Below are 57671 nucleotides of genomic sequence, written 5' to 3'. Positions count from 1 at the left end.
GCGGGGGCTGGTGCGGTGGTACCCGCAAAATTCCTCGAGAAAATCCATCTATCAGAATTTTGCAAAATCAGCAATTGCGAAAAATCGAATCCGTTCCGGTAGGAACTCCTTCCTCGATGGGGAGCTTGGGCCCGACGGGCATTTTAGAAAGGATTTCGTTTCAGAGCCTATTCTTCTCCCTTTAGGGACATCCGGTTTGCCGTCCTTCCATATGGAATATACATTCTCCAAGTAGTAAAAAAGATATTGCCTAGTATTTACTTTCGAACATAGAATGCACATTCTCGCAAAAACAAACTAAGGAGCAAGAATTCATGGCTTTCGAAAGTTCCGACGGAATGTCTTCGTCCGAAAGTGTCGGCATATTCGGTCAATTGGGTGATTCGATCACAGGGGTTTTGATCGGGGTGGTGCTATTCCCCGCGTCTCTTTACATTATTTTCAAGGTGGAAACATGCACTCAGGCAAGCGCGGCTTTTAAAAACGCAGTCCCCGCCGCACAGGCGCAAGCAGGAGTTCCTTCCTACGTTACGGGTTCCTTATCCGCCGATCCTCTCGGGGGAGAATTCGTGAAAGCAGGGAAGTACATCAGTTATTCCCAATCTTCCGAGGTTCTGGCTTGGGAAGAGGAAGTCAAGGAAGAGGGGAGCGGAACCGACAAGAAGAAGGTTCGAGAATGTAAATTGGACTGGACCTCGTCCCCTAAGAACCCGAGCGGTTTCCAACTCTCAGGTTGTAAGAGCAAGCCTTATCATAGAAGAACCGTCTCCGACGAGAGCCTAGTCGCTTCCGACGGAAAACTGAAATCCGGCGACGGAAAAGTATATTCGGTAAATCTAAAGCAGGTGGAATTTGCCTCTGCCGTTCCATCCGGAAGTCCGGAAGAATCCGCGCTTTCCAGGGGAATTCTCTCCGACGATTACGTTTATCTCTCCGAGAAATGCGCTAAGGACCAGACCGAAGGGTGCGAAAGGATCCAAGTAACCGTGACTCCGATTCCCGCAGAAGAAATGACCTTTATAGGTTCCGTGAAAGGGAATTCGATCGCACAGTATATTCTGGACGACGATGCTTTCTTGAACGCCTCCCTGGGAGATTTCCAAAGCACGATGAAGGATATTCAGAGCGACGATAATATCAAGAAATGGATAGGACGAGGAATCGGATTCGTTGCGATGTGGGTAAGCTTTAATATGTTGGTCGGGCCGATTCTCGCACTACTCAGCTTCATTCCTTTCATAGGAGGATTTGGAAAAACCGCTCTTTCTTTCGTGTTGGGAGTCGTGGCCTTTATTATCACCGCAACCACCATTCTTCTCGTGAAGTTCTGGTATATCTGGTTGATTATAGGTCTCGCCGCTATCGGATACGCGATCTATAAGAAAAAGGCGGCAACGGCCTAGGAAAGTTTTCATTCAGAAAATTATTTCCAAATTTATACCATAAATTCCAAGGGCGGATTCTCGTCCTTGGAATTTTCTTTCTTTCTCCTCCATTCTTATTCCTTAGGGAACTACCGATCCCCGATTCTTTAGAATCCGATTCGCTCTGGAATTTGTTCTAGGTTACTTGGCATAATCGCTCCGGATTCTCCCTTAGATGGGGAGAGAGTTTGATAATAATTAATTTCCAAAACCCTTCTTCGGATATTGATAAAACGCAAATCGGAGCGGGTTCTAAGGGTTTCTCAGAGTAAAATAAGCGATGTATAAGCACTTTAAAAATAACGTACGTTATCTTAAAAATCCCCAAATATACTGAAAAAAATTCTTGTATAGACCGTTATAGTATGTACCAGTATAGCGATTGATACACGATTAGAACGATTGATATAAAAAAGAGATTGAATGGTTTACTACTCGGGTGTATAAATAGTGTCCGGCCGGAACCATAGAGATAACGATCGTTATACAAAGCGAAAAGGGAACCAGCGAGGGTTAGGGATGAAGATGCGATTCGATATGGGGTTCGACGGGCCAGATACGCCTTCGAAGGAATTTAAGAAGTATATAATTACTTTTTCCCTTATATTATCATTATCTGTTTCTTGCTCCCATGCCGGGACGGACGCAAGCGGGATTTCCCAATTTTCCGACAATACCGATGACTACCAGGGTATCTCCCTATTCACTTTTCTGAATCCTTTTCCGGTAGTTAAGAGCTTTTTTACCGGTCTGGACCCCGTCGGTTTCAATGAAACCCTGGGCGATTCTCTTTCCCAGGCGCCTCGTCAGGACAATTTAGGCACGATTCGTGCCATGGAATCCGCTCTTCTACAGAGTAGGACGAGCGTCCAGACCTTGTCTCTGGGACTCGCGGATCTCATCGAAAAATTCCAAACTTCGAACCCTTCCGCCTATACTGCGGTGCAGCCTGTTTTCGAAAAAATCAGACATTATAAGAATCCTGTGGTCCGCAATCTCATGCCTTTGGGTGCGAATCAACTTCTGATCGAATACAATACCAAATCCTCCAACGAAATCGCGACTTCCATCCACGACACGGCGGATATCCTACTCGATCCGGATACTACGGTTACCCTCCACGATATAGAGGATTTTCTATATAAAGGACTGCGTAAGAATACGACCTTTCGAACCGGTGTGGAGAATCTTCTGGCGGGATTCTTCGCTCCTTCTCTTTTGACGGACCGTTCCTTGAAGAACGGTTTTATCTCTCTGGTCTACGATTTCGGAGAAATGATGTATAAGGCGGCCGGTTTTCAGGACCAAATGACCCCCCAGACCTCCTTCAAACAGTTCATTATAAACGCAGAATATTTCTTTACTCCGAATTCCGTTACCCCTGCTGCGGAGGACTCGGGCTCTCTGAACGAATATGCCACGAACGCCGCTTATAATACTCCGGGAGGCACTCTGCATTCCGCAGATCTTAGAACGATGCTTCGGGATTTGTTCGTGGTGATCAAAGGACTGATCTTCCCGTCGGGAGACGTTACCGTCAACGTTCTGAAAGAGACTGCGGAGAACGCTTATTTATTGGATTTTCTACGCAATTCTTCCGGTTCGAGCCAGACTTTTAAAGACCTTCTTCAATTGGACGGAGACGGTAGGAATCGCCAAACGGATATCGATAGCCGTCCTCTTTCTTCCTTGGAATCCCTTTTCATTATTCTTACTCTTGCGGATAATTTCGGTTTTAGATGGGATCCCACCACTACTACGCATAACGGACTGACTACCGGAGCTCCGGTCACTACCGGCGGAGAATTGACTATCGGCGATGCAATGTTCAGCCTGGGATCCATAATCGGTAGCGACACAGGTACTTTCAATTTTAAGAATATTACGGAATTGAGCCGCACGAGTAGTAAGGTCTTCCGCGACGATACTCCTGATACTGGACCGGCCAGCGCCGACGTCTATCGTATCGGTTTCAATACCCGTGTGCTTTCCATTCTGGAGACACCTTCTCGCGGAGAGGCTTTGCCTATCACGGATACTTCCACAGGGTCCAATACTCTGGACGAGTCTCAATTCGATAAGGTCTATAATAAGACGATTCCCTGGATGCTGGATTGGATCGTTAAAGTCACTCTGGAAGGGTACGGTCCTTATTATTATAATCCGAGCGGAGTTACCCCGATCGCCGCCGACGGGTCCGCTCTTAAATACCAAGCGTCTTGGAATACCTCCCAATACTACGTTCAAATCACTCCTTCCGGGTCCGAAAGAAGGATCTATCTGGGAGGAACCGACGAGGCTGCCTCGGGAAATCCGGTGGCGAACAAAGGGTTTTATAGCATTAAGGAAACGGTTCCCGCTCCGATCCAAGTTTCGAGCGCAGAAGAGGCGTTTTATAAAAACCTGCAATGGTTGATGTACGAGAAACGCTTTGTCGCAGTACTTCCCGTTAGGGCGAAATTGGCTCCAACTGTCGTTTTCGAAGAGGGGTTATTCATCACAGCAATCGGCAACGGAATCATGGGTATGATGAGCCTCACGCCGAATTGCGGTCCTCTTAAGGACGATTGCATCAATAAGAACGGCTATTGGGCGAAGAAAGGGACTCCTGTGAAGAGTTTTACCACCCAAGCCGGCCCTTGGGAAGTCATGAACACGGATCTACAGGATCTTTCCAATGTTCCGGGAGATTCTCTTTTCTTTGTGGAAGGATGGGGATACGGTTTGGATGGAACCGGATCTTTCCAAGTCACTGCAGTGTATTCCGCTTTGCATCCTCTATTGATTCCGGATCCTAGCGTCGTTTACGGAATGATTCCGCCCGTAATTTCCCAAAATGCAGGAGTGATTAAACAGTTAGGATTCCTGGGGACCACCGATGTCACTTCCGCGGACGTTACGAACTATTGGGATAAGCGAAACCGTTTAACTCCGTTTATCGTTGCATTAGCTAAGACGTTAGGGGACGACGCGAAACTCCAAGGGTCCAATCATTCCACTTGGACCAGAAACCCTTATAAACTATTTACGAGTCTTGCGGAAATTTTCTCACGACCTTACGTTTACTACGGAGCGGACGGTACGTATCCATCTCCTAGTAATTCCACTCCGGCTACCAAAGGGATCGGAGTACCCGCCGCGCCTTCCTTCGTTCAAATTCGTACGGTCGGTATCGCTTCCGGTTTGAGAAACCCTTCCGCGACTCCGGTGGAATACAAGCCTTCTAAGAACTTCCGAACCTTGCTTAGCGTTCTGATCGAAGGCGTGGACTCCACGGGAAAAGACCGCAATCGTATGAACGACGGCCCCTTGGATCTATTGAGCAAGACGGACATTCTATCCGGACTCATCAAGTTCACTGCGAATTTGGGAGACCCCGCTAAGTCGGACGCTAGGAACAAGGTAATGGACGGCCTATCCGGTATTCTCGGTCAGACAAAGCTTTGGTCCGATTGCGGAGGACAGGCAAGTTTTCAGACGAATTGCCCCGACCAATTCGCGATCGATGTGGGTATCGATTGGCTCGTGATCAGAATTGCCGACAAGTACGACGATAAACCTCGCGGGAATCTTTACGATCCTTCCTGGAGTAAAGTGGACGATTTGGTAAGAAGAATCCGCGATTACGTTTCCCGTTCTTCCGGATGGTCTTTAGTCAAATCCCTGGATTTTCTTTTGGATCTCTTGTTGGATATCCAACTCAGCGCTGCGGAAATCACGAATACTCTGGATTTACTCTCCTCCTTATTCTACGAGGGGGATGTTTCGGATCCGTCCAATAGCGCCTTGGATACCAGAACTTATACCATCTCGGATATTCTTTCCACAAGTCTTCCTCCCGTCTTGAATGCGATGGCGCCTTACGGAAGGAGTCTGTATGCGACCGGTTACCAATTGGGTAAACCGGGAAGTTTCTTCACCTTCTTGGAGAAGAACGCGAATATGAGTCCGCAATATTCCGTAGCGGATCTCTTCCAGAATACGAAGGAACTTCTTCGTTCCGATATGATCCAGACTCCTATCATGGACAATCGGGCCTTCCTATATTCTGCGGGAACCTTACTCGGATTATTCGGGGATATTTATGAAAGAGGACGTCGTTTCTCCGGATCCGACGCTTTCTTTTACGACAACTGGAACGCAGGTCAGCCCACATCCACGTATTGGGACGATCTGAATGCGATATTCTCTCTAAGATGAAAAAGATACAAAATTCAAACAGGAATAGATCACTAATGTTGAATAAAGGAAATTCTTTGGGATCCTTTCTAACTATCCTTGCAGTCATGTTTTTCGCATTCGGATGCGCGGAGAAGAGCGGTAGCCTATCCGATTCTATTTTTAGTGCCTTGGGGATTCCTACGGATAACGGTGGAAGCATGCCTGCGAACGCTTCCTTGACTCCTTATAAGGATACGGACCAACCGGCGACTCTTCCCGTGGATTTCGGAAACGGCGGTCCTCAGGCCATATTGAATTTGGCGACTTACGATTCCGTGGATCGTTATAAGAGTTTGGAGATCGTTTTTTCCGAACCTATGAATCAATCGACTGTGCGTCCTAATTTTTCTTTGAAGAAAAAAAGCGGAAGTTCCTGGGTCGCGTTGCCCGGACCCACTAGCATCGGAGTAGAAGATAATACTTCGAATAATAGAGGGGGTTCGTTCTACTGGAAGTCCGGAGGACGTTTGGTATTCGACCCTTATCGGGAATTGGAACCTTCCACCACCTACCAGCTTTCGTTAACCGCGTCCGCCCAAGGACTCGAGGGCGGAAACCTGACTCCTTATACTATAGAATTCACCACCGAACCCGACTATTTGGTGAACGTTACTTTAAATGGTACCGCCCTCGGAACGGGGATGACTACCGTTACCAACGGGAAACTTCCCGATATTACTTTCATAGATTCCAATGTGGGAACCGCTTCCAATATCGCACTCAATCTGACAGCGTCGTTATCCTCGGATATAAGCACTTCCAATATCTCTTCGATTAAATTGAAGCATATGGGAAATAACATGGGCGCTACGGGAGAATATACGGTTTGTAGTTCGACAGGAGCTCCTACTTGCAGTTCGGTCTCGGGAACTTCTCTTCTTACGAATTTTAACTTAAACACCCAAGTGGGAACCCCGGCGATGGGAGGGGGACCTTCCGAGGACCAGAGAGGTCTAAAAGCGTTTAACGGTGGGAACTCCTACTTATTCGAGATCACCACGACGAGCGGGAAAGTATTCCGTCGACCTTTCGGTTTCAATTACGGGAAAGTGAATAATAAGCCGTATGACGCTCTCGTAAATGCTGCCGCCACCGTCGCGGATCAGGCTCAGACTTTGAAATTATTCGCACAAGTATTGGAAAGATTGACCAAGAACGATTATAAGGTCTCGAGCAAATCTTTCTGGGACTTTTCGAATCTTCCTCCGCAGAGCACCAAAAGAACGGCTTATTGCGTCGATTATGCGAATATAACTTATATCCGTAACTACGGGGACGCTCAGGATAATGTTCCGGGCTATAATCCGGCTACGGATAAACCGGACGGATATTGCGGCGGAGCAGGGGACCAACCCGGAGGTTTCGTAACGGATACGATTAGCGCCAAGGTTCTAGGGCTTATCACGGTAAGTTCTATCTTCGACGTGGACGCTTATATCACGAGCGTGCAAATCGATCCTACGGTTACCGTTTCTTCCACTGCCTATCAAAACATCTCCGCAACTCTAGGAGTGAATGCGAATAACGATCTCGGGGTGACCTTGGGCGGAAGAAAGGTCGTGATCGGAATGTCCATGATTGCGAGAAACCGTAGTGCCTTAAAGGCTCTCGGTCTAGGCCCGGATGCGGGTTCCAAGTTCTATTACACTACTACTGCGGAATTGAACTATAGCGACAGTTCCAAAACGATCCGCAACGCGACGGCTCATGCCGACGCTTCCGTGGATGCCAACGGAAACGTGGTCGTTAAAATCAACGAGGCAAAAGGCGCTTTCGATACGAGTGCCTGGGCGAATAATCTCAAGGTCAATACACCCGTTCGCCAGAGTTACGATGCAACCGGGGGTACTCCAGATTGGTTGATCGATATCATTCTCCCTCTCGTCGAAGGAGAATTGGTGAGTAAACTCACCGCTCAGTTGACTCCTAAAATCACAAAGGCGATGCTTTCGGACTTTATAGAAGGAATCGCTCCTACCGCTTTGAATGCGGTAGTGAATTCCTTGTATAATCCCGGCTTGGATGTGACCTTACCTTCTTATCTTCCGGCTCCTTTAGCGAATTTTCCGTTGTCTTTGAAACTGAAGTTCCAGACCGATGTGGTTCCTAAATTGAACGGATCCAATAAGGGACTCGTAGGTTCTGCGACAGTGGGACTCATCGCAAAGAATCCTATCGCCACCACGAATAATTGCGCTTTGGGGAATACTAGTTATCATTGTCATAAGACGGGGACGGGCCTCCTCGGTAGCGATGCAGCCGCGGGTTCCACCAAGGGCGGGTATGTAAGCGGACGTCCTGTTGCAGTTCCCGATAATCAGGGCCTAACAAGCACGTATGCGTTCAATAATAGTGCCGCGAACCCCGGACTCCTTTTGACTCTGACCGCGGATACGGTTTCTCAGGCGGCTTATAGTCTTTGGCAGAATGGGACCTTGAATCTTACTCTAAACAAACCGTTTATTGACACGATCAAGGCGTATGCGGGAGACGATCCCCTCTTCCAGTTGACCCAAGAGTTGGTCAAAGTGGGAACATTGCTCAACGTGGTTGCGCCCGGAAGAAACACTTTGGTCGGATTGGATCCTGCTAACTCCAGCCAACTGATCCAAAACGTGAATTCTACAGACGATGTGGATATCGATATTTGGGCGATCCACGCTCCGAACGGTAAATTAAAGTTCGTAGGGAGCGCGGCTCAAATTCCCACCCTGGAAGTGAACTTTACGGAATTGCAATTGAGTATTTACGGAAGAAGACCGAATAATAGTCGCTATTTGCTATCCACGGTTCGCATCAGTCTGAAAGGGGACGGAAATTTCCGTTTTATTCCTTTCGATAATAGTAAGTCCGGAAATCCGGCTTATAATAATCTGAACGCGCTCAGTCTCGTGATCAAGAAGGAAGAGACGAATATGCAATACACGATGGATATTTTGGAAGGTGCACAATACAATCCGTTCGGTTTGGATCCTAAGGGAATCTTCCAGGTAGTTGATCCTTTGGTTAGATCCCTGATCATTCCTTTGGTGAATAACGTGTTGAGACAGATTCCTCTGCCTAGCCAGTTGAGCGTCGCGGCAATTACGAATAACGCGGGTGCCGCTAATAGCTGTTATCTCAAGGCGACTACGGACGCGTTGAAGATATTCAGTACCACTATCCCTGCGAACGAGCCTTATCCGTACATTTTCGGAGGCTTGCAATTCCAGGGAGCTTACGCGACGAACCCAGGAAACGCAATCGTGTGTAATTGATAGATATGATCTTGTATAAGGAATAGGAGACACTTAGAAGAATAGATTGAAAGAGTTCCGCTAAAATAAAAGATCCAATGCCTGTTAGAGTCCGCTCGGAAATTTGAAAATGACTCTTTAAGGGGAGTCTTCCTTCTTCCAATGTTTGGAGAAGGAGGATACCTGAGGTCGAAAGGGAACGTTATCTTCCCGCGACCGACTTGCGAATGTACTCTGCGAATAGTGAAGCTGAGGGAACGAACATGGTGATCGGATCGTATAGAACTAGAAAAAAAATACAAAGAGGGACCGCTTATATAGGTATAGGTCTCGCGGCCCTTCTATTGCTTGTCGATTGTAGCGGGACGGAGAAAGGGGGAGGATTTATGGGCTCCCTGATATCTTCCTTGGGGATTCCTCTGGATAGCGGGGGGAGCATTCCTTCCACAAATTCAAGCATCACTTATAAAGAGACGGATCAACCGGCTACTCTTCCGGTGGATTTCGGAACCTCCGGGCCCCAAGCCCTTTTGAACCTCGCTTCCTTGGAACAAGTGGATCGATACAAGAGTTTGGAAATCGTATTTTCCGAGCCCATGGATCGGAATTCGGTTTTCACAAGCTTCTCCTTAAAGGAAAAAACAGGACCTTCTTCTTTTGCCTCCTTACCGGGACCTAGTTCTCCCGCTGCGGAAAGCAAAGGAGGAGTCTTTTATTGGAAGTCGGGAGGGCGCTTGCTCTTCGATCCTTATAGAGAGTTGAAATCCAACACCACCTACCAATTGTCCATTACGAGCGACGCTCAAGGATTGGAAGGGGGGACTCTCACCGCATACACCGTGGAATTCACTACCGAACCGGACTACTACGTTACGATGAGTTTAAACGGAAAGTCGGTCGGGCCGGGAAATTCGGTGAACGATTTGACTTTTGCGGATGCGAGTCCCGGAACCGTGGCGATGAATTTGACCGCCAATTTTACGAATCCGGTCGCAGGGACGACTTTCATCAAATCCATCAAATTAAAGCATATGGGATCTTCCGAGCAATACGAGGTTTGTAACGCTCCTACGACTCCTTGCAACATGACGAATGCGTTAGCTACTTCTTTAAATTTGAACGGACTTTCAGCCGGATTGAAACCTTTTCAGGGAGGAAACTCCTATATTTTCGAGATCACCACATCGACCGGCAAGGTCTTTCAAAGAAGTTTGGGATTCAATTACGGTAAGGTGAACGGAAATCCTTATAATATTCTTACCAAGGGTGCCGCCACGGTACTGGACGAAGCGCAGACCCTGAAATTATTCGGCGGAGTCTTGGAGCGTTTCGCTAAGGGAGATTTCAGGATCAAGGATCCTGCGGACAGCACGGTTAAAACCTTCGCCAATTTCTCCAATGCTCCTACGACAGGGACCAAGAGATCCGGTTATTGCATGAATTACGATTCGTTCAACTTCATTAGAAGTTATGGAGATGCGGGGGATTACGTTTCCGGCGCCTCTTTTCAGGACGGATATTGCGGACCGAACGGAACGGGAAGCAATCAAGGTGCGTTTACTGGATATGGATGTCCTCCTCTCAGCGATTGCATGAACTTCGACGTGGACGTTTATATCACTAGCGTAAATATTCCTACAACCGTGAGCGCAAGTACTACTAAGGACTGTAATAATAACGACGTTACCAATGCGACGGAAAATATCAAAGCCTGTTTGAAAGTAAACGGGAACGGAGATCTGGGCGTCACTTTGAGAGGGAAATCGGCGACGATCGGGCTGATAGTTGTCGCAAGAAACCAAGGGGATATAGGCGGTTTCCTTTGCGGTTTGGCGGGCTCCTGTGCGGGGACGTTATTCTCCTTTAGTATGACTTCGGATTTGAATTATAATCTTTCCGTTAAGCCCGTAAGAACTGCGAAGGCCAGAACTAGTTCCAGCGTGGATGGTAGCGGTAATTTCGTGATCCAAATTAAGAATCCGTTCACTCCGACGGATCCGGATACGGGGAATTTTTACGTTTCGGAATGGGCCACGAATTTGACCACTCACGATATCGTCCAAAGAAGCTCGGGCTCCTGGTTGGCGAATCTGATTACTTCCATCGGAACCGATTTGGCAAACAGCATGGTGACCGCGTTGGCTCCTAAGATTACCCAGGCAATGCTCGGAGACGTGATCCAAGGAGTCGCACCTAAGGCTTTGAATTCGGTGGTGCAATCCTTGAAGACTCCCGGTTTGGATATTACTCTTCCGAATTATTTACCCGCACCATTGGCGAGTTTCCCATTGAGTCTGCAATTGCAGGTAGAATCGGACGCACAGGTAAAAATGAACGGGGCTAATAAAGCGGTTGTAGGTTCGGCGGATATCGCTCTGGTTACTCCTGCCGCAAGTCGTCTAACGAACGCGAGTCCGAATTATCACGGGCAAGGCGGAGCCGTAGGATTCGTAAGTACTCGTCCCATACCTGCGAGTACCGCTTTGACGAGCGATTACGCCTTCAATAACAGTTCCGTTAACCCTGGATTATTACTCACACTCACCGCGGATACAGTGACCCAGGCAGCTTTCAGCCTTTGGCAGAATGGGGCCTTAAATCTAAGAATTAATAGACAGTTTATAGATACGATCGTCGCTTATGCGGGAACCGACCCGTTATTCCAATTGACCCAGGAATTGGTGAAGGTAGGAACTTTAATGAACGTGCTTTCTCCAGGTAGGCCGCTACTCGGTCTGAATCCTAGTGATTCCACTAAAATTATCCGAGGAGTAAGTTCCACGGACGATGTGGATATAGATGTGTATGCGATCCATGCCCCTAACGGCGAATTCAAGTGGGTGGGAAATACCGCACAGAAGCCGACTCTTGTAGTGAATTTTACGGATCTAGAATTGAGGATCTACGGTAGAAGGCCGAACGGAACGAACGTCGGTACGGACGTATCACCGTTGGCTTGTAGTAGCGCCGCAGCGGACACCGCTTCCAATAGTTGCCGTTATCTACTGAACAAGGCTCGAGTTAGCATCAAGGCGGACGGAATTTTCGATTTCGTGTCCTTCGTTAACCCAACTGGCAATACGACCTACGATAAGTTGAACGCGTTGAAATTGATACTGAATAAGGACGTGGATAAAATGTCCTATACCTTGGACATTTTAGAGGGAACGGATTTCAATCCGTTCGGATTGGATCCTAAGGGAATCTTCCAAGTTGTGGATCCTCTGATTCGATCCTTGATCGTCCCTCTGGTGAATAACGTGTTAAGACAGGTGCCGCTTCCCAGAACCTTGACGATCAGCTCCCTGTATCATCCGAGCAACAATACGACCTGCAATATCAAGGCGGATACCGATAACCTGACGCTTAAGACGTTTAACGTTACTCCCGGTTCGGAGCCTTATCCTTATCTATTCGGGGCGTTACAATTTCAAGGAACTGCGGCTTCGAATCCCGCGTCCACGGTCGTCTGCCCGTAGATGTTGTAAGTTAGAAGAATAGAATGAATGCATACGGTCCGAGAAGAATGGGCCGTATGGAAAACGAACGCTCTTCCTAAAGAAGAGCGTTCGTTTGCACGGAAAGGAACGGATAGTTAGGGGACTTTTACTCCGCCGTAAGTCTCGTCGCTCGGAATGGAAGACTCCTCGGGAGTCCAACCTTCCGGAATATGACAGGAAAGGCAGTTCTTCAGTGAAATATTCTTTTTCATCAAATCCTTGAAAGGGGGAAGGGATTTGAATTTTACGATGAGTCCTTCGTAGGAAGTCCTTTTAGGATCGGAACCGTCTCCCGGATAGTATCCCCCGTTTCCTTTTTCCTGCAATCTTCCGTCTTTAGGATCCCCCGTGCCGGTCATCGCAACCTTTCCTTCGCAGGTACAAAAAGAGGAGTCTTTGGACTTAGAATCGTGAAAAGCGGAGAAAGAGGTGCCTCTCACTCCCGCCGTAGTCGTGGGAGTATTGACCTCGAATTTTTTTCCCTTCAAATTCACGAGTTTGAACCAGGCAAATCCGCTTATGACTTCCAGTTTTCCGTTCTTAGATTCGTCATGCAGACTCGAAACTTTCAGTTTGGTATTCGGTAGGACCTTAAACTCCGAACCTCTATAGAGCAGAGTGACTTTAGAGGCGTTTCCCGTGGAGACGATATCCCCTTCGCTCACTGAGTCTCCTTGTTTTACCAGGGTCCAGTTTCCTTTTCCGCCTCTTTGGACCTGCACTTTTCCGCTAAGGAAGGAAATCGTAGAATCCTTTTCCTTGCTCTCTTGACTGATTAAGATCGCCGATCCGATAGATAGGGTCAGGCAAGCGACCGCCATTATTCTAAGTTTCATGTTCATCTCCGTTAAAATTCCACCGTCGTCCAAACCGTTAGCTCTTTTTGCAGATGCCCGTAGGAGGAGATTCCCGAATTGGTTCTCGTTCCTAAGAATTGTTGAGAGTATTCCGCCTTGGTGCGTTCGACTCCGGACTGATCCACATAAGATTTTTCCCTTCCTCCGTCAGCATCCCTGTTTCTTGTCTCGGTATAACCCAGGGAAATACGTAAGGCTTCCGTAATATTCCATTCTAAGAAAACGGATCCTCTCCTAAATGAGGAGCGAGAGGAATATCCGGAAGAATTCGTAGAGGGACCGTATTGGGATTGTGTTCCGGATAGACTCCAATAGTCGGATTCGGGAACTCCCGGAAGAATCTGATCTATTCTGGATCGATTCGCAGCCAATACTCCGTCTTTTCCCGTGCCGGTTTCCATTCTCCCTACGATTCGAAAATTCTCCCAACCTAAGGATAACCAGCCGTAAGCCGCGTTTCCTATGGAATCCAAACCGGGAGACAAAGGGTAGGTCACCGGTTTCGAGTAATCCCTGATCTCACCGCCTTTCTGTCTTCTCATTACGTACCCTAATCCGAAGTTCAGAATCCTTTTGCGATCGAAATTGGCTTCGACGGCATAGGAATCACTTTGTAGGGAACGAACTTCTTTTCTAAGGGTGGTATTCGGATTATTATCCGAAGCGAGACATGTAGTGCCTTCTTTACATTCTCCCGCATTCGATCCGGAAAAATTGGCGCTACGATAAAAGAAATGGAGGCCGAAGCGGCTTTCTTCGCCGATTTTGGGCTCGTAGGAGAGACGGGAAGAAATATCGAACCCGGAAGAGTCTGTGTTCTGGCTTTGCCTGTAGCCTTCTCCGTTGGATAGGATGACTTGGGCCGACACAGCATCCCATTTAGCGTTTCCACCTAACCCTACGTCGGCGGGAGCCGGGGCGAAACCTAGACTTTCTAAGGGACCCTTATCCACGTATCTCCATCTCCAATAATTTTTCCATTGGGTATAAGTATGTGGGAGTTCCTGCATTCCTACGGTTAGGGAATATTCCCCTAAATTCGTTTCCCATGTCTTTCGGACCAAGGCTCTACGGATTCCTAATGTATACGGATTGGATTTGGTTCCTCCGTCCGCTTTCGTGTCGGCACTAAACTGACTCGCGCGGATGAGTTCCCCCCAAAGTTCGGCGGTTACGCCGGTATCCTTCCATTCCTTGGTAATCGTTAACAGAGTCCAAGGGGTGGAAAATCCGGTTTCGTCGTTCGGATAGGAATTGGTCAAGCCCGAGGCACCGTCCCGAATTCTTTGGCCGTAAGAAGGTGAAAGAATCCCTCCTACTCTCAGACCGTAAAAGCCGTCGGGCTCGTCTTTCTTGGTAGTAACGATTTCTTCCGCAAATACGCTTCCGGATAACATATAAATGCAAAGGGCGAAGAGCGGACTCCGACTGATCAGTTTCAAGGATAAGCCTCCCCGAGGTTCTATTCCTATTGGAAAGAAAAAATTTCGCTTAGATAATCCGATCCATTCTCTTCTGTCTACCAGACTTTCATGAAAACAGTCGGGTCTATTCGATTTCCCGCATTGTTTGGAAAATGGGAACGGACGATACAACCGGAGGAGCGAGGGTTAAAAAACGGGATCGACGAAGAAATAGATTATGGGTTTAAGTGGAAGGGGAGTTTATAATAGGTTCAGGACCGGATCCGATCGTTTTAGAAATGCGTACCTTTAAAATACTATTTTGGTTCACGATCAATACGGTGATCGGAACGATGAACTCTCTGTTAGTCGCTCATAATTCCGATACTCCTTTTTGGAAGGTGTTTTTGGCGACCCAGGTCACTACCCATGCGGTATGTTCCATTGTGGAATTTTCGGTGGAGGTCCTACATCGAAAAAGTTGGGGACCTTTCTTTACGGGTGCGTTTCTGGTATTGGCTTCCGTCTTTGCGGCGGTTTTGGGAGTCGCGGCAGGAGGCATTTTACACGTGCTTTTATTGGCGGGAGAGGGGGTGTCTAGGCCTCACGGGGGTTCGTATAACATTCTATTAAGTAGCCTGATTCTCGCTCTTTTCATTTCTTTCTTGGAGAAATCCATGCAGATTCTCATCGAAAAAAGAAAGAAGACCGAAAGCGAGTTGAAGGATATCCAATACCGGACTTTCCAGAATCGTATGGATCCTCATTATCTATTCAATACCCTGAATACGGTGCATTCTTTACTACTGATAGATCCCGCAAAGGCGGATCATGCGTTGATGCTTCTTTCGGAGACGTACCGCTTTTTATCGGATAGAATCAACGAGAGAACGATTCCGTTTCTGGAAGAATGGAACTTTACGGTGAATTATCTCGAGTTGCAGAGGATCCGCTTTTCGGATTCCTTGAACGTGCAGATCTATAAGGACGGAGATTTTTCCAACCTCCGAATTCCTCCTCTGACTCTACAGCCCTTGGTAGAAAATAGTTTTAAACACGGATTGGAAAATCGTTCCGAACCGGGGATTTTGGAGATCAAGGCTATAGAGAATTCAGGAAGAGTCTTGATCGAAATTCGGGACAACGGGGGAGGATTCAGTCGTAACGGGAGCGTCCCGGAGAAGAAGAAGCCGGAATTCTCCCGTACTTTGGAGAACATCAAGTCCAGGCTGGAATATAATTTCGGAGAAGCGGAATTAGTATTAGAAAAGGATAAATTCGGTTTTACTACTTTAAGGTTGGAATTCGGGATCTGATGGGCGATTCTATTTATAAGGTTTTGGTCGTGGAGGACGAGGTGCCTGCCAGGGATCTCCTGCGCAAATTCTTGGAAGGATGGAAAGAATTCGAGGTCCGGGGAATCGCAAGAACCGGAATGCAGGCGATAGAATTACTGAGAAAGGAAACCTTCGATCTGGTTTTTTTGGACATTCATCTTCCGGAAAAGAACGGTCTGCAAGTTCTGGAGGAAATGGGAGATGCGTCTCCCGTTTTGGTATTCACGACTGCGTATCGAGAGCATACGTTAAAAGCATTCGAGGTAGGAGCATGCGATTATCTTTTGAAACCTTATACCAAGGACAGATTCGATTCGTGTATGGAAAGAGCGAAGAATCATCTGCATTTGAAATCGGTTTCCAAGAATCGAAAATCGGGCGATCCGGATCCCGTATTCGTTTTTAGAGACGGAGGACTGGTTCATCGCATTCTTTTCTCGGATCTCTATTATCTCACGGCGAACGGCAAAAGGTCCGTGTTACACACTAAGGACGGGGATTTTGAAACGGCAAGGCTACTCGGAGATCTGGAGAAGGAATTGCCAAAGTCCGATTTTCTTAGGATCCACAGAAAGCATATGGTGAATCGTAGTCTAGTTGCGGCAACCAGGTCGCAACCGGGAGGTACATATACGATCTATCTGAAAGACGAGGACGAAACGAATTTGCCCGTGGGTAGGGAATTCGTGGAGGGAGTGAAAGGCCTTTTTGGGAAGAACTGAACGAAGTCGGATTCCAAAGAAGATAGATCATATTATTCCAAATTACTTTATCGACGGCGATCTGCGGAATTTTGAATATCTACAACGAATCTTACGATAAGAGGAACCGGTTCCCAATGGCCCCGACATTCGTATAGAATAACGAAAAGGAGTTCCTTCCTAGTTCACCATTCGATCTTTTTCTTATCCCTGAGGAAGCTTCCGGAAGGCCCGCTATCGTCCAGGGTCGCCGCCCAAACCACGGTTTCCGCCCCGTGCTCCACGGAACGGGTCGCACTTTCTCCTCCCATATCCGTTCTCACCCACCCTGGGCAAACGGAATTCGCTTTTATATTCTTTCCTTCCGACTCCGCTTGTAGGATTCTTGTGAGCGCGTTGATCGCAGTCTTGGAAATTCTATAGGCCGCGTATCCCGATCCCATATCGGAAAGTTGTCCCATTCCGGAACTAAGGTTTACGATTCTTCCGTATCCGTTCTTTTTCATGACCGGTAGGATTCCTTGGGAAAGTAAGAATGGGCCGATCAGGTTCGTGTCCAATGTACCTTGCAATTTTTCTAATGTAGTATTCGAAATGGATCCCTGGTCCAGATAGATTCCCGCGTTATTCACGAGAATGTCTATCCTGGGATGCTTTTGGAGGACCTCGTTTAGAAATTTGGAAACGGATTCCGGTTTAGAAACATCCAAGGCTCTCGCCTCTGCCTGTCCTCCGGATCCCCGGATTTCCTGAACGGTTTTTTGGGAATCCTCCTCTTTTCGGGAAGCGCAGATCACGAAGATCCCTTTCTTTCCCAGTTCCAAAGCGACTTGTTTTCCGATTCCTCTGCTGGCTCCGGTTACGATTGCGATTTTTTGATCCATGGAGATTTGACTAACTATTGAACCATTTTTTCGAACGAAAATACAACATCATCCCCACCGGAATCGCTAAAATCATCCCGATGGACGCGGCCAGGGCGTATTTATTCGAATAGGGTAGGGCTATGAAATTCATACCGAAGAAGCCGGTCAAGAAGGTGAGAGGCATAAAGACCATGGAAACCAAGGTTAGATTCTTTATGATCTCGTTGGTTCTCTGGGAAATAAGGGAGTAATACGCATCCATGGAGTTGCCTATAAGGTCCCGGTCCATATCGATGGTTTCCACGAGTCGGCTGAGATGGTCGTAAACGTCCCGGAAATAGAATCGTATCTTTTCGGAGAGGAATTTATCCTCGTGCCTCATTATCAGATTCAAAACTTCTCTCTGAGGAGAGAGCACCCTTCTCATTCGGACCAGATTTCTCTTTAGAAACAGGATGTTGGTTACGAAATCGGGCTTCACCTGGTTGACCAGGATTTGGTTTTCGAGCCTAGTGATTTCGTCCGAGAAACGATCCAGAATCGGAAAATTGGAATCCACCAAAAGATCGAAGAGAAGATAAAGAACGTGATCCGTGCCCTTGGCGGTGAGATTGGGTTCCGCCAGGCATCTATTCCAAAGATTATCGATTAGAATTTCCTTATGCTTATGGACCGAAACTATGAATTCCAGATTAAAGAACACATGTGTTTCTCGGGGGATTACCGTCTTATTCTGCTCGGCGTTGAAACTGTGTAGAACGATGAATGCGTGATCCTCATAGTCCTCGAATTTCGGTCTCTGGTTTCGGTTGACGCAATCCTCGATTGCAAGCGGATGGAAGCCGCAGTTTTCCGAAAGGAATGCAAGATCTTCCTTGCCGGTATTTTCTATATCGATCCAGATCTTTTCCTTTTGGGCGGAGGCCCTAAGGCGGAATTCCTTTTTGAATTCTTCGTTGATTTCGCCCTGTAGGACGGTGGGATTTTTATGCGGTTCTTGGGTTGGGGGGAAGAATAGGATACGAAGCATGCGATTCGATTTTTCTCCGTACTTCGGGAGGCTTATTGGATCAATCGGATTCCGGAATCCCCGTTAAGGAAAGGATTTTTTAGGTGTTTTCCAGCGCGTAAACGATATAGGCTCGGAAATCCTCCAGGGTGAATTCCCTTTTATTCGTAAGGTGGTTGATCATATATCCGATGATGGCGGAGGTAAGATTCTTTACTTCGAATTCGGTGTAATTGGGCTTTAGGAGTAATATTATTTTTTTTGAATTTTCGTAGAAGATCAGATTCACCAGGTGGATGTTTCTCTTTTTCAGCCGGTGGATCTTCGGTTGGAGCATGAGACTCCAATACAATCTAAGATATTCCTCGTTTTCCTTGACGAGTTTTACGATCTGTCCTCCCAGAAATTGGATGAGCTCGCTTCTGTTCTTGGAAGGGTTCATCTTCTCCGGAAGGTATTTTTTTAGGATCTTATCGTGGGATTCGATGATCCCTTCCAAAATGGATTCCTTGGACTCGAAATATCTATAAGCTAGACCCAAGGACAGATTCGCTCTTTGGGCGATCTGTCTCATGGTGGTTCCGTGGTAACCTTGCTCGGAAAAAAGACGTAGGGAGGTCTTGAGTATTAGATCTCTGGTATCTTTGGCCATATTTTAACGGATGGAATAAAGAACCTTTCTAGAGCCTATTCTTTCCCGGTTGGTTTCTATCCGATTTTTATAACCGTATGCCTTCTCGGGTTTCAACACGGAGAATAGATCGTACAATTCCATCTCGAAGAGTAACATCGCCTCGGCCACTTCTTCCGCGACTTTTTCGGCCGATTTGGCTACGTCTACGCAGACATGTCTGGAGTTAATTTTATCCGGGCGGATTTCTTCGGCGATCTTTCTGAAATTCTGCTTTGTGATGGTTCCACCCACGGAGGTTTTCTTTCCTCTGTCCCTGGAAATGGCTATTATTGTTCTAGTCACCTTCATGACTTCTTCGTCGTCCGGTATCAGTCCCATGGAGGAAGAAAGGTCCGATCTTGCCGCAGTGACCTGGTCCAATTCTTCGAAAGCCTTGGAGTCGGCGATTTCCAACAGGTTTTTGTAACCGGTGATGGTTTCCAGGTTGATTGCCTTGGTTACCTTGGAGTAGGTCACCGGAGTCAGCATGCTTTTGAGGGTGGATATAAAATTCTTAAGTGCGTAGGAGGATTCTATCATCGGCGCCGAAATGCCTTCGATTTCCTCTTTGACCAGCATCCGGATATCGGTTCTGGCCTCAGGCCCTCCGATTTTTACGGTCACCGGGACCAGATCCTTGGCCACCATATGCAGTACCCGAATCTCGTCCGAGTCCATATCCTCGGTTTCCGTGCCTCCCTTCAGTCCCACGATCGGATAGCTACGAATTAGGGAGATTAGGTAGCGTCGGAGTTCGATAATTTTTCGGTCAATCTGCTCTTTCACGTTTTTAGTATCGTCTTTTCCCATAAAATCGTAAGGATTTTTGGAAATTTCCGGGCTTAGGAGAGAGGGGAGGAGAAGAATTCCCCAAGGGGTCCTCGGAAACGGCGTGTTATTGACGGAAAATCCGCTTCCCGTATCAATAGACCTTATGAGTAAGCCCGAGGGCAATCCGCTATCTAATAAGCTTCCTTCCTGGATCCGGGACTTTTTGGGAGAAGAATCCGTAGATTCTACCCTGTCCTTCTTCATCATCGTTCTATTTGTTTTGGCTTTCAAGTCCTCCGTCTTGGATGCGAATAATATTCCCTCAGGTTCCATGATCCCCACCTTGAAAATCGGGGATTTTTTATTCGTGAACAAGATGAGGTATTCTCTCCGAGTCCCTTTTACGGAAAAAGAGATCTTCAGCTACGACGATCCTAAAAGAGGGGATATCGTAACTTTCGCTCCTCCAGTCACCGCGTTGCAGCCGGGAGAGAGTCGTGACGATTGGTTTCCTAAGCGTTTCGTAAAACGGGTGATCGGGCTCCCGGGAGATCGTATCCGTATCACTCCTACTCCTTTGGAAAAGGACGGTAGAAGGGTTTATTACGGAAGAATAGAATATATGGAGAAAGGAAGTAACCAGTTCCAGCCCTACGATTTCCGAGAAGTGGATCCGGGAGATCTTCTCTACGATCTGGACGATGTAGGAGCGGTGGAGAATTACGTATTCAAAGAGAAAAAGCCCGGCTTCGAACATTACGTGATCGACGGACCTTTGATCGAAAAGAGGACCGATTGTTACGGAAGCACCGGTTGTCTTATTCCCGAAGGCTACTATATGATGCAAGGGGACAATCGTCCGAATTCCTACGATTCCAGGGATTGGGGCTTCGTTCCTAGAAAGGATATTCTCGGCAAGGCACTTATGATCTACTTCTCCATCAACTGGAAGGATCACGTATGTCACTACAAAAGCGGGAAGGAACTCGCCGAGTTGAAATCGGACCATGCTCCCGTTTACGAAGGAGAAGAATTGGAATCCCGTTGCAAAGACACGAATTACTACACTTCTCGTCCTAAAATCCACTCCGCTTTTCCGGAAAGAGAAGAGGAAATGAATTGGTTCAAGAAGACCATCTTGTATAGAATTCCTCGCATGCAGGTTCGTTGGTCCAGAATCGGAACCATCTTGGAATAATATGAATTCTTCGGATCCTCAACCTCCTAAAAAGGACGCTTCTCTTTGGCAATTTGCGAGTATAGGAACCGAGTTCGGTTTTATCATAGTCGCAAGCGTTCTTGTGGGTAAATATCTGGACGATCGATTCGGATGGTCTCCCGTAGCGGTCCTGTCCGGTGTGGCCCTGGGTTTCGGATACGGGATCTATTACATTCTATATCGCCTCTCTCAATTCGATAAGAAGGATTGAATTCCGGTAAAGAATCCCTATGTCCGATTCGGAAGGAGTATTGAAGCCTAAAAAATACTACTTAGGCTTCTTCTTATTACTAATCGGTTTCGAAATCCTACGCAATTACCTGGGTCCGATGGATCCCGGTCTTTGGAAAGGAGCCATTTTGGCTCTGGGGCTTTCTTTCGCAGCGTATTCCATTCGATTCTTCCTGCTTTGGAAACATTCTAAAGACGGGCTGGTGTCCCAACTTGGAACGAGTGTTCTATTTTTTTGGGCACAGGCGGCCTGTTTGCTAGTGTTTATATGGAGGGGCGAACGGGAAGGTTTTGTAATCGGTTTTTTTATTGCCCATTTCGCAAACCTTTTAATAGTGGTATTCGCAAGGTGATCCAGAAAACGACGGTTTAGAAGCGTTTTGGATGATTTTGTGGGAAAAAAGATCCCTGGTTAGTGCTTCCAAAATTCTTCCTTCTTGTCGTGCTTTACAGGGCTCTTTTACAAGTATGTTGAAACAAATCTTCGCTGCGATATTATTAATATCTTCTATACCCGCCTTCGCTTCCGATGCGGAAGGCAAAAAACCTTTCGACCTAAACGAAGTCTTAGTCCACCACTTGATGGACCATGCCGAGTTTCCTTTCAATATCGGAGGTCAGAAAGTATTCGAAGGCCATGAAGGATTCGATCCTCATAACGATAACATTTTCGTAGATCATTCCACCGGTCATAGATTCCATTTCGTGGGAGGACTCGATCTTCATATCACCCGTCGTGTGACCATGATGTGGATCGTAAGTTTCCTTCTTCTTGTTATCTTTATTCCCGCCGCAAGAGCGATCGCAAGAAATCCTCTTAAGATCCAAAGCAGATTCGCAAACGGTGTCGAGGCTTTCATCAGTTTTCTGAAAAAGGATGTGGTGGACGCCAATACCGACGGACACGGGCATTCTTATTATCATTATATCTTCACTCTATTCTTCTTTATTCTTTTCTGTAACTTGATGGGACTCATTCCTCCCGTGGGAGAAGTCATCCAACTCGGAACGGAATATATCAATAGCGGAGAAGAAGTGGCCGCCGCTCATGCGAATTCTTCCCACCATGAGCCAATCTGGATCGCGAAAGTTTGGAACGGAATTACAGTCACGGGCGACGTTTCCGTTACGGTAAGTTTGGCTCTGATCACTCTTCTCTTGATCTATGCAACCGGTTTCGTATACCAAGGGCCGAAATTCATCCTTCATTCCGTTCCTAACGGAGTACCTTGGCCTCTTTACGTTCTGATGTGGCCTCTCGAATTCATCATTTCCCCGATCGCAAAAGCATTCGCACTCACAGTGCGTCTTTTGGCCAATATGACCGCGGGCCACGTAATCATTCTGGCTCTTCTGGGGTTCATTTTCCAATTCCAATCCATCACGGTCGGTCTTTTGGCTTCCGTACCCGGAGCGGTAGCGATTTACTTCTTAGAGTTATTCGTTGCTTTCCTTCAGGCATACGTATTCGCACTCTTAACCTCGCTCTTCATCGGATCGAGTATGCACAGGCACTAATTTTTATTATAAGCGTTTTGATTTCAAATAGGAGAAAGTAGTAAAATGGAATTCGGACTAGGATATATCGGAGTAGGAATCGCGGCTGGACTCGCTATTTTAGGCGCAGGTCTCGGAATCGGAAGAATCGGTGGCTCTGCCGCTGAAGGAATCAGCCGTCAACCGGATGCAGCTGGAAAAATCCAAACTGCGATGATCATTTCTGCGGCCCTTATCGAAGGTGCGGCTCTGTTCGCAATCGTGATTGCGTTCCTCGCAGGTGGAACTTTGAACGAAGCAGTCAACAAAGCAGCTGCTAAAACTGAAGTTTCCGCACCAGCAGAAGGTAAATAATCTTGTTTCTCTTAGCAGCTGGTAAGGGATTAGGCGGCCTCTTAGACGTAAATCCGGGTCTACTCATTTGGACCCTTTTTACGTTCGCAATCGTCGTCGTTATCCTCAAGATATTCGCGTGGGATGTGATCCTCAAAGCTCTGGATGAAAGAGCCGAGACCGTCCATAACGATATTCGTAAGGCTGCTGATGTACGTTCCGAAGCGGAAGCTTTGCTGAAGGATTACGAAGCAAAAATCTCTGCAGCAAAAGACCAGGCTAACGGAATCGTAGCTGAAGCAAAATCGGACGCTACTAACTTAAGAAACAAGATGCTGGACGAGGCGACTAAGGAAGTCAAGGCCCTGAAAGACGGAGCTATTAAAGACATCGAGTTGGCTAAATCCAAAGCCTTGGCGGAACTACAGACCCAGATCGTGGACATGACTGTTCAGGTCGCAGGTTTGGTTCTCGAGAAGCAGTTGAAAGCGGACGATTATAAGTCCTTTATCGAAAGCGAATTAGGCAAGATTAAGAAGCTGAGCGCGTAAAATGAGCTATTCTGCGATCCCGAAAACCTACGCAAGCGCCTTTGTGGACGCGAGTTCTTCTCCGGAAGAAGCGGAACAAGAATTAGGTTCCATTGTAAGTATATTAAATACGGAATCTCAGTTTCGCGATTTTTTCGATACTCCTTCCGTAAAGAGAGATGTAAAAGAGACCGTTCTGGTCAAGATCCTGCAAGGAAAAGTTTCGGAGATTACTCTGAATTTCCTGCAGGTTCTTCTTCGCAGAGGTAGATTCTCCTACCTTTCCGAGATCCACGAGGCCTTGAAAGAGGAATTGGATCGCAAAGCGGGAAGAATTCGCGCTAAAGTCAGAAGTTATCCGGCGCTGGACGAATCCTCGCTTAATAAACTGCGCGAAGCATTAAAAGAAAGATTCAAATCAGAGTTCATCCTGGAGAACCAAGAAGATCCGAGCCTTATCGGCGGTTTCGTGGTTCGATTCCAAGATTTGGCAATTGATGGTTCTATGAAGAGTCAGCTGGGGAAAGTAAGACAGTCCTTGCTGGATAGTAAACTACCCATCGGAGTGGTGTATGAAAATTAAAACTGATGAAATTGCGTCGGTTCTCAAACAGGAAATCTTAAATTTTAAAAAGGACCTGGCTGTAGAAGAAGTCGGGACCGTCCTGGAAGTAGGGGACGGTATCGCGAGAGTCTTCGGCCTTAGAAACGTAATGGCCGGGGAACTCGTCGAGTTCCAAAACGGAGTTCGCGGACAAGCCTTCAACTTAGAGGACAATTCCGTGGGTGTGATCATTTACGGAGAATATAAAAACATCCGCGAAGGATTCACCGTAAAAAGAATCGGTAAAATTCTAGAAGTTCCGGTCGGACCGGAAATGCTCGGACGCGTGGTAAACCCTCTGGGAGAGCCCCTGGACGGAAAAGGTCCGATCCACACCAAGCATACTCGCGCCGTAGAAAGCCCTGCCCCCGGTATCTCCAAAAGACAACCGGTTGAAGAGCCTCTCCAAACTGGTATCAAAAGTATCGATGCAATGATCCCGATAGGCCGTGGCCAAAGGGAGCTCATCATCGGAGACCGTGGAACCGGTAAAACTTCCATCGCTCTGGATACCATCATTAACCAAAAAGGTTCCGGAGTTATCTGCGTATACGTAGCGATCGGGCAAAAAGCTTCCACCGTTGCGACTATCGTGGAAAAACTGAAAGCAGTCGGCGCGATGGATTATACCATCGTAGTTTCCGCAACCGCTGCGGATCCTGCTCCTCTGCAATACATCGCTCCTTATTCCGGTTGTTCGTTCGCGGAATACTTCATGTATAACGAGAAAAAAGCTACCTTAGTCGTTTATGATGACTTATCAAAGCAAGCGGTCGCTTACCGTCAGATGTGTCTCCTTCTTCGTAGACCTCCGGGCCGCGAAGCTTATCCCGGAGACGTATTCTATCTTCACTCTCGCTTATTAGAGAGAGCCGCCAAATTGGACGAAAAATACGGAGCAGGTTCCCTAACCGCGCTTCCTATTATCGAAACCCAAGAAGGTGAGGTTTCCGCTTATATTCCGACTAACGTGATTTCGATCACTGACGGTCAGATTTATCTGCAATCCAACTTATTCGCGTCCGGGGTTCGTCCTGCAGTGGATGTGGGTATCTCCGTATCTCGTGTTGGTTCCGCAGCTCAGATCAAAGCGATGAAACAAGTCGCAGGAAAAATGAAACTGGAGCTCGCTCAGTTTAGAGAATTGGAAGCTTTCGCTCAGCTCGGAACCGACTTAGACCCGGTAACTCAGGCTCAGTTGGACAGAGGATATCGCATCGTTGAGATGCTGAAACAACCAGTTTCCAGCCCTTATCCTGTAGAAGAGCAGGTCGTGGAAATTTTCGCGGTTACCAGAGGACATATGGACAAGGTTCCTGTTCCTAAGGTTCGCGAGTTCGGAGCGCATTTACTCAACGTTCTCCGCACCCAACAACCGGAAGTTCTAAACGCGATTCGTACGGAAAAGAAAATCTCCGACGAAGGAAAACTGGGAGAGGTCATCGCCTCTATCGCAGCTGATTTTGTTAGGAACCTGAAGTAAGCGGAGAAAAATCTTGGCTACACCCAGGGAAATAAAGAAACGGATCAGTTCCGTTAAGAACACTCGGAAGATCACTCGGACTATGGAAATGGTCGCTACGGCCAAATCCAAAAAGCTGAGCGATCGGGTGAACGCGTCCCATCCATTCTCGAATAAAATCAAGGAATTGGTGGGAGCGCTTGCATCCCTGGCTTCCGTGGTAAAGAGTCCTTATTTACGGAAACCGAATGCGGTTCGTTCCGTAGCCTTGCTTGTGATCACGGCGAACAGAGGTCTTTGCGGAGGATATAACTCCAAAACCATCCGTTTGGCGAAGAATCGTATCCAGGAATGGAAAGATCAAGGCACGAACGTTCGACTCTTCGTAGTAGGAAAGAAAGGTATCTCCTTCTTCCAATTCGCTAAGGAAAAGATAGAGAAGTCTTATACTCATATCGACGATAAATCCGGGTATAAGGAAGCGGAGGAATTCGCGGACTTCTTCTTAGATCTATTTGCGAAAGAAGAAGTGGATGCGGTAGAGATTATTTCCACCGTTTACCATTCTTCCGCAAATCAGGAGGCGGAGGTTACGAAAGTTCTTCCGTTCGAAGCGCAGGGAGAAGCGAACGTAGGTTCGAGCGTTCTATACGAGCCGAGTCCGGCAGATATTTTGGAATCCCTTCTTCCTCTTGTAGTAAAAACAGCATTCTTAAAGGCGATCTTGGAAGCGAATTGCTCCGAGCAGATCGCAAAGCGCGTGGCCATGAAATCCGCAACGGACGCGGCCTCCGAGATGATCAAACTTCTGACCCGCGGTTACAACCGTATCCGTCAGGCAAAAATCACTCAGGAGATCTCGGAGATCGTAGCGGGTGCGGACTCGCTAAACTAGTTCTGGTATTGGAGTTACTTGGATGAGCAAAGGTAAAGTTAAGCAAATCATCGGATCCGTTTTGGACATCGAATTCGAGTCCGGACATCTGCCCGAAATTTTTAACGCGTTGGAAATCGACGCAGTCGTAGAAGGCAAAAAGGAAAAAATCATCGCCGAAGTGCAACAGCATATCGGTGGTAGTGCTGTAAGAGCGATCGCTCTTTCCTCTACCGACGGTCTGGTGAGAGGACAGGAAGTCTCCGACACCGGAGCTCCGATTTCCGTGCCCGTGGGAGACGTAACTCTCGGAAGAATCTTCAACGTATTGGGAGATCCAGTCGACGAAGGAGCTCCTATCCAAGTCAAAGAACGTAAACCTATCCACAGACCCGCTCCAGGTTACGAAGATCTTTCTCCTAAAACGGAAGTATTCGAAACAGGGATTAAGGTAATCGACCTTCTTGCTCCTTATATCAAGGGAGGAAAGACCGGACTCTTCGGAGGAGCCGGAGTAGGTAAGACGGTTCTTATCCAAGAGTTGATCAATAATATCGCGAAACAACACGGTGGATTCTCGGTATTCGCGGGTGTTGGTGAAAGAACCAGAGAAGGAAACGACCTCTGGAGAGAGATGAAAGAATCCGGAGTTATCAACAAAACCGTTCTTTGCTACGGTCAGATGAACGAGCCTCCTGGCGCTCGTCTCCGCGTCGCTCTTTCTGCTCTTACAATGGCGGAACATTTCCGTGATTCCATCGGAACAGACGTACTACTCTTCGTGGACAATATCTTCCGTTTCTCCCAAGCGGGATCCGAAGTATCCGCACTTCTGGGACGTATGCCTTCTGCGGTGGGATACCAGCCGACTCTTTCTACAGAGATGGGTGCTCTACAAGAGCGTATTACTTCCACTCGTAAGGGATCCATTACTTCCGTTCAGGCGATTTACGTTCCTGCGGACGACTTGACCGACCCTGCTCCTGCGAATGCGTTCGCTCACTTGGATGCGACTACGGTTCTTTCCCGTGCGATCTCCGATAAAGGAATTTATCCTGCGGTTGACCCGCTCGATTCTACTTCTCGCGTAATGAACGCGGAAGTTCTGGGTGCGGAACATTACGGTGTTGCTCGTGAAGTTCAAAGGATTCTCCAACGTTATAAAGATCTTCAGGATATTATCGCGATTCTCGGTATGGACGAACTTTCCGAGGATGATAAGGTTCTGGTGGCGCGTGCGAGAAAGATCGAGAAATTCCTTTCTCAGCCTTTCCACGTTGCGGAAGTATTCACAGGATCCCCTGGAAAATACGTAAAACTCGCCGATACGGTCCGCTCTTTCAAAGAGTTGATTGCCGGAAATTGCGACCACCTTCCGGAGCAAGCCTTCTATATGGTGGGAACCATAGAAGACGCGATCGAGAAGTCCAAAAACCTGAGAGCATAATCGATGGCAGCCAAGCTAGACGTATCGGTAATCTCTCCGGAGAAACTACTCTTCCACGGCGATGCGGACAGCATCGTCGTGCCCGGAAGCGAAGGGTTTTTCGGAGTGTATCCGGGCCACACGGCTCTGGTTTCCTTATTGGGAATCGGAGTCCTTGAAGTCCGCCAGGGGAATAAGACTAAAGTTGCCGCAATCGAAGGCGGTTTCTTCGAAGTCAGAGACAATAAGGTTACGATTCTCACCGACCACGGTAGTCTGAAAGAAGATATCGATCTGGCTGCCGCTCAAAAAGCGCTGGAAGAGGCAGAAGCTCTGCCCGCTTCCAATGAAAAAAATACCCTCGTTCAAAAAGCAAAAACCCGAATTTTAGCCGCTTCCCGCTAATATTTCGGGGTTCTAGAATCCGAAAATTACTAATAGTAGAACGCTTTTCCTCCGGGATTCCCGGAGGAAGCCTTCGTTTAAGGTTCTCCCGAATCGGGAGAATTTTCGGATTGTATTTCCTGTAACGATCAGGGATGCTCCGGAATAGAGAGCGTCGGATTTTAATCATATTGTAGGAAGCATGGCGGACGATTTTACGATAGACGAAGGTGAGGGATTTCCTGCAAGCAACGGAGACGAATTCGATCCGAGCGAAATGAGTTTGGACGAAATCGATTCTCTATTGTCCGGCGACGACTCGGGCGCGGATTTCGATTTCGACGCTCTTCCCGTGGATGACGGAAATGCCGCCGGTTTCGAGGACCTGGTCGCTTCTTCCGGAGAAGAATATCCCGACGATTTTACCAATTTCGAACCCGACGACTCCGAATTCTCCTCGGACCTGAGCCAATTGGACGAGTCCGTGCATCTGGACGAGGACTTCGATTTCGATCTGACCGATCCTTTGATCGACGCGGAAATAGACCGCCTATTAGACATTGAGGACGACGGTCCGGAATCCTCTCCCTCTTCTTCCGGGGCCGCTCCTTCTTGGAAAGAATCATCCCTCGCTCCTACTCCTCCGGATGACGACCATGACCATGACGGTTTCGGAGATCTGGGAAGTCTGGACTTGGGGGATTTTTCCCAGCCGGGAGAAGTTCCCGCCTCCGCATTCCACTCCGAAGACCAGCCTTTCGAATGGGCGGGAAGCGGGGATTCCTCCGACGATCACGAGGAAGCCGTGGGTTTCTCCGATCTGGATATGGACGACGAGGCTCCCATCTCTCTTTCCGACGACGAATTACATAATATTGATATAAGCGCGGACCTTGCCGATTTCAGCATGGAGGACGAGGAAGCGGAAACCGCTTCTCCGGGCCAGGACAGAACTCACGAAGACGATTTTCTATCCGACGACGAAGGGCCTATTTCTCTCTCCGAACACGAGTTAGGCGATATCGCTGTGGACGATTTCGGAGCCGACTCCGATTCGGAGGGCTTCGCGGATTTGGGAGACGACTTCTCGGTCCCTTCTTCACAGCCTTCCGATTCCATGGATTTCGAAACGGAAGAAGAGGACAAAGATATCGCTCTCTCCGTGGACGAATTGGATCACTTATTGACGGGAGAGGGAGGAGAAGAGCTTACGAGCTCCGAAGAGGATTCCTTCGAAGAGATGGGAAATTTCGGAGACCTGGACTTAGGAGCGGTCGATGAGGATGTTCCTATCGCTTCCGATATGAGCTCCTTGGAAGAATCCGAGGAACCGATTGCGCTCTCCGACGACGAACTAGGAAACCTTCTTTCATCCGGAGACGAGTCCGAAGATACCATAGAGCCGATCGATCTGGATAGTCTGGATTTGGGAGAGGATTCTTCCTTCGAGTCCGACGTCAAAATGGGAGCCACGGATTCGAGCGATAGCGAATTAGACCTAAGCGATTTTAACTTCGATACGGAAGCTTCTCCGAAAACTCTCGCAGCGGACGAAGAGGAAGAATCCATTTCTCTTCCGATTTCCGATCTGGAGCATTTCGGTTCCGAAGAGGAATCCAATCCTCTGGATATGGGAATGGATTTGGGAGAATTCGACGAACTTCCTTCTTCCAATGAAGAGGACGTTCTGGAATCCATCGGAGACTTTACTTCCGCGAGCGATGATGACGTACTCGGTTCCTCCGCTTCCGAAGAGGATCTATTAGCTCCTCCGGGAGATCTTTCCGTTCCTGAGGATGATTTCCTTTCCGATATCAACGAAGACGAACCGATCGCACTTTCCGACGACGAACTGGGAAATCTTCTCTCTTCCGGAGAGGAAGAAGATACCGGAGCGGTTTCCGGATTCGACAACGAAGAATCCGATTTTCTTGCGGACGATAACGAGCCGATCGCGCTTTCCGACGACGAACTGGGAAATCTGCTCGCTTCGGAAGAAGAAGAGGTTCCCGAATTCTCATCTTCTAACGAGGATTCCGAATCCGAGGAGCCTATCGCGCTTTCCGACGACGAGTTGGGAGATCTTCTCTCTTCCGGAACCGAAAACGATTCCTTCGATTTCGAAGGAGATTCCGAAGAGTCGGGCGATATACACGAACCGGTTGAATTCGGAGATTTCTCTCTAGACGGAGATTCGGACGAGCCGATCGCATTGTCCGAGGATGAGTTAGGTCATCTTTTAGAAGACGGCGGGGAATCGGAAACCGCAGGTACCGACTTGTTGGCAGATTCCGACGAACCGATTTCCTTACCGATAGGAGAATTGGATGACGTCGCCGGTTCCATCGATCCGAACCAATACGATGTGGATTGGGATGGACCGGTCGCGGATATAAACGATTTGGCCGAAGAGACTGCGGCGCCTTCCGACTGGGATCTGGACGGGGAGGCCGACGAGCCTATCACTCTATCCAACGACGAACTCGGAAATCTACTTGCGGACGAGGCTCCGGAAGAAGTGGATTCCGAGGATCTGGATGCGCTACTTTCCGCTTCTCCCGAAGCGACCGAATTGGATGCTTTGGGATCCATGGGAGACGATATCCCGATCGCCGATCTGGATTTCACCGGAAATATCGGAGGAGATATCGTTCCTACGATCGAAAGATTGGCTCCGGAACCGGAACTGAATTTCGTTTTGGACGAATACGCCGAAGAAGGAGAGGCTTCTCCTTTGGAGGAAATCCGCCAAGCATCCGGAGGAATGGATGCCGGGCTCGGAGAGGAAGCCGGCACTCCTACTCAGGACGAGATGAAGCGTATTCTTCTCTATTTGGACGAGCTTTTAGGAAACCTTCCGGACGATATGATACGGGATTTCTCTCGCTCCGATTACTTCGAACTTTATAAGAAATTAATGAAACAAATCGGCGTCTGACGATGGGCTTGCTGGATAAAGTCACTCGTTTGATCCGTTCCGGAGCTGCGGCTCCCGGAGATTCGAGAGGCGTATCCTCTTCCGTTTCCGCCGGAGAAAAACCTTCTCTTTTAAAAAAATCCATGGCCCTGAGAGCCAAAGGGCTTCTGGAAAAGGCGATGGATTTCGGAGGAAAAAAATCCGAGAAACCGACATCCGTCTACGAGGACCCCGCTAGCTTCGAACCGACGACTGCGGTCTCTTCCGACGAGGATTTTTCCTTCGATTCGGAACAGGCCTCCAACGATTTCGGAGACCTGGATCTGGGAGAAGGAATCACACCATCTTACGGAGGAGACGATACCGAGGCTCCCGAAATCGATTTTCCTACGGGAGCCTTCGAGGATTCCGATTCGAGTGATTTCGATCTTTCCGATGCGGACTCCGAATTTCCTAGCTCCGCTTCGTTCGATGCGGATCCGGACTTGGGGCTCGGACTAGACGATTTGGATCTTGGATCCGAGTCGGAACTTTCTTCTCATGAAGAAGAAAAACCCAAGGGTTTATTGTCCAAGGCCGAAGAGGCGAAAGAGGAGCAGTCCTTCGACGATTCCGATTTAGGCAAAGCGGAGAATATCCAGGATCCTTTCGCCGATTGGGTCAAGGACGCGGAGAATCAGGCAAACCGAGAGGCCAATCGCCCTCTCAACAAAGAACAGGCCGAAACGGAAAGCGCCGAGTTTCTATTCGACGACGATTCGGATTATTCCACTCTTCCTATCGATCTACAGATCGCTTCCCGCAAAAAATTGGAGAATTATCTCTCCGTATTCGAGATATCCAAGGAGATATCCGCTTCCAAGGATTTCCCCGATTTTTTCCAGAATCTATGCTATTCCATACAGGGACAGATAGGTGCGGAAGGGATCGCGATCTTCTCCTCTACAAACGGGGATTTTCATACCTTAAGAGTCGTAGAAGCGCAGGGGATCAATGCGCATCCTAACTGGAATTTCGAAACGGGAGACGAATGCTACCAGGCCGCCTTAAAGACTCCTTCCGTAATTTACGCTAAGGAGATGTTTAAGTTTGCTCTCCCTGGAAAAGAAAAAGAAATATTAGAGAAATCGAATGCGGAGCTTCTGGTTCCGATCCGGAATTACGAAGAATTCTTCGGAATCATCGTCCTAACTAAGACCATAGAGGGAGACGATTACACGATAGAGGATCTGGAATTCCTGAAAATCGTAGGGGAGATGGCGGGATCCGTCTTTCGTAGGATTATGGATCTGGAAGCGCTGCAACAGGAGAATGAAAGGTTAGGGGACGTGGTCAAGGCCAACGAGAGAATCTTATCCACTGCCAGAAATCTCGCGCAAATCAGGGATATGGACGAGGCCTACGATTTTCTAGTAGAGACGTTCAAGAAGGAGCTGGGCCTTAGACGCTGGAGTTTTCTCATTCTGGATAGAACCACCCGCAAGGAATATAAGGTATTCGGGACGAATCTACTGACTCCGGACACGGCGGGAAAATTCCGCCTACCTATAGACTCCAATCTTGTGGGAATCGTGGCTAACGTTCCCGGGGTTTTCCGGATTTCCAATTTCAGAAAGAATCCCGAGTTATTATCTCAGCTCTCCAACGACGAACTAGGACTCATGCACGATTTCGACATTCTTCCTTTTTTGAATCTGAACTGGCTTGTGGGAATGCTCGTTATCCACGAGACGGAGGTCCCTTGGACCGATTCCGATCGGGAGACCGCAGTGGGAATCTCGGAAGTAGCAGCACCCGTACTTTCCAATTTATTGATGTTGGAGGAAAGGGACGCAGTCTTCCGAGATCCTTTCAGTCCGGTCGAAACTAGAATCGACGAGGCGATCGCGAGATCCGCCAAACTAGGAGCGCCTTTTAGCCTTACCGTATTCAAAGTACAAAATGCCACTCGAATGGTCCGCATCAAAGGAGCGGGTTTCTTCGCTTATTATTGCGAGGAGCTGAGAGCTTCCATCCAAGAAAATTTGAGTGAAACCGACTATTGCTATCGAGTAGGCCAAGGAAAATACGTGGTCGTTCTGGACGGAAAAGACAGAGAGGAAACCCAGATCGTAGTCCGCAAGATCCGAAATCGTATCGTGGAACTGGACCGTAAGACCAAGGATTTCCAAACTTCCACGGCAAACCAAACCCTTTGCTATCCTGCCGACACCCGCGAAAAAGAAAGAATGTTGGAACTCATAGAAGAATCCTAAAAAAGCCTAAGGTCCCGTTCCAGATTGCGAGTCGGTGATAGTTCGTTTCCGGACAGTCGAAATCGAAAAGTAATTGAATTCCGGTTATTTTCTTCTATATCCGTATGATGCGCAGAGTGATATTTTTAATGCTTTTTCTCGCTTTTTGTAAAACCGGCGGCGACAAACCGGTATTGAGAAATTTTCAAAAAAGTGTACGATTGAATTCCTCGCTGGAAAATGCGAAGAATGGGGATCTATTTTCTTTTATCGATAAGAAGGGTGGTACGATCGATATATATTGTATTTCAGAAGAATTTAAAATATATCCTCCCTATGCGAATGATTGGTATGTCCAGTCCGATGGAACTTCTCGTATAACGTTTTCCTCCGATTATATGAAATCAATGATAACGATATTTCCCGGCGAGAATGGACAAAAACTGTCCTTAAATAAATACCTTGAAAGTAGGTTTAAGCAAATCTCTTCAACTAACGGCAATTATTTCAATGGAAGAGTTTTTCCGGGAAAGATCAAGCCGGTGTTTGCCTTTAGCGGAATCGATGATCTTGGACCGGCCGGTCGGTCTTATACTGAAACTTATAGCACGGCAATCCTTAGAGCGGACGGAAGTGTTCTGGAAGTTAGATACTTGTTCTTTAGCGAGCTACCGACTCCGAGGGCAATGCTTGATAAGGTTATACCGCAATTATTGGACTTAGGTTTCCAGAATTTGGATCCCGAGTCCATTGCAAAATTGCGAAGCAAGTCCTAACGTTTGAAGGTCGAATCCACCTGAATCGTAGAATTTCTGGAACAGGTATCTACCGCGACTTCATTGAAGTCGGTATGAGGAACCTAATTCTCATACTCTTTGCCAATAAGCTAAGTTTTATAACTAAATTGTGATTTGACAATGCATATAAATTAGCTATTTTATGCATAATATGAGAACGACAATTGACATTCCCGAGGAATTATTCGAGGAGGCCATGAGGCTGACCCATCTGAAAACGAAAACCGACGTAATTAAGGAAGGTCTTGCCTCCCTAATTCGGAGGGAAAAACTGAAAGAATTGAAAAAATACAAGGGCTCTATCGATCTGAAAATCAATTTAGATGATCTTCGAAAGAGATGAGTGCCGTTCTATTGGATTCTTCCGTTTGGATAGAATATTTCCGTAATGACCGGTCTTCGATTTCGAAAGAGGTCGACGATTTGATCGATAGGGATAACGTTTACACGAATGATCTGATTTTGGCCGAGTTAATTCCTTTTCTAAAAATCCAGAAACAGACTAAAGTCATCACGACCCTCGAGGCTGCCGAGCGCCTCACGTTAGATATAAATTGGCGAGAGATAATCGATTATCAAGTTTCAAATCTAAAAAACGGCATCAATAAGATCGGACTTCCGGATTTAATCATCGCGCAGAATGTGATTCAAAACAAAGCGATACTCTTTACCTTAGATAAACACTTTAAGCTTATGGGAAAGCATCTTAAGCTTAAACTCTATTGACCTATTCGAAGAAACTTTCGATTAAAGCAAGTCCTAACGCTTGAGGGTCGAATCCACTAAATCGTAGAATTTCTGGAACAGGTATCTACTATCGTTCGGTCCGGGAGAACTTTCCGGATGGTATTGCACCGAAAGCAAAGGATACCCCGATTTCAAAATTCCTTCTACAGTATCGTCGTTTAGGTTCAAGAAGGAGATGGGTTCTTTTTCGGAGGACTCCGCCACGACTGCAAACCCGTGATTTTGAGAAGTGATTTCCACTTTTCCCGTCTCCAGATTCTTGACCGGTTGGTTGCCCCCTCTATGCCCGAATTTCATCTTCTCCGTTTTCTTGCCTAGGGTGAGTCCTATGATCTGGTGGCCCAGGCAAATCCCGAAAAGAGGATAATTCTTTTCTAATATTGCTTTGGTGGAATCGATTGCGTAAGTGCAAGCCGCGGGATCTCCCGGACCGTTGGAGAGAAAAAACGCGTCCACTCCGTCTTTCATGATCTCGGAAGCGGGAGTCTGGGCCGGATATACAGTGACAGCAAAGCCCGCCGCGTCTAATAGCCTCAGAATATTGGTTTTCACTCCGTAATCGTATACTGCGAGTTTGTATTTTTTTCCTGCGTTCGTTCCGAAAGAATATTTCTTTTCGGTAGTAACGACTTTGGCCAGATCCGCATCCGCGATCCCTGGGAATTTTCTTACTTCCTGTAGAAAGGATTCCGAATATTCGTTCGCTACGAAGATCCCTCCGTTCGGAGACCCGTTGGTTCGGATAAAGCGGGTGAGTTTGCGGGTATCGATTCCTTGGATTCCCGGAATCTTGTATTCTTTCAAAAATTGAGAGAGCGTTTTCTCTGCCTTGAAATTGGAAGGCCTGTCCACGTATTCCTTTACGATCATTCCGGAAGCCTGGATCTTTCCGGACTCCATGTTTTCAGGGTGGATACCGTAATTCCCGATCATGGGATAGGTGAGTGTAACGATCTGATTGGCGTAGGAAGGATCGGTCAGGATTTCCTGGTAACCCGCCATGGAAGTGTTGAAGACGATTTCCCCGACGGAATGGGTTTCGTAGCCGAAGGATTCTCCCTCGTATACGTCCCCGTTTTCTAAAACCAAGAACGCTTTCATTACGGACAGGCTCTTGCAAGAGGGGCGAGGGTCAAGTGGAAACGATTCGAATTTTGTAGGAACATCCGCGAAAGATCGGGGCCGCTCTCGCTTCCTTCGGACTGAGACAATTTATGAGGGGGTAGCGTAAGACGCGAATGCGGCTGGAGCGAGGGGGAGACTTCCCCCTTCCTATCTTCTGATTGCGAAAAAAAGGCTCTATCGACGGAATGGAAGCAGGGGTACTTGTGGCAGTTCAAAATCAGTCAGTCAAATTCATCCTACCGGACGGCTCTTCCAAAGAGGTTCCGGCGGGTTCCACATACAAGGATTTCATCGAATCCCAACTTCCGTTTTTAAAGAACAAGGCCTTGGCCGTCCGACTGGACGGAACCCGGGTCCTGGACTTAAGCCGTACAGTGGATTCCACAACCACCCCCGATTCTACACCCAAGCTGGAAGTTCTGACCTTCCAAGACAAAGAAGGTTGGGAAACCTTCCAACACTCTGCGGCTCATCTTTTAGGTATGGCCGTCCAGAACGTATATAAGGACGCGAAATTGACCGTGGGTCCCGTGATCGAAAACGGTCCCGGGTTCTTCTATTATGATATCGATTTTACCGAAACCGTAATCACTCCCGAAGATTTTCCCAAGATCGAAGCGGAGATGAAAAAGATCGCGGATGCGGATCATGAAGTCTTTCGCAAGGTCTGGGATAAGAAGGAAGCGATCTCCACCTTCGAAAAGATGGGGGAGAATTATAAAATCGAAATCGTAGGGCAAATTCCGGACGAGCAGGTGTCCATTTACGGAATGGGAGAATGGTTCGATCTTTGTAGAGGACCGCATATTCCCCGCTCCGGATTTCTGAAAGCCTTCAAACTCACCGCTCTTTCCGGCGCTTATTGGAAAGCGGATAAGAATAACCGGATGCTCACTCGCATTTACGGAATCGCATTCCCTTCCAAGAAGGAATTGGACGAGTATCTTTTCCAACTGGAAGAGGCAAAGAAGAGGGACCACAGAAAGATCGGCAAGGAAATGGATCTATTTTCCTTCCAATCCGAGGCTCCGGGTTTTCCTTTCTGGCACCCAAAGGGAACGGCTCTTTGGAACACTCTCGCGGATTATATCCGTAAGGAATGTGCCAAGAGGGGCTACCAAGAAATCAAGACTCCTGCGGTTCTTTCCTCCGAATTATGGAGAAGGAGCGGTCACTGGGATAATTTCAACGAGAACATGTACTTCGTTTCCATCGACGAGGAAGAGTTCGCGATCAAACCCATGAACTGTCCCGGTTGCAGTCTCATATACAAACACCATTTGCATTCTTATCGGGAACTTCCTCTTAGATTTGCGGAATTAGGAAGCGTCCACCGTCACGAATTGCACGGGGTCCTTCACGGGCTCTTCCGTGTCCGAGCATTCACCCAGGACGACGCCCATATCTATACTCCTTTGGATTATCTGGAAGCGGAGGTCCTGGATATCATCGACTTCACTTTCCATGTATACAAAAAGTTCGGATTCCAAGAATTCAAAACATACATCGCTACCCGTCCCGAGAAATCCCAGGGAAAAGACGAGGACTGGGAATTTGCGACCAACGCTTTGAAACAAGCTTTGGAAAAGAGAGGAATTCCTTATTCCATTAAAGAAGGAGAAGGAGCGTTTTACGGACCCAAGATAGAATTCAATATCAAGGATTCCATCGGAAGAATGTGGCAATGCGGAACCGTTCAGATCGACTTCTCCATGCCGGATCGTTTCGAATTGGATTATACGGACTCCGACGGTTCCAAGAAACGTCCCGTCATGGTTCATAGAGCCATTTACGGATCCTTGGAAAGATTCATCGGAATTCTAATCGAGCATTTCGAAGGGAAATTCCCTCTTTGGCTCTCTCCGAACCAAGTTCGGGTGTTAACTGTCACCGAAAATGTGCAGGACTACGGATCCGAGATCTTGAAGAAGCTTATAGATTTGGGATTCCGGGCAGAAGGGGATTTCCGGAACGAAAAAATCGGAGCTAAGATCCGGGATTCTATTCTTAGAAAGGCCAATTATCTTCTCGTACTAGGACAAAAGGAGAAAGAATCGGGAACCGTCGCTCTTCGCAAGCGGGGTTCCGAAGAGACAATAACTCTTTCTTTTCCTGAATTCTTGGCTCTCTTGGAAAAAGAAGTCTCGGAAGGGAATTAAGAACTCGGCTCCGACTCGGTCGGAGCGAATTCTTCTCGTTGGATGGACTCGGGTCAAATTCTACTTGAACCCAGTCCCCGTTCATGGAGAAAATCGCTTGAAAGCCTACCTATAGGCCAAAAAATTGGAAAAACGCCGGAGATTGAATGCAGAGGAAGCCGCAGCCGAAACCCACCGATAAGCTTTTCAGCCATAGAATTAACGAAAAAATTACCGGGGTAGCCCAGGTAAGATTGGTGACGGACGACGGGGCAATGATCGTCTCTTTTGACGAGGCTTTGCGGCGGGCAAAGGAAGAAAACCTGGACTTGGTGGAAGTGTCCGGAGACCAGGAAATTCACGTCTGCAAAATTATCGATTACGGTAAATACAAGTTCGAACTACTTAAAAAGAGTAAGGAAGCAAAGAAGAAGCAGCACGTAATCAACGTGAAGGAAGTAAAGATTCGTCCGCGAATCGACCAACACGATTACGAAATTAAAAAACGCCACGCCGTTGAGTTCCTCCAAAAAGGAGACAAGGTAAAGGTGAGCCTTCGCTTCCGAGGCCGTGAAATGATGCATTCCGAATTAGGGATGAATGTCGTGAACCGGATGGTAGAAGATCTGAAATCTGTTGGGACGCCGGAAAGAGAACCAGTCTTAGACGGGCGTCAGATTGTTGTTGTGATTACGCCTCTTGCAGCGAAGTAAGAGGGGAAGCCAGGAGTTATCGAGGTCAGGAAATGCCTAAGCTTAAGACAAATAGAGCCGCAGCAAAACGGTTCAAGTTTTCCAAGAATAATAAAATTAAACGGAAGAGTATGAACACCCGTCACATTCTTACCAAGAAAGGTCCTAAAAGACGTCGTCGTCTTAGAGGAATGACCCTGGTAGTGGATGCCGATTGGAAATCCATCGTTAGACTCATGCCTTACGGAGTTCGATAATGCCACGCGCTACAAACGGAACCATTCATAAGAATCGTCGCCAGAAAGTTTTAAAAACTGCCAAGGGATTCAGAGGAGCTCGCTCCAAACTTTACAGAACCGCAAAATCCGCGGTAATGAAAGCCGGACAGTGGGCTTATAGAGATAGAAAGGCTAAAAAACGTGATTTCCGCAAATTGTGGATCATCCGTATCAACGCCGCCGCTCGTGAAGCGGGACTTTCTTATTCCCAGTTCATGTTTGGCTTGAAAAAAGCCAATATTTCCCTGGATAGAAAGGCCTTGGCCGAACTCGCGTTCAGCGACAAAGAGACTTTTAACGCTCTCGTAGAGAAAATCAAGGTAGCAGCCTAATTTCCTCGATCAGTCTTCCTAATCCAAAAGGAAGATGCGAAAGAAGCCGAAAAGCCCGTAATTCTACGGGCTTTCTTTGTTTTTAGAAAAAAAGGTTTTTCTCTTTTGCGAAAGGATGAAAAATAGGATGGATTTTGTCGATTTGGCGGGTCCCAAGATTAGAAACGCCTAAGCAGATAATTGTAATATTACTACCCAGCCGAAAGGACAAGAGGTTCGCATTATGTTGACTATGGAGACTATCGAAGAGTTAGAGAGTAAGGTCCTAAAGGCCCTCGAACTCATTAGCGATCTTCGGGCGGAAAACGGCCGTCTCGAATCGGAAAACGAATCCCTCCGTGCGGAAAACGACCAGATGAAACTGGCCATGGAGGAAAAGGAGAAGGAACTCTCTTCTCTCCGCGAGCAGCTTCAAAAAGCGAACCAGGAATTGGAAGGAATCAAGGAAAGAGAGCGTGCCCTCGAAGCCAAGATCAACCAACTTCTCGGACGCTTGGATGGACTTCCCGCTTCCTCCGGAGCAGGATCCACTTCTTCTGCTGCTCCTAAGACCGGTTCTTCCTTCGCTTCCGGAGCGGCTCCCGCTGCTGCGGCTTCCGCTTCTCCCGCAGTCGTAAGAGATTCTTCCGACGACGATTTTAACGAAGACGACGAAATCATTCTACTCGACGATGAGGACGACGATATTTCCGTTCTGACCGAAAGTTCGGATTCTTCCGGTGGGGACGATGAGATCATCATCACCGACGAACCGATCGAGGACTTCAGCCCGGTTTCCGCGGACGACGATGATATCATTATCGAAGACGATGACGACGCAATCAGCGTTTTCGACGCGGATGAAGACGACGATTTCCTCGTCATCGAAGACGATCCGAAGTAATCCAATATGAGCGGAAGAGTCAATGCTCGGATCCAGGGCGACGACTATACCATCGTGGGGGATACGGACCCCGAATACATTCATAGATTAGCCGAGTTGGTGGACCGGAAAATACGGGAACTCCATCTCGGTATGCCTAACGCATCCAAGCTGAAACTTGCCGTCCTAGCCGCCTTGAATTTTGCGGACGAACTAGAGCAGGCGAAATCCCAAACTTCCGAAGCGGGTCCTTCTTCTCCGGAAGCCGAAGAAAAAACTAGAAAGCTAATTACATTGATCGAAGAAGGTTTGATCGGAGACGTATAAGTTTGGCTTCCAAGAAAGAAGCAAGGCTCGCTCAAAAAACCGCCATCTCCTCCGTTTCTTCACGGGAAGAAAAGGAACAACTCATTCGAAGCAATCTTTTGTCATTTCTGAGACATAGCTCCGTCTTGGAACCTAAGAAAATTATTTCCTATGTTCCGGACAGATTCGAGATTCCCGCCTTCCATTCTCATGAGAATCCGTTCTCTTTGGGGGAGGAATTTCTTATCTTCTATCCTAAGGTGACGGAATTCGGTTTGATTTTTCTGACCGGAGAGAAGTTCGAAAAAGGCTCTTTCGGAATTTTGGAACCTATAGGATCGAATCGTCTTCTTCCGGAAGAAGCGGATTGGATTATAGTACCCGCCCTTGGCTGGAACGAAGAAGGAGCGAGGCTCGGAAGGGGAAAAGGTTTCTACGATCGGAGCCTACAATTCGTTCCGAACGAAAAAATGATTGGCTTAAGTTTCGAGGAGCTTTACCCTTGCGCTTTTTCTGCGGAGCCTCACGATCTCAAAGTGGGACAGGTTTTTACGGACAAAAAAAACCATTGCTTTCCCAAGAAAATGGGAGAAAAATCAGTCCCATAACACGGGAGAAGTTCCTGTTTTAGGGGTCTTCTGGTCGACAATGTACCAGTCGGATAACGTAGCCGAAAGTTTCCGATCGGAGAAAGGATAAGAGGCGGAGGAAAGGTGAAAACCATAGATAAAAATAACCCCGCGGAAGAAGATCAAACGGGAAAGGAAGTCGAATCCTTAAAAGAATTCCTCACCTTCGAAGTGGACAAGGAAGTCTTCGGGATCGACATCCTTCATATTCATGAAATTTTAAAACCTGTTCCCATTACACGCATTCCGAACGTGGACCCGTACATTCTGGGAGTCATCAATCTAAGGGGAGAGATCATCCCCATCATGGACCTAAAGGAACTTTTCGGATTAGGTTTTTGTGATATTCTGCCTTCCACCCGTATCATCGTCGTCGTTTACGGAGAAAAAAGGGGAGGTCTTCTCGTAGACTCCGTAAAACAGGTAGTCAAGGTACATAAGGACAAAGTAAACCAGGCCGACGAGGAGCTGAGCGTGAATTATAGCGAGCTCATAGAATCGGTGAGCCAGTTCGAGGATTCTCTGATCCTCAATTTAAACCTTTCCATGCTTATGGAATATGCGGGGGAGGAATCCTAAATGGCCGGCGTATTGGGAGAATATACAGAACTCTTCCTGGAAGAGTCCGAAGACCAGATAGAAGAACTGAACGCGAACCTTCTTCAATTGGAAAAGGACCAATCCAATCCTCAGACCATCAACGATATTTTCCGTGCGGCGCATTCTCTTAAGAGTTCCGCGGCCTTCGTAGGTCTTTATAATCTTTCCGATCTCGCTCATAAGATGGAGAATCTTCTCCAGAGCATACGGGACGGAAAACTTGCAGTCAATCTATCCCTAGTAAATCTTCTCTTTCAGTGTTTCGATCTGATCAAGAATGTGATCTCGAACGTGGCAGCCGGTAAAAAAGTGGATACTCCTTATACCGACATGATCCAGAGATTGGAAGCCTACGAAAAAAATCCGGATGTGGCGGTAGCTTCTCCCAAGGGAGGAAGATCCGTTTCGGAATCAGCGGAGCCGGTCAAGAAGGAAGAATTGGCCTCTTCCAGCGGATTGGAATTGGATGCGGATGACACCAAGGAATTGGAAGAATTAGTCACAAGCAGCGGTAGCGGAAAGGCCTGGCTCTTGAAAGTAGGCCTAAAGAAAGACGCTCCTATGAAGGGGCTACGTTATACTTTGATTCTACAGAACCTCCGCGGTTTAGGAAACGTTTTTCGGACTCAGCCTAGTTCGGAAGAGTTGGAGAACGGAACAGAGGCTCCGATACTTTCCATTCTCATTGTGAGCTCCGAGTCTCAGGAAGAACTCACAAAAGCCGCTAACGTGGATATGGTGGAAAATCTGATGATCCAGGAATACAAACTGAACCAAGGGTTCGGGTCGAATTCCGGAAACGGTTCCTCCTACCACCTCGAAGAAGAGGAAAGGACGAGCGACGCTAAGGTAACCCTGAAAAGTATCAAGGTTTCTTCCGATAAACTGGACCAACTCATGAATAACGTGGGAGAATTGGTGATCACCAATTCCGGATTCCAGAAAATATACGACGATTTACTCCGTACTTTCGGAGACGACCAGCTCTTCGGAGAATTGAAAGGACGTATCGATCTGATCAATCGTATCTCCAAGGAATTGCAATCCGGTATTATGAATATCCGGATGGTTCCTATTTCCACCGTTTTCCGTAGATTTTCCCGTTTGGTCCGAGACCTTTCTCTGGAAACCGGTAAGATCGTAGAACTCATCCTGAACGGAGAGGCCACCGAGCTGGACAAAAAAGTCATAGACGCGTTGGGCGAACCTTTGCTTCACCTGATCCGAAATTCCGTGGATCACGGGATTGAATTACCAGACGAAAGAAGAAAAGCCGGCAAATCCGAAACAGGTATCGTGGAACTGAACGCCTACCAAGGCGGAAGCAATATCATGGTGGAAATCCGGGACGACGGTAGAGGATTGGATGTGGATAAGATCCGCCAAAAAGCAGTATCCAAAGGACTCGTAACGGAAGCGGACGCTGCCGCCTTGACCGAGAGCGAAATTTTCCAATTTATCTTTGCACCTGGATTCTCCACCGCCGAAAAAATCACAGATATTTCCGGTAGGGGAGTGGGGATGAGCGTGGTAAATAGCCTCATCCAGGAATTCAAAGGAAAGATTCTCATACAGTCCCAGAAAGGTGCGGGAACTTCCTTCGTTCTTTCCTTCCCTCAGGCCTTGGCCATCATTCCCTCCATTCTTATCGTTATGGAAGAGGAAGTATATGCTTTCCCTCTCTCGGAAGTGAACGAGACGATCAAGGTAAACAACGAACAGATCACCACTCTCGAAGGGAACGAAATCATCAATCTAAGAGGAGAGGTTCTTCCGATCTATCGACTGAATCGTATCTTAGGTTTGCAGGACAAGACCGAAAGAGAGGAGTCTCCCGTCGTGATCGTCCAGTACAAAGGAAGAAAGTTAGGCTTCATGGTCGACGAACTCGTGGGCAAACACGAAACCGTGATCAAATCCCTGGAAAAGAACTTCAAAAATATCAAGGGACTCACCGGCGCTTCCATCATGGGAGACGGAACCATCATTATGGTCTTGGACATTCCTGGAATCGTGGAAATCGCCTCCGATATGGACGAGAGAGCGAGATACGTGAACTTCCATCTCGAAACGATGAAACGAATCAGCACGATACGCACCATCGAAACGGAAGAAGAGAAATACATTCAGAAAACATCCAATCCTACCAATCTCTACAATCATAAGTTGCACGAGATCACCACCCGTGAAAGGGAAAGAAGGAAGAAGAGCGAACGTAAAAAATTGGACGAGGCCAAAAAGGTCGTAGTCTCCCAGGAAGAATTGGAGAGAGATACCCCCGTCGCTTCTTCCAAAATGAACGTTGAGATTCGTAAGACCGAAGAAAAATACATTCCTACCCAGGAAGCTTCTCCGGATACGGGTTCCAATACTGCGGTATTGGAAAGACCCGCAGCTAAGAAGGGCATGGAAGAGGAATACAGATCCCATATCCGGGAACTCATATCCGAGACCGAAATCACCGCCGAAGAAAAGAAAAGAGCGGACCATATCATCGAAGGTTTCTTGGAACAGAAGAAGCAGAGAATGATGGCCGTTTCCCATACCAAGGATTTCACCGGAAATCTGTCCCGGGAACAGATCAAGAAGATCGAGTCCGTGGTCAATACCGGAATGATGAACGCAGGTATGGTGCTTTCCCAGATCCTGAATCGGAATGTGGATCTTTTCATTCCGGAAATTATCATGAACGATAAGGAAGGCCTGGCCTCTGAAATACGTTTTTCCGACGATAAATTCTACGGAATGAAAGTGCGGATGAACGGGGATCTGAACGGAAACATGCTCATGATGTTCTCCCGGGAAAACGCGAAAAACCTGGCTAGAGAACTTTTGGACAATACGACTCCGGGAGATACTGTCGACGACGACACTAAAAGCGTTCTTTCCGAAATTTCGAATATCGTCTGCGCTTCCGTTCTAAACTCTATTTCGAATAAGGCAAAGGTAAGCGTGATGCCGGATGTTCCCGAATTAGTGGAAGGAACTTTTTTAGAAGTTTTGGACGTCGTGAAACCGGAGAGAACGAAATTCCTGAGTATGCTAACAGAGTTCAATCACGAGGGAAACAACCTACTGGGAGTTCTTCTATTCCTTCCGGATTTCGACGAGCTGATGAGCCTCATTCCTAAGTTCTGATTTCTGGACAGACAAACAGTGAATATTATCAACGGAAATCATCCAATCCGGGTAGTCATAGTCGACGACTCCCTCTTGGTTCGTAATATCATCTCCGACCAGATCCAAAGGGATGAGAGAATCCAAGTCATAGCTACCGGAAAGACAGGGGTGGATTGCATAGAACTCGCCACTAAACTTCGACCGGATATCGTGGTCTTGGATGTGGAAATGCCCGTGATGGACGGACTTTCCGCTCTCCAGGAATTGCAGAAACGTAAATTGGGTATTCCGGTAATGATGCTATCGGTTCTTACCCAACACGGTGCGGAAGCTACTTTTAAAGCCTTGGAATTCGGAGCCATCGACTTCGTTCCGAAACCTTCCAGCAGCAATCAATTCAATCCGGAAGAAATAGGTACCGTTTTACGAAACCGGATTCTTTCTTATTTCGAAAGCGTGAGGCATATCACTCCCGCGGTGGATCCGAGAAAAGTCGTAGAAGCCATTAAGAATAAGATTTTTAAAGATGAGAAAAAAGCCGTCGAAGCAATATGTATTGGAACTTCCACAGGAGGACCGAAGGCTCTTCAGACGGTTTTTTCCGCATTTCCGGAGAATTTTCGTCTTCCGATTTTCGTCGTACAACATATGCCCGTGGGTTTCACGAAAGCTTTCGCTTCTCGTTTGAACGATCACGCTCAAATCAAGGTGAAGGAAGCCGAAGACGGAGAAGAAGCTCTTCCCGGAACGGGTTACGTAGCTCCGGGTGATGCTCATTTGAAGATCGAATCTAAGGCGGGACGGAAATGGATTGCATTGAGCAAGGAATCGCCCGTAAATGGACACAGGCCCTCAGTCGAAGTTTTATTCGACAGCGCGATCCGGGAATACGGGAGCGCCTTGGTCGGTGTGATTATGACCGGCATGGGTAAGGACGGTGCGGCATCCACTCTTCGAATGAGAGAGGCGGGAGCAACAACGATCGCCCAGGACGAGGAAAGCTCGGTAATCTTCGGAATGAACCGTCAAGCCATCGAAATGGGCGGGGTTCAATTCGTAGAACCTGTAAGCGCAATAACATCAAGGATACTTTCCATTCTCAAAGAAAGGGGAAACTAATTATGGCCAGAATTCTCGTAGTAGACGACGCAAAATTCATGAGGACAATGGTGAAGGATGCACTCGTCGCCGGGGGGCATGAAATCGTAGGTGAGGCGGAAAACGGAAACATTGCCGTGGATCAGTATAAGGCAATTAAGCCGGATCTGGTCACCATGGATATCACCATGAGAGAAAAGGACGGAATCGAAGCCGCCCAGGAAATTTTCAAATTGGATCCCAAGGCGAGAATCATCATGGTGACCGCTCTAGGCCAGGAAGAACTTCTCGCGAAAGCGATCAAGATGGGAGTGAAGGATTTCGTTGTAAAACCCTTCTCTCCGGAGCGACTACAGCAAGCCGCAGAAAAAGCGTTGAATTCATAAGAGACATGGAGAGGGAAAATGGCGGGCAACCCTTTGTTGTTCAATGGAACAACTCGGAAGGCGGTATTACCGAAGGACCGCTCAGCCTTCTTTGGTCTCTGATAGAAAGTTACAAGGTAGATATTTTCGAAGTTTCCCTTTCTAGAATCACCGAGGATTTTCTAAACTTCATTAAATTTTCTGAAAGTATTCATATAGATGTCGGAGCGGAATACGCTCTGATGGCAGCCAATTTGGTATATCTCAAATCAAAGGCCCTGCTTCCCGACCCAGGCTTCGAAGAGGAGGATTACGATCCGCCTCTTCCCCCGGAACTCGTGGAAAAATTATTGGAGCACAAAAAATACCAGCTCTCGGCCCAAAGGCTTTCCGAGATCGATAAGCTTCAAGGCGGAATTTTCCATCGGGAAACCAACCAAGTCATAGACGAGGCGGATTCCTGGCTGGACTTGAGTCTTTTGGACCTGATTTCGGCCTTTAACGAGATCTTGGAAAAACGGGAAGACGAGACCGAGATTCCCGCTTTACTTACCACGCCCCACAGGTATTCTGTCGAGGAAAAGATGGGGTCCATCTCCGAACTCCTCGCCGAACGTTCGGATATCTCTTTCGAAGAATTGTTTTCAGAGGTCAACCCCGAGAAAGCAGAGATTGTAGCCGTCTTTCTTGCCATGTTGGAATTGTGCAAACAAAGGATCGTTTCGATCCGCCAACATAAGATTTTCGGCGAAATCCGTATATTCTTGGTGGGAGAACCGTGGAACGCGACAAAGCCGGCTTAAAAGGACTGATCGAAGCGCTGCTTTTCCTTTCCGGGGAACCGCTGAAACTCGCCAGTATAGCCAAATCCATCGACTGCGAAAAGCAGGAAGCCCGGGAAATCCTGGACGAGCTCATCTTAGATTACCAAGAAAAAGACGGAGGATTCGTCTTAAGGGAAATTGCGGGTGCCTACCAATTTTCCACCAATGAAAAGTATTCAGAGATTCTTGCCCGACTCTTTAAGGAAAAAAAGAGAGAGCAATTGTCCCGCTCTAGTCTCGATACTCTCGCAATCATCGCTTATAAGCAACCGATCACATTATCCGAAATAGACGATATCCGCGGGGTCTCGTCCAGAGCCATGGTGACTTCTTTGATTTCAAAAAAATTGGTGAAACCCGTGGGCAATAAAGAAGTTCCGGGTAGGCCGGCATTGTACGGAACCACCAAGGAATTTTTGATCCATTTCGGGCTGAACAAATTGACGGACCTGCCCGCTCCTGTGGAAGTGAAAGAATTAAAATTCGAAAGTTTGGACGATTTGATAGAGAATGGCCAAGAATAACGACAGGTTAAAGGAATTCCGGGACAAGATAGATTCCCTGGACAAAGAAATCGTCAAGGCGATCCAAGCCAGGGCGGAGATTGCGTCTTCTATCGGAGAGATCAAAAGGGAAAATAACGAGCCCATCTATCGCCCCGACAGAGAAAAGGACGTATACGAAAAGATCCTGAGTCTAAACGGCGGGCCTCTTCCCGACAAGGTTCTCGTCGCGATTTATAGAGAAATCATGTCAGGCTCTTTCTCCGTAGAAAAAGGGCTCTCCGTAGGATACCTAGGGCCGGAAGGTTCTTTTTCCCACCAAGCGGTGCGTGCCAGATTCGGAACTTCCGTCGAAGCTTCCGAGTTTCCTTCCATTCCCGAAGTTTTTCGTGCAGTGGAAACGGATAAGGCGGATTACGGTGTGGTTCCCGTGGAAAATTCTTCCGAAGGTCTCGTGAATTCCACTCTGGATCAGTTTCTAGTCTCCGACCTAAATATTTACTCCGAAATCTATCTCAAGATCCATTTGAACCTCTTGGGTTTCGAACACGATCTATCCAAAATCAAGACATTGTACGGTATCAAGATCGCCAATTCTCAATGTAGGAATTGGATCGCAGCCAATCTTCCCCATGTGGAAGTTTCGGAAACTCCTTCCACTTCTCGTGCGGCGAGTATCGTCGCGGAAAAAAAGGAGGCCTGCGCGGCGGTCGCTTCTTCTATCGCTGCGGAGATCTACGGTCTGGATATAGTCCGCGAATCCATCGAAGACATGTCGGATAATACCACCCGGTTTTTGATCATCGGTAAAAACCAGTGCCCTCCTACCGGAAACGATAAGACGTCGGTGGTTTTCTCCATTCCGGATAAGCCTGGATCACTTTATAAAGTTCTAAAGCCTTTCTTCGACAAGGAGATCAACTTAACCAAGGTGGAATCCAGGCCGACTCGCAGAACTTCCTGGGAGTATAATTTCTTCATCGATTTTCACGGTCACAAAAAGGATCCGATTATCGAGGATGTCCTAAACACCCTGAAGGAAAACACAATCTATCTGAGGATCTTGGGATCGTATCCGATCTCTCCCGCGAATCCGTGAGACTGGAATTTCGTCGCGTACTGATTTACGGTCTGGGGATGATGGGAGCCTCCTTGTCTTTGGCTCTCAAGAAAAAATCTCCGGATACGGAAGTGGTGGGAGTCGTTGGATCTCCTTCCAGTAAGGAGAAGGGTATCCAGTTGGGATCTGCGGATCAGATCTTCACTGCGGAAGAATTCCGTGCCTCCCAAAAACTGGAATCCTACGATCTAGTGGTATTCGGCGTACCCGTGGATAAAACCGTGGATCTGATCCGGGAACTGCCATCCCATTTTCAGGGACTTCTTACGGATATGGGGTCCACCAAACTCGAAATCGTAAGAGCAGTGGAATCCGTCCTAGGAGAAGGCCATCATTATATTTCCTCTCACCCAATGTGCGGCTCGGAAGAATCCGGATTGGAATTCGCAAACCCCGATCTTTACGAAAACCGTCTTTGTATTTTGACCAGACCCAAGGGAGCCTCTTCCACCGCATATGCCAGAGTGGAGGATTTCTGGAAATTCTTAGGGATGTGGACGACGGAAATTCCCGCCGAGGATCATGACCGTATTCTTTCCTATGTTTCTCATGTTCCTCATTTGATCTCTTCTCTTATGACCAATTGGGTCTGGGAAAACGAATGCGTTCGAAAATTCACCGACGGTTCTCCCGTGGCTCTAACCGGAGGCGGATTCCGGGACATGACCCGAATTGCAGGCTCCAATCCTAAGATGTGGTCCGCGATTTTTTCCTCCAACCAAGAGGAGATTTTCAATGCGCTTACCGACTATCGGAATAGATTGGATGTACTCCTTTCCGAATTGGATCCTAAAAAGCCGCTGGACCCGGCACATTGGGAATCCTTCATGGAAAGATCCCGAAAAGACCGGGATTCCATTTTAAAGAAAAGAAATGATTCCAAGAATCCTTAGAACTTCCGGCCGGGAGATCGAAGTCCCCGGCGATAAATCTCTCTCCCACCGTTCCGTCTTATTCTCCGTTCTTGCCAAGGGTCGCACCAGGGTAACCGGATTTTTGGAAGCGGAAGATCCCATCAATACCATGAAGGCGTTTTCCCTGCTCGGTTTGCAGACCAAGAAGATCGGTTCGAAGGAATATATTTTTACGAGTCCCGGAAAATCGGGCTTACATTCTCCGCAAAAAGAATTGGATTTCGGAAATGCAGGCACTGGGATTCGTCTCTCCGCAGGGCTTTTGTGCGGGTTGTCCGGAATCAAGGCCAGACTTACCGGGGACCATTCTCTCCAAAAGCGTCCCATGTCTCGTATTATAAAACCTTTAACCGCAATGGGAGCTTCCATCCAAGGAAAAGAAGATAAGGCTCCTTTGGAAATCGAAGGTAAAAAACTTTCTCCTTTCGTTTACAAGAGTCCCATCGCTTCCGCCCAGGTGAAGTCCTGTCTCATGCTCGCTGCGATGGCTTCCGAAACCTCCTTGGAATACGAAGAAGACATTCTTTCCAGAGACCATACGGAGAATATGTTTCGCTTTCTAGGGAACAAAATCGAATACAAGAATCCGCTTCACTTTAAGATAGAACCTCCTTATATTTTCGAAGCCCGGGATTTCCAGGTTCCGGGAGATATTTCCTCAGCGGCTTTCTTTTTAGTGCTGGGAGTTCTTTTGAAAGAAGGTTCGATTCTTGTGAAGAATGTTGGCCTCAATCCTTCCAGGATCGGAATCCTAAAAGCCCTGGAAGCTATGGGCGGAAAAATCGTCGTTCATAACCGACGTATAGAATGTGGAGAACCCGTAGGGGATCTGGAAGCGGTGTCTTCTAATTTACGTTTTTCTGAAATACCCGAGGAATGGATTCCTTCTCTCATAGACGAGATTCCCATTCTTACGATTGCGGGTCTATTCTCCCAAGGAGGGTTCTCCATTCGAAATGCGGAGGAACTCCGAGCCAAGGAATCGGATCGGATTCTCGCCATGGTGGAAAACCTCAGAAGTCTCGGGATCCTTGTACACGAATATGCCGACGGGTATGAAATTCCGGAACAAGGTTCTAACGGGATTTCTTCCGAGGCCGGGGCCTGGCTTTCCGGTAAAGGCGGAAAGATCCTCACAAAAATGGATCATAGGATTGCGATGAGCTTCATGATTCTAAGAGCCGTTTCCGGACTTCCTCTTTCCTTGGATGAAACCTCTTGGATAGAGACTTCCTTTCCGGGTTTCGAATCTCTTTTGGAAGGGATCGCAGGATGAATCCGAACGTAATCGCTTTAGACGGACCCGCCGGAACCGGAAAGAGTACGGTCGCAAGAGAGATCTCCAAGAAACTCGGATTCGAATACTTGGACTCGGGCGCATTCTACAGAGCCTTAACTCTTCACATTTATGGAATATACCAAAACGCATCTTCTCATTCTTCCTTTTCGGAATGGTTGCAAAAACAAGATTGGCCGTCTCTGACGCAAGGGGCAGAAATCCGTTGCGAATTTTCCGAAAAAGGGGAGAATCATATCTTTCTCTCCGGCAAAGACGTGTCGGTTGAAATTCGTAGTCCGGAAATCACTCGAGAGATCAAGTTCATAGCGGATAAGGCGGTATTCCGGGACTTCGTAAATATACAGCTTAGAAATCTGGCCAAGACTCATAGACTGGTAATGGACGGGAGAGACATAGGCACCCATGTTTTTCCGGACGCCCGTTACAAATTCTTCCTAACGGCCTCATCCAGGATCCGAGCGGAAAGAAGGTACAACCAACTTTTGGAGCAGGGGATTTCCTCGAATTTGGATGAGATCGAAAATGAGATCATTCTCAGGGATAAATCCGATACGGAACGGGAAATAGCACCCCTCCGAAAAGCGGAGGACGCAATCCTCATTGACACGGATAGCCTGCCAAAAAATAGTGTAATTAGTAAGATCCTTGGGTGCCTAGAGCCTGGCATTTATAACGATTCGCACTAATCCCAAACTAATTAACCGAGTATTCCAGTCCGTATGAGTAGCCAACAAGACAAGTCCACTTTTGCAGAAGTTTTCAAACAGTGGGAAGAAAAGAAGAACGATGAAGCCGAAATCCGCAAGGACCAGGTGGTTGACGGTAAGGTCGTATCTGTCGATAACGATAACGTCTATGTGGCGATCGAAGGACTGAAACAAGAGGGGAGAATCCCTCGCTCCGATTTCGACGAAAAACCGGAAATCGGGAGTGTGGTAACCGCACTCGTAAAAAGAAAAGAATCCACCGATTCGGGTTGCATTCTTTCCAAAAAAGAAGCTGACCAAAGAAAAGGTTGGGAAGTCGTTAAGGACGCATTCAAAAACAATTACCAAGTCAGCGGACGTCTGGTAAATGAGATCAAAGGAAAAGGATACATCGTAAACGTAGAAGGTTCGGAACTTTTCCTTCCTGCATCCCAACTCAGCTACAAGTTTGGAGAAGGAGAAAATTATAAAGGAGTGGAACTTGATTTCAAAGTAATCGAGATCAACGAGAGAACCCGCTCCGGAGTCGTATCCCGCAAAAAACTTTTGGACGAAGTCAATAACGAGAAATGGGATGCTCTCGTCCAAAAAATCAATGTTGGCGACAAAGTAAAAGCCACCGTTTCCAAAATCGCAAGCTTCGGAGTTTTCTGCGATCTGGAAGGAGTAGTCGGTCTACTCAGACAAAAAGATATCTCTTACAAAAAATTCGCTCCATTCAAGCAATACTTCACCATCGGCCAAGAACTCGAATTGCAAGTTCTGGAGATGGACAAGGAAAACAATAAACTCGCTCTGGGCTTAAAACAACTCTACGAAGATCCTTGGGTCTGGGCGAAACGTTCCTTGGAAAAAGAAATGGTCATTCGTGGAACCGTTACTTCTCTCACCAATTTCGGCGCCTTTGTGGAGCTGAAAGAAGGTCTGGAAGGTTTGATCCATACTTCCGAATTGACTTGGGCAAAGAAGCCCCCTCATCCGAAAGAACTTTTGAAAAAAGGACAAGAAGTAGAGGCCCTGATTCTCGACATCGATTTCGAAAACAGAAGACTTTCTCTAGGCCTAAAACAACTCCAACCAAATCCTTGGGACACTCTTGGACCGGAAGTTAGAGTAGGAAACGTTCTTACCGGAAAAGTCACAGGCATCACCAAATACGGAGCTTTCGTAGAGGTGGAGAACGGAATCGAAGGTCTGATTCATATCAGCGATATCACCTGGGACGAAAAACAAAAGAACCCGACTTCTCTTCTGAAAAAAGGAGAAGAGGTAAAATACGTTATTCTAGACATCAATTTCGACGCTCAGAGAATTTCCTGCGGATTGAAACAATTGCAGGAACATCCTTACGAGGCTCTCAGAAACCGTTATCCTGCGGGTTCCGTAGTCCAAGGAAAGATCAAGAGCATCGTGGATTTTGGAATGTTTGTGGAAATCGAACCCGGCTTCGAAGGGCTCGTCCATATTTCCGAAATTCCCGGCGGGAAAGATACGAATTTGGCCGAATCTTATAAACCTGGCGATATAGTAAAATGCGCCGTGGTTAAGATCGATTCCAGAAACAAGAAGATCTCATTGTCCATTAAGGACTTCGACAAAGCACTGGAAAGAGAAGAAATGGCTAAGTATCTGAAGACTTCCGATACTCCTTCTCGCGAAAGTCTCGGTAGCTTTATCAACACCTCTTTGAAATAAGAGAAACTCGGGGTCCTAATGAAGCGGTTCGAACCAAAAACTGGAGCGTCTATTAAAGATTTGGATCCGTACGCGGATCTTACAGGAGCGGAGAGGGCCTTTGCCATCCTTTTCTCCAAAATCGGAGAGCATAAGAAGCCCGTTCTGATCGGTTTGATCGTTCTGATCGTTACAGTGGTTTCCGTAGTGGGTTGGAACGAATATAGAGCGGATCAGTTCAGAAAAGGAACGATCGCTGTCGAAATTCTGGAAAAAGAATTAGCTCTCAAACCTAATACGGACCTGGCGGAAAAAATCAAGCGCTACGAAGCGATCCAATCTACTTATCATTCTTCTCCTTCTTTAGAATTGCGTTTATCCAAAACCTTAGGCGATCTTTATGCTCGCAACGGCGAATTTGCGAAGGCTGCGGATAAATTGGAATGGGCGGGAAAGCAAATCGACGAACTTCCCGAAGTAAAGGCTTACTATTTCTATATCGCAGGCAATTATAGAGAAAGCGGAAACCAATTGGCCGAGGCCGAATCGGATTATTTCACGGCTTCTTCTCTTTTAGCCGGTCGTAAGAATATTTCCGGTTTTTACGCTTGGAGTCTATACCAAGCGGCAAGACTCAAAGTAAAGAACGGGAAGAAAGACGAGGCAAAGGAACTACTGAAAAAAGTTCTGGAACAGGACATTTCTTCTCCTTCAGAAGAATTCAAGTCGGTCAAAGAACTGGCGACCTACCTTCTTCTCAAAACCAGCCAGGGAAATTAAAATGCTGACTTTGGCCCTTCCGAAAGGACGGCTCGCCGAAGAGAGCATCGAATTGATGCTGGAAAGAGGCTGGCTTAGCGGCAAGCCCGATCCGGATTCCAAAGAACTCATCTACCGGGACCCGAAAGACAAGGTCCGTATACTTCTTGTCCGTTCTCAGGATGTTCCTACTTACGTGGAGCAGAATGCCGCCGATGCCGGTATTGTCGGATGGGACGTATTATTGGAGGGAGGTTACGATCTCCTTCTCCCTCTGGATCTGGGAATCGGAAAATGCAGATTATCCGTCGCCGCTCCGAAAGGCTGGAGTCTGAGTAATGGAGAAAGAAAGGTTCGGGTGGCGACAAAATATCCCAATATCGCCAAGGACTTCTTTCTTCGAAAAGGCATCAATTGCGAAGTCATTAAGTTGTATGGAAGTATAGAATTGGCTCCTCTCGTGGGACTTTCGGACTGTATTGTGGACCTGGTTTCTACCGGGGCGACTTTAAAGGCCAATAATCTGCAAGAGATCGAAATCATTCTGGAGTCCACGGCTAGGCTGGCTTTCAATCGTTCCGCTTTATATACCAAGAGGAAGGAGATCGGGGAATTCCTGGATACTTTCCGAGCGGTGAAGGTATAAAACCGCGGAGAAAACCGTAAAAATGAAAAACGGTTGTGAAATCTCCGCTTAAAAAAAACATAGTCGTAAATCGACCTTATCTATAGAGAAAAACAATGGCAGTTCCTAAGAGACGAAAATCCAAATCAAAAGTGAGGATGAAACGGGCCCACCACGCAATCGGAAAACCGAACCTGGTGCCCTGTCCGAACTGCAATTCCTTCCGCCCACCTCATAGAATCTGCCCAGTCTGCGGTTTTTATAAAGATCGCGTTGTGGTAGAACCGAAAGTTAGGAAGACCAGCGAAGAGAACTAATCACTATGTGGGTCGCCGTCGATGTCATGAGCGGCGACTACGGTCCTGATCGGATCGTAGAAGGTGCCGTCACCGCAGTCAAAGAGGACGGCCGTAAAGTAGTTCTAGTCGGTAAGGAAGAGGAAGTCAGTGAGATTCTCCTCAAATACGAATACGACACCGACAAAATCCGCATCGCCCACGCCGGCGAAATCATAGAAATGAACGACTCTCCCTCCATCGCGGTTCGTGCTATGGAGGATTCGTCCGTAGTTCAGGCCGCCCAGTTGGTTGCGGATAAGACATGCGTAGGAATGTTTTCTCCCGGAAATACGGGAGCCACTATGGCGGCGGCTTTACTTTATTTGGGTAGAATTCCAGGTGTTCTGAGACCTCCGATCGCCGCTCCGATTCCCAGAGAGAAAGGAGCTCCTACATTATTACTGGATGCGGGAGCCAATGTGGACTGCAAGCCCGAGTATCTGGCTCAATTCGGGATGATGGGAGAGATTTATTCCCGCTTAATATTCAATATTCCGAAACCTAAGGTGGGACTTCTTTCCAATGGAGAAGAAGATAAGAAGGGCAATTCGGTCACCCAAAAGGCTTTCGAATTCCTGAGAAAACTTCCCATAGATTTCGTAGGAAACGTGGAGGGGCGGGACCTTTATGGGGGAGGCAGGGATGTGGACGTCGTGATTTGCGACGGTTTCGTAGGAAACATAGTCCTAAAGGCGACCGAAGGATTGTCTAAATCCATTTTCAGCGTCCTAAGGGAAAGTATCGCTCAATCCAGTTTGGCTCAGACTGGTGCCTTATTATTGAAGCCCACTTTCACCGCGATCAAGAAGCGTTTGGATTACGCGGAATACGGAGGAGCCCTTCTCTTAGGAGTGGACGGGACCTGTTTGATAGGCCATGGGTCCTCCAACTCTCATGCGGTTCGAAACGCGATTCGAGTGGTGGTGGAATGCGCGGAAAGGGACGTAAATAGAAAGATCACCGAGCAGATCGAGAAATACAAATTAAACTCTTAGCAATTATACCGAATCTCTTCCCCCTGTAGACGATTGCCTATCACGAATCCACTTGACCCTATGGGACGCGAAAATACGCTAACCGCAGAATCTGGTAAGGAACAAATCAATGATCGATTTGAAAGGCAAAAACGCCATTATAACCGGGGCTGCCCGTGGAATCGGTAAAGCAACCGCGCTGAAATTGGCGCAAGCAGGCGCAAACGTTGTAATCGCCGACCTAAACGAAGAAGCAAGTAAGGCAACCGCCGAAGAAATCGCAAAAGCAACCGGAGTAAAGACTCTAGGAATCTCCGCAAACGTGGCAAACTCGGAATCCGCTCTTGCAGCTATCCAATCCGTAGTGGATGCTTTCGGTTCCGTGGACATTCTCGTAAACAATGCAGGAATCACCAAGGACACTCTTTTGCTTAGAATGAAGCAAGAACAGTGGGACGCTGTGATCGCGGTCAACTTGACCGGAACTTTCAACTGCACTCAAGCGGCGGTGAAATTCATGGCTAAGAATCCGAACGGAGGATCCATCATCAACCTTTCCTCCATCGCAGGGGTGAACGGAAATATCGGACAAACCAATTACTCCGCTTCTAAGGCCGGTGTGATCGGATTCACCAAGGCAGTGGCTTTGGAAATGGCTTCCCGTAAAGTGCGTTGCAACGCAATCGCTCCGGGATACATCCAAACCGAAATGACCGACGCAATTCCCGAAAAAATCCGTACAGCTATGGTCGCGGCTATCCCCCTAAAAAGAGCGGGACAACCGGAAGACATCGCAAACACGATCGCCTTCTTGGCCTCCGACCTCTCTTCCTTCATAACCGGACAGGTTATCGAGGTGAACGGAGGAGGATTCCTTCCCGGAGTCCAAGCCTAATCGATTTAGGTTCCACTTTCACCTAAATCTAATTCGGAAAACGGCCCGGGTTTTTGCCCGGGCTTTTTTTATCTCTTAGGTAGAAGGCGAGACACGGTTCTGAGTTGATATATGTTACAAAGATGGAATCCGAACGCCGTTAGAAGTTTGCTTCGTAAACCCTCGAGAAACGGTAGATAAGCGCTTTCTGATACGTTATTTTTTTGCCATATTTCGGGTCCTCTTATTCTCCATCGGATC

The 57671-nt window shown here is 47.5% G+C and carries 50 protein-coding genes and 2 pseudogenes; 45 read left to right on the top strand and 7 right to left on the bottom strand.

The window, feature by feature from the left end; genetic code table 11:
* Positions 1–314: 314 nt before the first annotated feature.
* From LEP1GSC061_RS03015 to LEP1GSC061_RS03000, 4 genes are all read left to right on the top strand, one after another.
* Complete coding sequence (locus LEP1GSC061_RS03015; RefSeq protein WP_016543446.1) at positions 315–1403, top strand: TMEM43 family protein; 1089 nt, start codon at positions 315–317, stop codon at positions 1401–1403.
* A 540-nt stretch (positions 1404–1943) separates the two neighbouring features.
* Positions 1944–5624 carry a hypothetical protein gene (locus LEP1GSC061_RS03010; protein ID WP_198014227.1) on the top strand — a complete coding sequence of 1227 codons (3681 nt, stop codon included), beginning with the start codon at positions 1944–1946 and terminating at the stop codon, positions 5622–5624.
* Positions 5625–5659: 35 nt separating this feature from the next.
* Positions 5660–8902, top strand: a complete 3243-nt coding sequence (locus LEP1GSC061_RS03005) for an Ig-like domain-containing protein (RefSeq protein WP_016543672.1) — start codon at positions 5660–5662, stop codon at positions 8900–8902.
* A gap of 242 nt (positions 8903–9144) precedes the next feature.
* On the top strand, positions 9145–12360 hold the full coding sequence (locus LEP1GSC061_RS03000; RefSeq protein WP_016543920.1) for an Ig-like domain-containing domain: 3216 nt from the start codon (positions 9145–9147) through the stop codon (positions 12358–12360).
* Between the two features lie 116 nt (positions 12361–12476).
* Here LEP1GSC061_RS03000 and LEP1GSC061_RS02995 read toward each other — a convergent pair whose 3' ends face one another.
* Positions 12477–13223 (bottom strand): FecR family protein, encoded by a 747-nt coding sequence (locus LEP1GSC061_RS02995; RefSeq protein WP_040507682.1) that lies wholly within the window; start codon positions 13221–13223, stop codon positions 12477–12479.
* A 5-nt stretch (positions 13224–13228) separates the two neighbouring features.
* Entirely contained in the window at positions 13229–14635 is a 1407-nt protein-coding gene (locus tag LEP1GSC061_RS02990) for a hypothetical protein (RefSeq protein ID WP_052006473.1), read from the bottom strand.
* Positions 14636–14940: 305 nt separating this feature from the next.
* Between LEP1GSC061_RS02990 and LEP1GSC061_RS02985 the strand changes: the two genes are divergently transcribed.
* Together LEP1GSC061_RS02985 and LEP1GSC061_RS02980 are read left to right on the top strand one after the other, a co-directional pair.
* Positions 14941–15957: a sensor histidine kinase gene (locus tag LEP1GSC061_RS02985; protein WP_415751819.1), complete on the top strand. Its 1017-nt coding sequence runs from the start codon at positions 14941–14943 to the stop codon at positions 15955–15957.
* Positions 15957–16700 (top strand): LytR/AlgR family response regulator transcription factor, encoded by a 744-nt coding sequence (locus LEP1GSC061_RS02980; RefSeq protein WP_016543598.1) that lies wholly within the window; start codon positions 15957–15959, stop codon positions 16698–16700. Before LEP1GSC061_RS02985 ends, LEP1GSC061_RS02980 begins: the two co-directional genes overlap by 1 nt.
* 164 nt (positions 16701–16864) lie before the next feature.
* Here the strand turns inward: LEP1GSC061_RS02980 and LEP1GSC061_RS02975 are convergent, their stop codons facing one another.
* The 4 genes from LEP1GSC061_RS02975 to LEP1GSC061_RS02960 all read right to left on the bottom strand — a co-directional run bounded on the left by LEP1GSC061_RS02975 (position 16865) and on the right by LEP1GSC061_RS02960 (position 20013).
* Positions 16865–17563: an SDR family NAD(P)-dependent oxidoreductase gene (locus LEP1GSC061_RS02975; protein WP_016543794.1), complete on the bottom strand. Its 699-nt coding sequence runs from the start codon at positions 17561–17563 to the stop codon at positions 16865–16867.
* Between the two features lie 10 nt (positions 17564–17573).
* Complete coding sequence (gene corA / locus LEP1GSC061_RS02970; protein ID WP_016543761.1) at positions 17574–18575, bottom strand: magnesium/cobalt transporter CorA; 1002 nt, start codon at positions 18573–18575, stop codon at positions 17574–17576.
* A 79-nt stretch (positions 18576–18654) separates the two neighbouring features.
* On the bottom strand, positions 18655–19206 hold the full coding sequence (locus tag LEP1GSC061_RS02965; protein ID WP_016543418.1) for a TetR/AcrR family transcriptional regulator: 552 nt from the start codon (positions 19204–19206) through the stop codon (positions 18655–18657).
* 3 nt (positions 19207–19209) lie between these two features.
* Positions 19210–20013: an aldolase/citrate lyase family protein gene (locus tag LEP1GSC061_RS02960; protein ID WP_040508006.1), complete on the bottom strand. Its 804-nt coding sequence runs from the start codon at positions 20011–20013 to the stop codon at positions 19210–19212.
* Between the two features lie 148 nt (positions 20014–20161).
* Here LEP1GSC061_RS02960 and lepB point away from each other — a divergent pair, with 148 nt between their 5' ends.
* From lepB to LEP1GSC061_RS02880, 15 genes are all read left to right on the top strand, one after another.
* Positions 20162–21196 carry a signal peptidase I gene (gene lepB / locus LEP1GSC061_RS02955; protein WP_084680450.1) on the top strand — a complete coding sequence of 345 codons (1035 nt, stop codon included), beginning with the start codon at positions 20162–20164 and terminating at the stop codon, positions 21194–21196.
* Position 21197: 1 nt separating this feature from the next.
* Positions 21198–21428: an AtpZ/AtpI family protein gene (locus LEP1GSC061_RS02950; RefSeq protein WP_016543609.1), complete on the top strand. Its 231-nt coding sequence runs from the start codon at positions 21198–21200 to the stop codon at positions 21426–21428.
* A 19-nt stretch (positions 21429–21447) separates the two neighbouring features.
* The gene (locus LEP1GSC061_RS02945) at positions 21448–21801 is read left to right on the top strand and encodes a hypothetical protein (protein WP_016543797.1); all 354 of its coding nucleotides are present in this window, start codon (positions 21448–21450) and stop codon (positions 21799–21801) included.
* Between the two features lie 115 nt (positions 21802–21916).
* On the top strand, positions 21917–22966 hold the full coding sequence (gene atpB, locus LEP1GSC061_RS02940; protein WP_040508002.1) for a F0F1 ATP synthase subunit A: 1050 nt from the start codon (positions 21917–21919) through the stop codon (positions 22964–22966).
* Positions 22967–23011: 45 nt separating this feature from the next.
* Entirely contained in the window at positions 23012–23299 is a 288-nt protein-coding gene (atpE, locus tag LEP1GSC061_RS02935) for an ATP synthase F0 subunit C (protein ID WP_016544028.1), read from the top strand.
* A gap of 2 nt (positions 23300–23301) precedes the next feature.
* On the top strand, positions 23302–23829 hold the full coding sequence (locus LEP1GSC061_RS02930; RefSeq protein ID WP_016544094.1) for a F0F1 ATP synthase subunit B: 528 nt from the start codon (positions 23302–23304) through the stop codon (positions 23827–23829).
* Between the two features lies 1 nt (position 23830).
* Positions 23831–24391: an ATP synthase F1 subunit delta gene (gene atpH, locus LEP1GSC061_RS02925; protein ID WP_016543485.1), complete on the top strand. Its 561-nt coding sequence runs from the start codon at positions 23831–23833 to the stop codon at positions 24389–24391.
* Positions 24381–25895, top strand: a complete 1515-nt coding sequence (gene atpA / locus LEP1GSC061_RS02920) for a F0F1 ATP synthase subunit alpha (protein WP_016544007.1) — start codon at positions 24381–24383, stop codon at positions 25893–25895. The genes atpH and atpA overlap by 11 nt, the downstream gene beginning before the upstream one ends.
* A 13-nt stretch (positions 25896–25908) precedes the next feature.
* Entirely contained in the window at positions 25909–26769 is an 861-nt protein-coding gene (gene atpG, locus LEP1GSC061_RS02915) for an ATP synthase F1 subunit gamma (RefSeq protein WP_016543385.1), read from the top strand.
* 22 nt (positions 26770–26791) lie between these two features.
* Positions 26792–28195: a F0F1 ATP synthase subunit beta gene (atpD, locus tag LEP1GSC061_RS02910; RefSeq protein WP_016543727.1), complete on the top strand. Its 1404-nt coding sequence runs from the start codon at positions 26792–26794 to the stop codon at positions 28193–28195.
* Between the two features lie 3 nt (positions 28196–28198).
* Positions 28199–28579, top strand: a complete 381-nt coding sequence (atpC, locus tag LEP1GSC061_RS02905) for an ATP synthase F1 subunit epsilon (RefSeq protein ID WP_016543641.1) — start codon at positions 28199–28201, stop codon at positions 28577–28579.
* Between the two features lie 181 nt (positions 28580–28760).
* The gene (locus LEP1GSC061_RS02900) at positions 28761–31496 is read left to right on the top strand and encodes a hypothetical protein (protein WP_016543730.1); all 2736 of its coding nucleotides are present in this window, start codon (positions 28761–28763) and stop codon (positions 31494–31496) included.
* Positions 31497–31498: 2 nt separating this feature from the next.
* A complete protein-coding gene (locus LEP1GSC061_RS02895; protein WP_016543581.1) occupies positions 31499–33730 on the top strand; it encodes a GAF domain-containing protein in 2232 nt (743 codons plus the stop codon).
* Between the two features lie 927 nt (positions 33731–34657).
* Positions 34658–34849 carry a type II toxin-antitoxin system VapB family antitoxin gene (locus tag LEP1GSC061_RS02885; protein ID WP_016544138.1) on the top strand — a complete coding sequence of 64 codons (192 nt, stop codon included), beginning with the start codon at positions 34658–34660 and terminating at the stop codon, positions 34847–34849.
* Complete coding sequence (locus LEP1GSC061_RS02880) at positions 34846–35232, top strand: PIN domain-containing protein (RefSeq protein ID WP_016543999.1); 387 nt, start codon at positions 34846–34848, stop codon at positions 35230–35232. Before LEP1GSC061_RS02885 ends, LEP1GSC061_RS02880 begins: the two co-directional genes overlap by 4 nt.
* A gap of 33 nt (positions 35233–35265) precedes the next feature.
* Here LEP1GSC061_RS02880 and carA read toward each other — a convergent pair whose 3' ends face one another.
* Positions 35266–36354 (bottom strand): glutamine-hydrolyzing carbamoyl-phosphate synthase small subunit, encoded by a 1089-nt coding sequence (carA, locus tag LEP1GSC061_RS02875; RefSeq protein WP_016543450.1) that lies wholly within the window; start codon positions 36352–36354, stop codon positions 35266–35268.
* A 209-nt stretch (positions 36355–36563) separates the two neighbouring features.
* Between carA and thrS the strand changes: the two genes are divergently transcribed.
* The 24 genes and pseudogenes from thrS to fabG all read left to right on the top strand — a co-directional run bounded on the left by thrS (position 36564) and on the right by fabG (position 57431).
* The gene (gene thrS, locus LEP1GSC061_RS02870; protein ID WP_016543353.1) at positions 36564–38537 is read left to right on the top strand and encodes a threonine--tRNA ligase; all 1974 of its coding nucleotides are present in this window, start codon (positions 36564–36566) and stop codon (positions 38535–38537) included.
* A gap of 146 nt (positions 38538–38683) precedes the next feature.
* The gene (infC, locus tag LEP1GSC061_RS02865; protein WP_016543356.1) at positions 38684–39229 is read left to right on the top strand and encodes a translation initiation factor IF-3; all 546 of its coding nucleotides are present in this window, start codon (positions 38684–38686) and stop codon (positions 39227–39229) included.
* A 32-nt stretch (positions 39230–39261) separates the two neighbouring features.
* On the top strand, positions 39262–39465 hold the full coding sequence (gene rpmI, locus LEP1GSC061_RS02860) for a 50S ribosomal protein L35 (protein ID WP_010412116.1): 204 nt from the start codon (positions 39262–39264) through the stop codon (positions 39463–39465).
* A complete protein-coding gene (gene rplT / locus LEP1GSC061_RS02855; RefSeq protein WP_016543992.1) occupies positions 39465–39818 on the top strand; it encodes a 50S ribosomal protein L20 in 354 nt (117 codons plus the stop codon). The genes rpmI and rplT overlap by 1 nt, the downstream gene beginning before the upstream one ends.
* Before the next feature lie 223 nt (positions 39819–40041).
* Positions 40042–40701, top strand: a complete 660-nt coding sequence (locus LEP1GSC061_RS02850; RefSeq protein ID WP_016543693.1) for a hypothetical protein — start codon at positions 40042–40044, stop codon at positions 40699–40701.
* A gap of 6 nt (positions 40702–40707) precedes the next feature.
* The gene (locus LEP1GSC061_RS02845) at positions 40708–41007 is read left to right on the top strand and encodes a cell division protein ZapA (RefSeq protein WP_016543599.1); all 300 of its coding nucleotides are present in this window, start codon (positions 40708–40710) and stop codon (positions 41005–41007) included.
* A gap of 2 nt (positions 41008–41009) precedes the next feature.
* On the top strand, positions 41010–41594 hold the full coding sequence (locus LEP1GSC061_RS02840; RefSeq protein WP_016543500.1) for a 5-formyltetrahydrofolate cyclo-ligase: 585 nt from the start codon (positions 41010–41012) through the stop codon (positions 41592–41594).
* A 105-nt stretch (positions 41595–41699) separates the two neighbouring features.
* On the top strand, positions 41700–42194 hold the full coding sequence (locus LEP1GSC061_RS02835; RefSeq protein ID WP_016543324.1) for a chemotaxis protein CheW: 495 nt from the start codon (positions 41700–41702) through the stop codon (positions 42192–42194).
* Positions 42195–44487: pseudogene (locus LEP1GSC061_RS02830) on the top strand (chemotaxis protein CheW); the annotation flags it as partial.
* 134 nt (positions 44488–44621) lie between these two features.
* Positions 44622–45353: pseudogene (locus tag LEP1GSC061_RS22075) on the top strand (chemotaxis protein CheX); the annotation flags it as partial.
* A 27-nt stretch (positions 45354–45380) separates the two neighbouring features.
* Entirely contained in the window at positions 45381–46454 is a 1074-nt protein-coding gene (locus LEP1GSC061_RS02825) for a protein-glutamate methylesterase/protein-glutamine glutaminase (protein ID WP_040507998.1), read from the top strand.
* A 2-nt stretch (positions 46455–46456) separates the two neighbouring features.
* Positions 46457–46819, top strand: coding sequence for a response regulator (locus LEP1GSC061_RS02820; RefSeq protein WP_008594408.1), 363 nt, complete (start codon positions 46457–46459; stop codon positions 46817–46819).
* A 5-nt stretch (positions 46820–46824) separates the two neighbouring features.
* Positions 46825–47601 carry a segregation and condensation protein A gene (locus tag LEP1GSC061_RS02815; RefSeq protein ID WP_016543884.1) on the top strand — a complete coding sequence of 259 codons (777 nt, stop codon included), beginning with the start codon at positions 46825–46827 and terminating at the stop codon, positions 47599–47601.
* A 5-nt stretch (positions 47602–47606) separates the two neighbouring features.
* Entirely contained in the window at positions 47607–48146 is a 540-nt protein-coding gene (gene scpB / locus LEP1GSC061_RS02810) for an SMC-Scp complex subunit ScpB (protein WP_375517618.1), read from the top strand.
* Complete coding sequence (gene pheA, locus LEP1GSC061_RS02805; RefSeq protein WP_016543572.1) at positions 48133–49224, top strand: prephenate dehydratase; 1092 nt, start codon at positions 48133–48135, stop codon at positions 49222–49224. The genes scpB and pheA overlap by 14 nt, the downstream gene beginning before the upstream one ends.
* Entirely contained in the window at positions 49221–50138 is a 918-nt protein-coding gene (locus LEP1GSC061_RS02800) for a prephenate dehydrogenase (RefSeq protein WP_040507674.1), read from the top strand. The genes pheA and LEP1GSC061_RS02800 overlap by 4 nt, the downstream gene beginning before the upstream one ends.
* A complete protein-coding gene (gene aroA / locus LEP1GSC061_RS02795) occupies positions 50119–51435 on the top strand; it encodes a 3-phosphoshikimate 1-carboxyvinyltransferase (protein ID WP_016544056.1) in 1317 nt (438 codons plus the stop codon). Before LEP1GSC061_RS02800 ends, aroA begins: the two co-directional genes overlap by 20 nt.
* Positions 51432–52145, top strand: coding sequence for a (d)CMP kinase (gene cmk / locus LEP1GSC061_RS02790; RefSeq protein ID WP_016543821.1), 714 nt, complete (start codon positions 51432–51434; stop codon positions 52143–52145). The genes aroA and cmk overlap by 4 nt, the downstream gene beginning before the upstream one ends.
* 33 nt (positions 52146–52178) lie before the next feature.
* Positions 52179–53861, top strand: a complete 1683-nt coding sequence (locus tag LEP1GSC061_RS02785; protein WP_016543915.1) for a 30S ribosomal protein S1 — start codon at positions 52179–52181, stop codon at positions 53859–53861.
* An 18-nt stretch (positions 53862–53879) separates the two neighbouring features.
* Positions 53880–54620: a tetratricopeptide repeat protein gene (locus LEP1GSC061_RS02780; RefSeq protein WP_016543537.1), complete on the top strand. Its 741-nt coding sequence runs from the start codon at positions 53880–53882 to the stop codon at positions 54618–54620.
* 1 nt (position 54621) lies between these two features.
* Complete coding sequence (gene hisG, locus LEP1GSC061_RS02775) at positions 54622–55245, top strand: ATP phosphoribosyltransferase (protein WP_016543657.1); 624 nt, start codon at positions 54622–54624, stop codon at positions 55243–55245.
* A 95-nt stretch (positions 55246–55340) separates the two neighbouring features.
* Positions 55341–55541, top strand: coding sequence for a 50S ribosomal protein L32 (rpmF, locus tag LEP1GSC061_RS20955; protein ID WP_008593555.1), 201 nt, complete (start codon positions 55341–55343; stop codon positions 55539–55541).
* A gap of 5 nt (positions 55542–55546) precedes the next feature.
* Positions 55547–56557 (top strand): phosphate acyltransferase PlsX, encoded by a 1011-nt coding sequence (plsX, locus tag LEP1GSC061_RS02770; RefSeq protein WP_016544165.1) that lies wholly within the window; start codon positions 55547–55549, stop codon positions 56555–56557.
* Between the two features lie 109 nt (positions 56558–56666).
* Positions 56667–57431 carry a 3-oxoacyl-[acyl-carrier-protein] reductase gene (fabG, locus tag LEP1GSC061_RS02765; protein WP_016543678.1) on the top strand — a complete coding sequence of 255 codons (765 nt, stop codon included), beginning with the start codon at positions 56667–56669 and terminating at the stop codon, positions 57429–57431.
* The last annotated feature ends 240 nt before the right edge of the window (positions 57432–57671 follow it).

The organism is Leptospira wolffii serovar Khorat str. Khorat-H2 (assembly GCF_000306115.2).
In the GTDB taxonomy this organism is placed as follows: domain Bacteria; phylum Spirochaetota; class Leptospiria; order Leptospirales; family Leptospiraceae; genus Leptospira_B; species Leptospira_B wolffii.
The sequence above is the reverse complement of the archived record's forward strand: the minus strand, read 5'-3'. Positions and strand labels throughout refer to the sequence as shown.

Bases quoted from the DNA above. Each gene is read 5' to 3' on its own strand.
- LEP1GSC061_RS02980 (WP_016543598.1), top strand. From the start codon at position 15,957: ATGGGCGATTCTATTTATAAGGTTTTGGTCGTGGAGGACGAGGTGCCT.
- pheA (WP_016543572.1), top strand. From the start codon at position 48,133: ATGGCCAAGAATAACGACAGGTTAAAGGAATTCCGGGACAAGATAGAT.
- atpD (WP_016543727.1), top strand. From the start codon at position 26,792: ATGAGCAAAGGTAAAGTTAAGCAAATCATCGGATCCGTTTTGGACATC.
- LEP1GSC061_RS02880 (WP_016543999.1), top strand. From the start codon at position 34,846: ATGAGTGCCGTTCTATTGGATTCTTCCGTTTGGATAGAATATTTCCGT.
- atpB (WP_040508002.1), top strand. From the start codon at position 21,917: ATGTTGAAACAAATCTTCGCTGCGATATTATTAATATCTTCTATACCC.
- LEP1GSC061_RS03010 (WP_198014227.1), top strand. From the start codon at position 1,944: ATGAAGATGCGATTCGATATGGGGTTCGACGGGCCAGATACGCCTTCG.
- rpmI (WP_010412116.1), top strand. From the start codon at position 39,262: ATGCCTAAGCTTAAGACAAATAGAGCCGCAGCAAAACGGTTCAAGTTT.
- LEP1GSC061_RS02785 (WP_016543915.1), top strand. From the start codon at position 52,179: ATGAGTAGCCAACAAGACAAGTCCACTTTTGCAGAAGTTTTCAAACAG.
- LEP1GSC061_RS02985 (WP_415751819.1), top strand. From the start codon at position 14,941: ATGCGTACCTTTAAAATACTATTTTGGTTCACGATCAATACGGTGATC.
- atpH (WP_016543485.1), top strand. From the start codon at position 23,831: ATGAGCTATTCTGCGATCCCGAAAACCTACGCAAGCGCCTTTGTGGAC.
- thrS (WP_016543353.1), top strand. From the start codon at position 36,564: ATGGAAGCAGGGGTACTTGTGGCAGTTCAAAATCAGTCAGTCAAATTC.
- LEP1GSC061_RS02885 (WP_016544138.1), top strand. From the start codon at position 34,658: ATGAGAACGACAATTGACATTCCCGAGGAATTATTCGAGGAGGCCATG.
- corA (WP_016543761.1), bottom strand. From the start codon at position 18,575: ATGCTTCGTATCCTATTCTTCCCCCCAACCCAAGAACCGCATAAAAAT.
- carA (WP_016543450.1), bottom strand. From the start codon at position 36,354: ATGAAAGCGTTCTTGGTTTTAGAAAACGGGGACGTATACGAGGGAGAA.
- hisG (WP_016543657.1), top strand. From the start codon at position 54,622: ATGCTGACTTTGGCCCTTCCGAAAGGACGGCTCGCCGAAGAGAGCATC.
- LEP1GSC061_RS02990 (WP_052006473.1), bottom strand. From the start codon at position 14,635: ATGTTATCCGGAAGCGTATTTGCGGAAGAAATCGTTACTACCAAGAAA.
- LEP1GSC061_RS02995 (WP_040507682.1), bottom strand. From the start codon at position 13,223: ATGAACATGAAACTTAGAATAATGGCGGTCGCTTGCCTGACCCTATCT.
- cmk (WP_016543821.1), top strand. From the start codon at position 51,432: ATGAATCCGAACGTAATCGCTTTAGACGGACCCGCCGGAACCGGAAAG.
- atpC (WP_016543641.1), top strand. From the start codon at position 28,199: ATGGCAGCCAAGCTAGACGTATCGGTAATCTCTCCGGAGAAACTACTC.
- LEP1GSC061_RS02965 (WP_016543418.1), bottom strand. From the start codon at position 19,206: ATGGCCAAAGATACCAGAGATCTAATACTCAAGACCTCCCTACGTCTT.
- aroA (WP_016544056.1), top strand. From the start codon at position 50,119: ATGATTCCAAGAATCCTTAGAACTTCCGGCCGGGAGATCGAAGTCCCC.
- LEP1GSC061_RS02895 (WP_016543581.1), top strand. From the start codon at position 31,499: ATGGGCTTGCTGGATAAAGTCACTCGTTTGATCCGTTCCGGAGCTGCG.
- LEP1GSC061_RS02950 (WP_016543609.1), top strand. From the start codon at position 21,198: ATGAATTCTTCGGATCCTCAACCTCCTAAAAAGGACGCTTCTCTTTGG.
- LEP1GSC061_RS02900 (WP_016543730.1), top strand. From the start codon at position 28,761: ATGGCGGACGATTTTACGATAGACGAAGGTGAGGGATTTCCTGCAAGC.
- LEP1GSC061_RS02975 (WP_016543794.1), bottom strand. From the start codon at position 17,563: ATGGATCAAAAAATCGCAATCGTAACCGGAGCCAGCAGAGGAATCGGA.
- infC (WP_016543356.1), top strand. From the start codon at position 38,684: ATGCAGAGGAAGCCGCAGCCGAAACCCACCGATAAGCTTTTCAGCCAT.
- plsX (WP_016544165.1), top strand. From the start codon at position 55,547: ATGTGGGTCGCCGTCGATGTCATGAGCGGCGACTACGGTCCTGATCGG.
- LEP1GSC061_RS02850 (WP_016543693.1), top strand. From the start codon at position 40,042: ATGTTGACTATGGAGACTATCGAAGAGTTAGAGAGTAAGGTCCTAAAG.
- LEP1GSC061_RS02845 (WP_016543599.1), top strand. From the start codon at position 40,708: ATGAGCGGAAGAGTCAATGCTCGGATCCAGGGCGACGACTATACCATC.
- fabG (WP_016543678.1), top strand. From the start codon at position 56,667: ATGATCGATTTGAAAGGCAAAAACGCCATTATAACCGGGGCTGCCCGT.
- LEP1GSC061_RS02780 (WP_016543537.1), top strand. From the start codon at position 53,880: ATGAAGCGGTTCGAACCAAAAACTGGAGCGTCTATTAAAGATTTGGAT.
- LEP1GSC061_RS03005 (WP_016543672.1), top strand. From the start codon at position 5,660: ATGTTGAATAAAGGAAATTCTTTGGGATCCTTTCTAACTATCCTTGCA.
- LEP1GSC061_RS02820 (WP_008594408.1), top strand. From the start codon at position 46,457: ATGGCCAGAATTCTCGTAGTAGACGACGCAAAATTCATGAGGACAATG.
- LEP1GSC061_RS02815 (WP_016543884.1), top strand. From the start codon at position 46,825: ATGGAGAGGGAAAATGGCGGGCAACCCTTTGTTGTTCAATGGAACAAC.
- atpA (WP_016544007.1), top strand. From the start codon at position 24,381: ATGAAAATTAAAACTGATGAAATTGCGTCGGTTCTCAAACAGGAAATC.
- LEP1GSC061_RS03015 (WP_016543446.1), top strand. From the start codon at position 315: ATGGCTTTCGAAAGTTCCGACGGAATGTCTTCGTCCGAAAGTGTCGGC.
- lepB (WP_084680450.1), top strand. From the start codon at position 20,162: ATGAGTAAGCCCGAGGGCAATCCGCTATCTAATAAGCTTCCTTCCTGG.
- rplT (WP_016543992.1), top strand. From the start codon at position 39,465: ATGCCACGCGCTACAAACGGAACCATTCATAAGAATCGTCGCCAGAAA.
- atpE (WP_016544028.1), top strand. From the start codon at position 23,012: ATGGAATTCGGACTAGGATATATCGGAGTAGGAATCGCGGCTGGACTC.
- LEP1GSC061_RS03000 (WP_016543920.1), top strand. From the start codon at position 9,145: ATGGTGATCGGATCGTATAGAACTAGAAAAAAAATACAAAGAGGGACC.
- LEP1GSC061_RS02945 (WP_016543797.1), top strand. From the start codon at position 21,448: ATGTCCGATTCGGAAGGAGTATTGAAGCCTAAAAAATACTACTTAGGC.
- rpmF (WP_008593555.1), top strand. From the start codon at position 55,341: ATGGCAGTTCCTAAGAGACGAAAATCCAAATCAAAAGTGAGGATGAAA.